The sequence below is a fragment of the Halolamina salifodinae genome (assembly GCF_017874235.1).
Lineage (GTDB): Archaea > Halobacteriota > Halobacteria > Halobacteriales > Haloferacaceae > Halolamina > Halolamina salifodinae.
In genome coordinates this window covers 170057-226737 of sequence record NZ_JAGGLC010000002.1, presented here as the reverse complement: position 1 = coordinate 226737, position 56681 = coordinate 170057, and the positions used below count along the sequence as shown (strand labels likewise).

51 protein-coding genes, 3 pseudogenes and 2 CRISPR repeat arrays (1 of these 56 cut by a window edge) are annotated in these 56681 nt (G+C 63.5%); of the genes and pseudogenes, 23 read left to right on the top strand and 31 right to left on the bottom strand.

Annotation, left to right across the window (positions count from 1 at the left end; all coding sequences use genetic code 11):
* Positions 1-85: 85 nt before the first annotated feature.
* Both J2753_RS05630 and J2753_RS05625 read left to right on the top strand, forming a co-directional pair.
* Positions 86-682 (top strand): TetR/AcrR family transcriptional regulator, encoded by a 597-nt coding sequence (locus tag J2753_RS05630; protein ID WP_209490949.1) that lies wholly within the window; start codon positions 86-88, stop codon positions 680-682.
* The gene (locus J2753_RS05625) at positions 679-2193 is read left to right on the top strand and encodes an MATE family efflux transporter (protein ID WP_209490948.1); all 1515 of its coding nucleotides are present in this window, start codon (positions 679-681) and stop codon (positions 2191-2193) included. The genes J2753_RS05630 and J2753_RS05625 overlap by 4 nt, the downstream gene beginning before the upstream one ends.
* A 51-nt stretch (positions 2194-2244) precedes the next feature.
* Here the strand turns inward: J2753_RS05625 and J2753_RS05620 are convergent, their stop codons facing one another.
* On the bottom strand, positions 2245-2490 hold the full coding sequence (locus J2753_RS05620) for a hypothetical protein (RefSeq protein WP_209490947.1): 246 nt from the start codon (positions 2488-2490) through the stop codon (positions 2245-2247).
* Positions 2491-2654: 164 nt separating this feature from the next.
* On the opposite strand from J2753_RS05620, the gene J2753_RS05615 reads away from it, so the two are divergent.
* The gene (locus J2753_RS05615; RefSeq protein WP_209490946.1) at positions 2655-3230 is read left to right on the top strand and encodes a hypothetical protein; all 576 of its coding nucleotides are present in this window, start codon (positions 2655-2657) and stop codon (positions 3228-3230) included.
* Positions 3231-3265: 35 nt separating this feature from the next.
* Here J2753_RS05615 and J2753_RS05610 read toward each other — a convergent pair whose 3' ends face one another.
* From J2753_RS05610 to J2753_RS05600, 3 genes are all read right to left on the bottom strand, one after another.
* A complete protein-coding gene (locus J2753_RS05610; protein ID WP_209490945.1) occupies positions 3266-3568 on the bottom strand; it encodes a cupin domain-containing protein in 303 nt (100 codons plus the stop codon).
* Between the two features lie 66 nt (positions 3569-3634).
* A complete protein-coding gene (locus J2753_RS05605; RefSeq protein ID WP_209490944.1) occupies positions 3635-4969 on the bottom strand; it encodes a hypothetical protein in 1335 nt (444 codons plus the stop codon).
* 88 nt (positions 4970-5057) lie between these two features.
* Entirely contained in the window at positions 5058-5291 is a 234-nt protein-coding gene (locus tag J2753_RS05600; protein WP_209490943.1) for a DUF2249 domain-containing protein, read from the bottom strand.
* A 360-nt stretch (positions 5292-5651) separates the two neighbouring features.
* Here J2753_RS05600 and J2753_RS05595 point away from each other — a divergent pair, with 360 nt between their 5' ends.
* The 3 genes from J2753_RS05595 to J2753_RS05585 all read left to right on the top strand — a co-directional run bounded on the left by J2753_RS05595 (position 5652) and on the right by J2753_RS05585 (position 7361).
* On the top strand, positions 5652-6026 hold the full coding sequence (locus J2753_RS05595) for an ArsR/SmtB family transcription factor (protein WP_209491202.1): 375 nt from the start codon (positions 5652-5654) through the stop codon (positions 6024-6026).
* On the top strand, positions 6023-6301 hold the full coding sequence (locus tag J2753_RS05590) for a DUF7521 family protein (RefSeq protein ID WP_209490942.1): 279 nt from the start codon (positions 6023-6025) through the stop codon (positions 6299-6301). Before J2753_RS05595 ends, J2753_RS05590 begins: the two co-directional genes overlap by 4 nt.
* 271 nt (positions 6302-6572) lie before the next feature.
* Positions 6573-7361, top strand: coding sequence for an NAD+ synthase (locus J2753_RS05585; protein WP_209490941.1), 789 nt, complete (start codon positions 6573-6575; stop codon positions 7359-7361).
* Positions 7362-7393: 32 nt separating this feature from the next.
* On the opposite strand, the gene J2753_RS05580 is transcribed toward J2753_RS05585, so the two are convergent.
* The 7 genes from J2753_RS05580 to J2753_RS05550 form a co-directional block, all read right to left on the bottom strand.
* Complete coding sequence (locus J2753_RS05580) at positions 7394-8272, bottom strand: ABC transporter permease (protein WP_209490940.1); 879 nt, start codon at positions 8270-8272, stop codon at positions 7394-7396.
* On the bottom strand, positions 8269-9036 hold the full coding sequence (locus J2753_RS05575; protein WP_209490939.1) for an ABC transporter ATP-binding protein: 768 nt from the start codon (positions 9034-9036) through the stop codon (positions 8269-8271). The genes J2753_RS05580 and J2753_RS05575 overlap by 4 nt, the downstream gene beginning before the upstream one ends.
* A complete protein-coding gene (gene nosD / locus J2753_RS05570) occupies positions 9014-10399 on the bottom strand; it encodes a nitrous oxide reductase family maturation protein NosD (RefSeq protein WP_209490938.1) in 1386 nt (461 codons plus the stop codon). The genes J2753_RS05575 and nosD overlap by 23 nt, the downstream gene beginning before the upstream one ends.
* Positions 10399-11121, bottom strand: a complete 723-nt coding sequence (locus J2753_RS05565; RefSeq protein ID WP_209490937.1) for a hypothetical protein — start codon at positions 11119-11121, stop codon at positions 10399-10401. The genes nosD and J2753_RS05565 overlap by 1 nt, the downstream gene beginning before the upstream one ends.
* Positions 11122-11125: 4 nt before the next feature.
* Complete coding sequence (gene nosZ, locus J2753_RS05560; RefSeq protein ID WP_209490936.1) at positions 11126-13144, bottom strand: TAT-dependent nitrous-oxide reductase; 2019 nt, start codon at positions 13142-13144, stop codon at positions 11126-11128.
* 1 nt (position 13145) lies between these two features.
* The gene (locus J2753_RS05555) at positions 13146-13643 is read right to left on the bottom strand and encodes a plastocyanin/azurin family copper-binding protein (protein WP_209490935.1); all 498 of its coding nucleotides are present in this window, start codon (positions 13641-13643) and stop codon (positions 13146-13148) included.
* Between the two features lie 214 nt (positions 13644-13857).
* Positions 13858-14520, bottom strand: coding sequence for a helix-turn-helix domain-containing protein (locus J2753_RS05550; RefSeq protein WP_209490934.1), 663 nt, complete (start codon positions 14518-14520; stop codon positions 13858-13860).
* Positions 14521-14636: 116 nt separating this feature from the next.
* Here J2753_RS05550 and J2753_RS05545 point away from each other — a divergent pair, with 116 nt between their 5' ends.
* Positions 14637-14852: a DUF2249 domain-containing protein gene (locus J2753_RS05545; RefSeq protein ID WP_209490933.1), complete on the top strand. Its 216-nt coding sequence runs from the start codon at positions 14637-14639 to the stop codon at positions 14850-14852.
* Between the two features lie 11 nt (positions 14853-14863).
* Here J2753_RS05545 and J2753_RS05540 read toward each other — a convergent pair whose 3' ends face one another.
* The gene (locus J2753_RS05540) at positions 14864-15136 is read right to left on the bottom strand and encodes a DUF2249 domain-containing protein (RefSeq protein WP_209490932.1); all 273 of its coding nucleotides are present in this window, start codon (positions 15134-15136) and stop codon (positions 14864-14866) included.
* A gap of 223 nt (positions 15137-15359) precedes the next feature.
* Here J2753_RS05540 and J2753_RS05535 point away from each other — a divergent pair, with 223 nt between their 5' ends.
* Both J2753_RS05535 and J2753_RS05530 read left to right on the top strand, forming a co-directional pair.
* A complete protein-coding gene (locus J2753_RS05535) occupies positions 15360-15554 on the top strand; it encodes a hypothetical protein (RefSeq protein ID WP_209490931.1) in 195 nt (64 codons plus the stop codon).
* 56 nt (positions 15555-15610) lie between these two features.
* Positions 15611-15961 (top strand): hypothetical protein, encoded by a 351-nt coding sequence (locus J2753_RS05530; protein WP_209490930.1) that lies wholly within the window; start codon positions 15611-15613, stop codon positions 15959-15961.
* On the opposite strand, the gene J2753_RS05525 is transcribed toward J2753_RS05530, so the two are convergent.
* Positions 15934-16944 (bottom strand): Cdc6/Cdc18 family protein, encoded by a 1011-nt coding sequence (locus tag J2753_RS05525; RefSeq protein WP_209490929.1) that lies wholly within the window; start codon positions 16942-16944, stop codon positions 15934-15936. The two genes, J2753_RS05530 and J2753_RS05525, sit on opposite strands and share 28 nt — an antisense overlap.
* Here J2753_RS05525 and J2753_RS05520 point away from each other — a divergent pair.
* Complete coding sequence (locus J2753_RS05520; RefSeq protein ID WP_209490928.1) at positions 16909-17499, top strand: hypothetical protein; 591 nt, start codon at positions 16909-16911, stop codon at positions 17497-17499. The genes J2753_RS05525 and J2753_RS05520 overlap by 36 nt on opposite strands.
* Before the next feature lie 44 nt (positions 17500-17543).
* On the opposite strand, the gene J2753_RS05515 is transcribed toward J2753_RS05520, so the two are convergent.
* The 5 genes from J2753_RS05515 to J2753_RS05495 all read right to left on the bottom strand — a co-directional run bounded on the left by J2753_RS05515 (position 17544) and on the right by J2753_RS05495 (position 20738).
* A complete protein-coding gene (locus J2753_RS05515) occupies positions 17544-18032 on the bottom strand; it encodes a PIN domain-containing protein (protein ID WP_209490927.1) in 489 nt (162 codons plus the stop codon).
* Complete coding sequence (locus tag J2753_RS05510; protein WP_245334488.1) at positions 18033-18335, bottom strand: ribbon-helix-helix domain-containing protein; 303 nt, start codon at positions 18333-18335, stop codon at positions 18033-18035.
* 290 nt (positions 18336-18625) lie between these two features.
* On the bottom strand, positions 18626-18853 hold the full coding sequence (locus tag J2753_RS05505) for a hypothetical protein (RefSeq protein ID WP_209490926.1): 228 nt from the start codon (positions 18851-18853) through the stop codon (positions 18626-18628).
* On the bottom strand, positions 18850-19284 hold the full coding sequence (locus tag J2753_RS05500) for a hypothetical protein (protein ID WP_209490925.1): 435 nt from the start codon (positions 19282-19284) through the stop codon (positions 18850-18852). Before J2753_RS05500 ends, J2753_RS05505 begins: the two co-directional genes overlap by 4 nt.
* A gap of 92 nt (positions 19285-19376) precedes the next feature.
* Positions 19377-20738: an NAD-dependent succinate-semialdehyde dehydrogenase gene (locus J2753_RS05495; protein WP_209490924.1), complete on the bottom strand. Its 1362-nt coding sequence runs from the start codon at positions 20736-20738 to the stop codon at positions 19377-19379.
* Between the two features lie 203 nt (positions 20739-20941).
* Here J2753_RS05495 and J2753_RS05490 point away from each other — a divergent pair, with 203 nt between their 5' ends.
* Genes J2753_RS05490 through J2753_RS05460 form a run of 7 tightly spaced genes read left to right on the top strand, consistent with a single transcriptional unit; the run spans position 20942 to position 28281 of the window.
* Entirely contained in the window at positions 20942-22267 is a 1326-nt protein-coding gene (locus J2753_RS05490) for an ABC transporter substrate-binding protein (RefSeq protein WP_209490923.1), read from the top strand.
* Between the two features lie 14 nt (positions 22268-22281).
* Complete coding sequence (locus J2753_RS05485; protein ID WP_209490922.1) at positions 22282-23175, top strand: branched-chain amino acid ABC transporter permease; 894 nt, start codon at positions 22282-22284, stop codon at positions 23173-23175.
* On the top strand, positions 23172-24353 hold the full coding sequence (locus J2753_RS05480; RefSeq protein ID WP_209490921.1) for a branched-chain amino acid ABC transporter permease: 1182 nt from the start codon (positions 23172-23174) through the stop codon (positions 24351-24353). The genes J2753_RS05485 and J2753_RS05480 overlap by 4 nt, the downstream gene beginning before the upstream one ends.
* A complete protein-coding gene (locus J2753_RS05475) occupies positions 24350-25123 on the top strand; it encodes an ABC transporter ATP-binding protein (RefSeq protein ID WP_209490920.1) in 774 nt (257 codons plus the stop codon). Before J2753_RS05480 ends, J2753_RS05475 begins: the two co-directional genes overlap by 4 nt.
* Complete coding sequence (locus J2753_RS05470) at positions 25120-25833, top strand: ABC transporter ATP-binding protein (protein WP_209490919.1); 714 nt, start codon at positions 25120-25122, stop codon at positions 25831-25833. The genes J2753_RS05475 and J2753_RS05470 overlap by 4 nt, the downstream gene beginning before the upstream one ends.
* Positions 25826-27475 (top strand): long-chain fatty acid--CoA ligase, encoded by a 1650-nt coding sequence (locus J2753_RS05465; RefSeq protein WP_209490918.1) that lies wholly within the window; start codon positions 25826-25828, stop codon positions 27473-27475. Before J2753_RS05470 ends, J2753_RS05465 begins: the two co-directional genes overlap by 8 nt.
* A complete protein-coding gene (locus J2753_RS05460) occupies positions 27472-28281 on the top strand; it encodes an SDR family NAD(P)-dependent oxidoreductase (protein ID WP_209490917.1) in 810 nt (269 codons plus the stop codon). Before J2753_RS05465 ends, J2753_RS05460 begins: the two co-directional genes overlap by 4 nt.
* Before the next feature lie 29 nt (positions 28282-28310).
* On the opposite strand, the gene J2753_RS05455 is transcribed toward J2753_RS05460, so the two are convergent.
* Entirely contained in the window at positions 28311-29378 is a 1068-nt protein-coding gene (locus tag J2753_RS05455; protein ID WP_209491200.1) for a phosphotransferase family protein, read from the bottom strand.
* Positions 29379-29570: 192 nt separating this feature from the next.
* Here J2753_RS05455 and J2753_RS05450 point away from each other — a divergent pair, with 192 nt between their 5' ends.
* Positions 29571-30791 (top strand): acyl-CoA dehydrogenase family protein, encoded by a 1221-nt coding sequence (locus J2753_RS05450; RefSeq protein WP_209490916.1) that lies wholly within the window; start codon positions 29571-29573, stop codon positions 30789-30791.
* A 21-nt stretch (positions 30792-30812) separates the two neighbouring features.
* Here J2753_RS05450 and J2753_RS05445 read toward each other — a convergent pair whose 3' ends face one another.
* A complete protein-coding gene (locus tag J2753_RS05445) occupies positions 30813-31340 on the bottom strand; it encodes a winged helix-turn-helix domain-containing protein (protein WP_209490915.1) in 528 nt (175 codons plus the stop codon).
* Between the two features lie 964 nt (positions 31341-32304).
* Positions 32305-32511: pseudogene (locus J2753_RS05440) on the bottom strand (DUF955 domain-containing protein); the annotation flags it as partial.
* Between J2753_RS05440 and J2753_RS14620 the strand changes: the two are divergent.
* A pseudogene (locus J2753_RS14620) lies at positions 32506-32670 on the top strand (transcriptional regulator TrmB); the annotation flags it as partial. The pseudogenes J2753_RS05440 and J2753_RS14620 overlap by 6 nt on opposite strands.
* 32 nt (positions 32671-32702) lie before the next feature.
* On the opposite strand, the gene J2753_RS05435 reads toward J2753_RS14620, so the two are convergent.
* Complete coding sequence (locus tag J2753_RS05435) at positions 32703-33116, bottom strand: MarR family transcriptional regulator (RefSeq protein ID WP_209490914.1); 414 nt, start codon at positions 33114-33116, stop codon at positions 32703-32705.
* A gap of 128 nt (positions 33117-33244) precedes the next feature.
* Between J2753_RS05435 and J2753_RS05430 the strand changes: the two genes are divergently transcribed.
* Positions 33245-33793 carry a hypothetical protein gene (locus J2753_RS05430; protein ID WP_209490913.1) on the top strand — a complete coding sequence of 183 codons (549 nt, stop codon included), beginning with the start codon at positions 33245-33247 and terminating at the stop codon, positions 33791-33793.
* 36 nt (positions 33794-33829) lie between these two features.
* Here J2753_RS05430 and J2753_RS05425 read toward each other — a convergent pair.
* Positions 33830-34772: pseudogene (locus J2753_RS05425) on the bottom strand (DUF955 domain-containing protein).
* 280 nt (positions 34773-35052) lie between these two features.
* Between J2753_RS05425 and J2753_RS05420 the strand changes: the two are divergent.
* From J2753_RS05420 to J2753_RS05410, 3 genes are all read left to right on the top strand, one after another.
* The gene (locus J2753_RS05420; RefSeq protein WP_209490912.1) at positions 35053-36177 is read left to right on the top strand and encodes an ABC transporter ATP-binding protein; all 1125 of its coding nucleotides are present in this window, start codon (positions 35053-35055) and stop codon (positions 36175-36177) included.
* Positions 36174-37034 carry an ABC transporter permease gene (locus tag J2753_RS05415; RefSeq protein ID WP_209490911.1) on the top strand — a complete coding sequence of 287 codons (861 nt, stop codon included), beginning with the start codon at positions 36174-36176 and terminating at the stop codon, positions 37032-37034. Before J2753_RS05420 ends, J2753_RS05415 begins: the two co-directional genes overlap by 4 nt.
* A 233-nt stretch (positions 37035-37267) precedes the next feature.
* Positions 37268-38002: an MBL fold metallo-hydrolase gene (locus J2753_RS05410; protein WP_209490910.1), complete on the top strand. Its 735-nt coding sequence runs from the start codon at positions 37268-37270 to the stop codon at positions 38000-38002.
* Positions 38003-38034: 32 nt separating this feature from the next.
* Positions 38035-45720: a CRISPR direct-repeat array (repeat unit 30 nt; unit sequence GCTTCAACCCCACAAGGGTACGTCTGAATC).
* A 101-nt stretch (positions 45721-45821) separates the two neighbouring features.
* On the opposite strand, the gene cas2 is transcribed toward J2753_RS05410, so the two are convergent.
* Genes cas2 through cas6 form a run of 8 tightly spaced genes read right to left on the bottom strand, consistent with a single transcriptional unit; the run spans position 45822 to position 55228 of the window.
* Positions 45822-46082: a CRISPR-associated endonuclease Cas2 gene (gene cas2, locus J2753_RS05405; RefSeq protein ID WP_209490909.1), complete on the bottom strand. Its 261-nt coding sequence runs from the start codon at positions 46080-46082 to the stop codon at positions 45822-45824.
* Entirely contained in the window at positions 46083-47075 is a 993-nt protein-coding gene (gene cas1b / locus J2753_RS05400) for a type I-B CRISPR-associated endonuclease Cas1b (RefSeq protein ID WP_209490908.1), read from the bottom strand.
* A gap of 2 nt (positions 47076-47077) precedes the next feature.
* On the bottom strand, positions 47078-47626 hold the full coding sequence (gene cas4, locus J2753_RS05395; protein ID WP_209490907.1) for a CRISPR-associated protein Cas4: 549 nt from the start codon (positions 47624-47626) through the stop codon (positions 47078-47080).
* Positions 47623-50346 (bottom strand): CRISPR-associated endonuclease Cas3'', encoded by a 2724-nt coding sequence (locus J2753_RS05390; protein ID WP_209490906.1) that lies wholly within the window; start codon positions 50344-50346, stop codon positions 47623-47625. Before J2753_RS05390 ends, cas4 begins: the two co-directional genes overlap by 4 nt.
* 19 nt (positions 50347-50365) lie before the next feature.
* Positions 50366-51157 (bottom strand): type I-B CRISPR-associated protein Cas5b, encoded by a 792-nt coding sequence (gene cas5b / locus J2753_RS05385; RefSeq protein ID WP_209490905.1) that lies wholly within the window; start codon positions 51155-51157, stop codon positions 50366-50368.
* The gene (gene cas7b, locus J2753_RS05380; RefSeq protein ID WP_209490904.1) at positions 51157-52278 is read right to left on the bottom strand and encodes a type I-B CRISPR-associated protein Cas7/Csh2; all 1122 of its coding nucleotides are present in this window, start codon (positions 52276-52278) and stop codon (positions 51157-51159) included. Before cas7b ends, cas5b begins: the two co-directional genes overlap by 1 nt.
* Positions 52275-54425, bottom strand: a complete 2151-nt coding sequence (gene cas8b, locus J2753_RS05375; protein ID WP_209490903.1) for a type I-B CRISPR-associated protein Cas8b/Csh1 — start codon at positions 54423-54425, stop codon at positions 52275-52277. The genes cas7b and cas8b overlap by 4 nt, the downstream gene beginning before the upstream one ends.
* Entirely contained in the window at positions 54422-55228 is an 807-nt protein-coding gene (cas6, locus tag J2753_RS05370; protein ID WP_209490902.1) for a CRISPR-associated endoribonuclease Cas6, read from the bottom strand. The genes cas8b and cas6 overlap by 4 nt, the downstream gene beginning before the upstream one ends.
* A gap of 487 nt (positions 55229-55715) precedes the next feature.
* A CRISPR array of direct repeats spans positions 55716-56681; the repeat unit is 30 nt; unit sequence GCTTCAAACCCACAAGGGTGCGTCTGAATC (it continues 2608 nt past the right edge of the window).

Genomic DNA, 56681 nt, shown 5'->3' with positions numbered 1-56681 from the left:
ATTCGGCGGATCTTTTCACGCGGCGAATGGCCGGAACCGTAGCCCTTTTAGCTGACGCTATGATCTGACTAAACAGTCAGTCAGAATGAGTACGGACGATCCTGTGAGCGACATCACGGCCGGCACCTATCGTGCGCTCTGCAAGCACGGCTACGCCGACGTGACGATGGAGGATATCGCCGCGGAGACGGACAAGAGCAAGTCCGCGCTCCACTATCACTACGACAGCAAACACGATCTGCTGGTCTCGTTTTTCGACGGTCTGCTGGAGAGTTTCACCGACCGCCTCGACGCCGTGGAGGGGGAGACGGCTCACGACCGCCTGCTCGACCTCATCGACACGGTGCTGATGCCGCCGGACGACGATACGCCTGATAAGGGGTTCCAGACGGCCGTGTTGGAGATCAAAGCCCAGGGCCCCTACGACGACGCGTTCCGCCGGCACCTACAGGAACACGACCGCACGCTGCGTGAATACGTCGAGACCCATCTTGCCGACGGCGTCGACTCCGGGGAGTTCCGGTCCGACCTCGACGTCGAGGCGTCCGCGGACTTTCTGGTGACCGTGTTCAACGGCGCCCAAACCCGTAGCGTGGCGGTTGGTCGGCCAGTCGAGGAGACCCGCGAGACGCTCGCGGCACACATCGACTCGATGATCGTCGCCGACGGGGGTGCGGAGTGAGCCTCCGCGACCGACTCGCCGGCCTCCGCCGCCTGTTCGCACGGGCGTTCAACCAGGAGGAACTCGACCTGACCGAGGGCGGGATCGGGAAGCCGCTGTTCGTCCTCGCGATCCCCATCGTCATCACGAACCTGTTCCAGACCGCCTACAACCTCGCGGACACGTTCTGGGTCGGGCGCTACAGCACCGACGCGCTGGCGGCGATCAGTTTCGCGTTCCCGATGGTGTTCCTGCTCATCTCCATCGGTCTGGGGCTCTCGGTGGCGGGCAGCGTGATGGTCGCCCAGAACATCGGCGCCGGCGACGAGCGCGAGGCCGAGTACGCCGCCTCCCAGACCATCTCGTTTGCGGTCGTGAGTTCGCTGATCCTCGGCGGCGTGGGCTATCTGGTCGTGGACTGGCTGATGGCCATCTACGGCGCCTCGCCCAGCGTGAAGCCGCTGGCCGTCAACTACATGGAGGTCATCTCGCTGGGGCTGGTGTTCATGTTCGGCTTCATCATGTTCATCTCGCTGATGCGGGGCGCGGGCGACACGGTGACGCCGATGGTCGTGATGTTCGTCTCGGTGGTCATCAACATCCTGCTGGACCCGTTCCTCATCTTCGGGTTCGTCGACAACCCCCTGTTCAGTATCGTCGGGATGAGCGGGCTCGAACAGCAGTTGTTCCAGCTCACGGGTTACACCGGTGACGGCCTGCGGGGTGCCGCCATCGCGACCATCTTCGCGCGAGCGCTCGCGTTCTTCATCGGCATCGGGATCATGCTCCGCGGGAATCAGGGCGTCAAGATCCGCGTTGCCGACATGGCGCCGGACCTCGATTTCGCCCGGCGCATCCTCAAAATCGGCGTCCCGGCCTCCGTCGAGGGCGTCGGCCGCGCGCTCTCGGTGAACCTCCTGTTGATCGTCGTCGGCCTGTTCGCGACGCCCGTCGTGTCGGCGTACGGTATCGGGACCCGCGTACTCTCGGTGGTGTTCATGCCCGCCATCGCGATGGCCCGCAGCGTCGAGACGATGAGCGGCCAGAACATCGGCGCCGACAAGCCCGACCGCGCGGCCGCGACCACGGCGTTCGCCGGCAAGGCGTCGTTGCTGATCCTCTCGGCAGTCGGCGTCATCGCGTTCGTGTTCGCCGAACCCATCGTCTCCGTCTTCGTCGGCGCCGATCAGGAGAACGCCGCTCGGGTGGTCGAAGTCGGCGCGCAGTTCATGCGGTTCGTGGCGCCGACGTTCGGCTTCATGGGGATCATGCGCGCCTACAACGGGAGCTTCCGCGGTGCGGGGAAGACTGCCACCGCCGCGGTCATCTCGGTGGGCACGCTGATGGTGTTCCGCCTGCCCATTGCGTGGCTCGGCTCCCAGACGTTCTCGCTGGGGCCGAACGGCCTCTGGCTCTCCTTCGCCGCCTCGAACGTGTTCGGCGCCGCGCTCGCGTACGCGTGGTACCAACGCGGGACGTGGCGCGAGGTCGACCTCGACCGAACGCCGGGGCCCGCGCCGGGTGACGATTGACTACCCGTCGTCGCCACTCGCCGTTTTCGCGAACCGTGAGAGAGAGGACCGTTACCGGACGATGCGACAGCTGTCGCCGCTGCGGTCCACGTAGTCGGCCTCCTGCAGCGAGCGCAGCGTCGGGAGCAGTTCGATCAGCTTCAGGTCCAGCGCGTCGGCGATCCCGTCGACGGTCGCCTCGACGACCGACGAGAGGTAGACGTACACGAGTTTCCCGGCCGTCGAGTCGACGTCTTCCGGGGGTTCGGTGCTGAGACTGGCTGCCGAGTCCGCCTGGGTCGGCTGCGTCTGCGTCATTGAGTACGACCATGAGTTCGACGGTCGTAAATGTTCCCTACAACAATCGTCGAAACCTCGCCGGGGGCGAACGCCGCAACGGCCAGTTCTGCGGGACGCCGGTTTCCCGCCCTCCGCAGATGTTCGGGGGTATGCGTAGGGTGACGGCTGTTCTACCACCGTGTATGCCCGGCATCCCCTCACCCTTCGGCGGCGGCGACGGCCCGGAGACGTTCGACGAGGACGACGCGTTCGTCCCCGACCATCTCCCGGTCCCGGGGAAGTTCCTCGATGGGCACGAGGTGCTCGCCGGCGACGACCACGTGGCGGTCCACCAGACGGCCCGTGATCTGTTCGAGGAGCGTGGGGTGTACGACATGACGTTCGACTACAACCTCGCGCGGCTGAACCTCGATACGCGCCATACCGGTGCCGGGTTCCGGTACGCAGAGGAGGTCGGCGACGACGCCGTACTGCGCGCGGAGTTCTCCCCGACGACGGCGTTCTGCCCACAGACCCATACCCTCACCATCGGCGCGTTCCGGGCGTGGAACGGGCTCTCGGAGTGCCACGACTACGATCTCGTGCGCATCCGCACGGTCGAGAGCCACCACCAGAGCGACTCGGTCAACGAGGAGCTCCAGTCGCTGGAAGCGGAGTACCAGGAGACAGGGACAGTCCCCGGCCAGCCCGACGATGCCCCCGGGGAGGCAGTGACCGACGCCATCGACTCGCCGGCTGGGCCGGACGCGCCGTTCTGACCGCCGGTCCACGGAGAACCCGGACCGGCACGACGCTACTCCGTCGCCGGCGCGAAGACGAGCAGTGCCGTACTGTGCTCGACTGCCTGCGGCGAGATCTCTCGCTCGCCGCTGAACCGGGCGACCTCCCCGGGTGTGAGTTCGTACGCCTCGTCGTCGAGAGCGAGTTCGAGATGGCCGCTGAGGAGATGCAGGACGATGTTCGTTCCGGGGTGGGTATGTGCCGGGACGCCGTCGCCGGCGTCGAGTTCGAGCCGAACGGTTCGAGGTTGGCGCTCCGCGAACACCTCGGCGTGAGGGCTGTCAGTCAGGTCGTCGATGGCGGTGATTTCTGGCATCGCGTCCGACTCCGTCCGGTTCGTCCCCGAGGGTTCGGCCGAAGACGTTCGCCCACCGGCAGGCGGCTAGTCGGTCTGGGTCTCGGTTCGACCGCCGACGAGCACCGCCGTCAGCGACTGGGGACTGTGCTCGCGGACGACGCCCGCGATGTTCAGGATGAACAGCGCCGTCCCGAGGAGCGTGAGGCCGCCCCCCGACGCTGAAACGACCGACGGGAGCCCGAACAGATCGGCGGCGACGAGGAGCGCCGATCCGCCGAGGAAGCACGCGAAATCCGCGGCGGCGATCCGGTCGTCGTACAGGTCGTCGACCATCGGCACCGGCTCGTAGCCCAGCAGGTCGCTGTAGCGGTGGACCCAGACGATGAACGGGACGACGTGATACAGCGTGCCGAGGACGACGAAGCCCACGACACCCAGCAGTAGCAGGTGGCTCGTTCCCGGCGCGCCGAACAGCGCTGCGGAAGCGAGTGGATCCGTGAGCCACGCCGGGACGGCGAGCACGGCCCAGAGCGCCAGCGCCGCCGTCACGACGACGTACCGGGAGAGCATCGGCGTCCAGTCGACCTGTGTCTCCCGGAGGCGGCGACCGAGGACGACGGCGAACGCGAGGAGGGCGGCGAGAACCAGCACCGCGCCGACACGGGCAAGCAGCGCCGCGTCGAGCAGCCGACCAGTCGCGAGCAGCAGGACCCCGACGGGGTAGCCGAGCTCCTCAACGCGGCGGAGCGGCACGTCGACGCCGTGGAGGTCGGTCTGGGTGAACATCGTCGCCAACTGGTAGAGTGCGCCCAGAACGGTCGTGAGCACGGCGCCGAACACCGCGACGGTCGCGTGCGCCTGCACGACCCCCGGGCGCGTGACCGGAAGCGACGCGAGTATTGGGCGGGAGAAGTCGACGGCAAGCAAGATCCCCAACAGCGTCGTGAAAACGAAAAAGCCCAGCGCGAGCGCGAAGTGGCGCTCGGTCACGTCGAGGGCAGCCTTGGCAGCCAGCGTCCGGCCGATGTTGTAGACGAACAGCCAGAAGCCCAGCAGCATCAGCGCGCCGAAGCCGGGCAGTAGCGCCAGTTCGGCCGCGAGCAGGCTCCCAGCGAAGCCGAGCAGGCCGGCGGCGACGAGCCACAGTTGCGCGGCCGCGAGGCGGGTCGAGTGGAGTTCGACGCCCGACCAGACAGGGACGAACTGGGTCATCGCGCCCATGATGGTGACACAGACCCAGCCAACGAGCAGGAGGTGGACGTGTGCGAGCGAGAGGAAGCCGAACGTGGAGTCGAGGGCGACGCCAACGCCCGCCAGCACGCCGAACAGCAAGAAGAGATTCGCCACGAGGAAATGCCGGAGCGGCACCGTCATCGGCGGCTGCTGGCCGGCGTCGACGTCTGCCGGGATGGCGCTCATAGGCGAAGAACGGGGTTCCAACGGCCTGCCAGTACCTCCGAACACGTTCGGTGGGTGGCTTCGCCGACCCCAACGGCGACCCGGCGGGCTACTGCTTGGGGAACCGCGCCCGGTACTCGTTCGGGCCGCGCTGTTCGACCTCGTAGCCGTCGGCGTCGAACGCGTCGACTTCGGCCTGCATCTCGTAGAACAGGGGTTTGGGCTCGTGATCGTTGACCAGCACCAGCGCGTCGCCGCTGTCGAGCGCTTCGAACTCCGCGTGGATCTTCGGGTGGCGGTCCGACGGCGGCACGTCCCGAACGTCGATTGTCGTTTCGGACATCACTCTTCCTCCGTTCTCCCGCCACCAGAGGGTTGGTCCGAACACGTTCGCCCGGGTCGGCTGTGGCTCCGTTCGAAGGTATGCCGAACGTGTTCGGCAATACCGATTGGTTGGTCAGCCCAGTAGGAACAGCCATCGATCCATGCTACGGACCATACTCCCCCATCTCACCCGCGGTTCGGCGGAACCGAACGGGGCGCGCGGGCGACCACTCCCAGCGAGTGATCGGAGCGCGAACCGTGCCGCCGGCGTCGAGGAAGCCGTCGATGGAGACAGTGTCGCTTGACCGACCCGCCGACAGATCCCCGTCAGATGACTGGCCACCTACCTCACACCGCGAACCGTGCCGAGACAGCGACGATGGAGCGTGACCCGATCACGTCCGAGGCGCCGACGCTGCAGGACGTCCTCGACGCGCTGGACGACCCGGACTGTCGGTCGATGCTCAAACGCCTCGACACGCCGATGGCGGCCAAAGAGCTGTCGGAGGCGTGTGAGATCCCGCAGTCGACGACGTACCGAAAGCTGGACCTGCTCAGCGAGGCCGCGCTGGTCGAAGAGCGCACCGAGATCCGGAGGGATGGCCGGCACACGACCCGGTACGTCGCCAACTTCGACGAGATCAGGCTCTCGCTGACCGACGAGCAGTCCCTCGACATCTCGATCAGCCGCGAGCAGTCCGCGCCCGAACAGCGCCTCTCGGAGCTCTGGTCGGAGGTGCGAAGCGAAACATGAACGCGACCATCGCGACGGCCGTGATGGCCCTGAAGAGCCTCACCCTCGTGCTCGGGGGGTCGATCACGTTCTACGCCTACAAAGCGTACCGCTCCAACGGGTCGCCCGCGCTGCGGGCGCTCGCGCTGGGGTTCGGCGCCGTCACGCTGGGTGCGCTGGTGGCGGGCATCGTCGACCAGCTCCTGCCGCTCAACCCGGACCTCGCGTTCATCGTCGAGAGCGCGTTCACCACGATAGGTTTCGGCGTGATCCTCTACTCGCTACACGTGGAGTGAGCGCTCGGATCCGCCGACAGGAGCGTTCGGGCGCCGTCGACGTTCACGATTCGTCGTGAAGCGCCGTCCGAGGGGTGGGTACGCAGCACGGCACTCCCCCCGACTCTCTTGAGGGAAGCCGCCGAACGGCGGGACGTGAGCCGTGGCGGGAGCTCGTCCCCCGACTGCTGTACCGAAGCGTTCGCCGAGATGACCGAGGTGTCCGGGAGGCGGGAGAATCGGGGGGACGTAGGCCCACACCCTTTTCGCGCCGGAGGTTACATTCTCACTCATGAGCGGGACGCCGACGCACGTTGACCCGACGGCGGCCGTCGAAGCGGCGGGGTCGTGGCTCGACGACTACCTCACGGACGCCGGCGCCGACGGCTACGTGCTGGGCATCTCGGGCGGACTCGACTCGACAGTCGCCGCTCACCTCGCCGTCGAGTACGTCGGGGCGGACCAACTCACCGGCATCGTGATGCCGGGGGAGCCGAGCGACCCGGAGCACATGGACGACGCCCGACAGCTCTGTTCGGACCTCGGTATCGACTGGTACGAGGTCGACATCTCGCCGTTCGTCTCGTGGGTCGACGACGCGCTGCCGCCCGACCTCGGGAAGAAAGATCTCGGAAACGTGCGCGCCCGGGCCCGGATGGTGCTGTGGTACGCGGAGGCCAACGCCAACGACGAACTGGTCATCGGCGCCGACAACCGCTCTGAGTTTCTGCTCGGCTACTTCACCAAGTACGGCGACGCCGCCACCGACGTGGCGCCGCTGGGCGACCTCTACAAGACCGAAGTCGTCGAGATCGCTCGGGAACTCGGCGTCGGCGAGAAGTTCATCGAGAAGACCCCGACTGCGGGGCTCTGGGAGGGACAGACGGACGTAGCGGAGATCGGCACCACTTACGACATCGTCGACGCCGCCCTCAATCACCTCGTCGACCGTGACCACAGCGTCGGCGAGACGGTCGCTGCGACCGGCATCGACGAGGCGACCGTCGAGCGACTCGCCGACCTCCACCGCACCAGCGAGCACAAACGCGAACGGCCGCCGACGCCGGGCATTCGGTTCTGATCGCTCACAGCCCGTCTTCGCGGGCTCGACCGTCAGACGCTCCGCCGCGCCACGAGCCGACTCGAGAGCCACACCGGGCTGACGATCCAGACCACCAGCGCGCCGACGAGCACCGGCGTCGTCAGCCCGGAGCCGACCAGCACGTCGGCCATCCCACCGGTCACAGTCGGCACGGCTTGGAGCGCCAGCACCCGGAACACGGTAACGGGGTTGGCGAGCACGAACACGGGCAGCCAGTCCGGGCCCACGACATCGGCGGCGATGAGGCCGACCGAGACGAGGTCGTGGACCAGCGCGAGCCAGACCCACAGCAGCAGCGTCCCGCCGAGGGCGTGGGTCTTCTCTGCCGCCAACGTCGAGACGAGCAGCGACAGCGCGAGGAACGCCCCGCCGCCGAGGACGGCGGCACCGACGAGACCGAGATAGGCGGCCGTGAGCCGACCCGTGCTCGCCAGCCAGAGTCCGCCGATGCCGAACCCGGCGACGACGGCGCCGGCGAACACTGCCAGCCGGCCGACGTAGGTGCCGACGACGACCCGACTCCGCGGGACCGGGAGCGCGAACAGCACGCCCAGCCAGCCGGCCTCGTCGTTGCCGACGATGGCGTCGTAGCCGTACACCAGCGCCACCAGCGGCAACAGCAGCGCCGAGAGTTCGACGAGACTCACGACGACGGCGTCGCTGCGGACGACGCCACCCTGGCCGCCGAGTGCGACCACGAGCACCGCGAGCGACGCGAACAGCCCCGTCAGCGCGAACGCCCAGCGGTTCCGGATCGAGAGCGCGTACTCCAGTCTGGTGACGGTGCCCACCTGCTGTAGCGCGGAGCCGTCGCGGCCTCGGGTCGGCAGGCGAACCGCCGTCTCGTCGGCGACGCCGCCGTCCGTTTCCGGGGATTCTGAATCGGTCATCGTTGCACCTCCGGGGTCGCTCGTGGCTCACGACCCTCTGCATCGGCGATTAGCGACCTGAACGCGGGCTCCAGATCACCGCTTTCGCCCATCTCGCGGAGGTCGTCGACGGCGCCGCTGAACCGGAGATTTCCTTGGTGAAGCACCGCCACGTCGTCACAGAGCGCTTCGACCTCCGCGAGCACGTGGGTCGTGATGACGACCGTGAGGTCCGCCTCCTCGCGCAGGCGCTCGAGGATGCGGTGGAACTCCGCGACGCCCAGCGGGTCGAGGCCCGCTGTGGGTTCGTCCAGCAGCAGGAGCGTGGGTCGCGCGAGCAGTGCCGACGCGAGCGCGAGCCGTCGGTTCATCCCGTTGGAGTAGCCGCCGACCCGGCGGTCCGCTGCGTCATCGAGGCCGACGGTCCCGAGCGCGGCGGCGACTCTGTCGGCGCGCTCTGCCCTTGGAACCCCACGGATGCGGGCCTGATAGTCGAGCACCTCTCGCCCTGTGAGCGCCGGCGGGAAGCCGGCGTCCTCGGGGACGTAGCCGACAGCCTCGCGGAGTTCGTGGCCGGCGTCGGTCACGTCCCGGCCGCCGACGGTCACGTTGCCGGAGTCGGGGGTGAGGTGGCCCACGAGCATTCTGAACAGTGTGGACTTTCCGGCGCCGTTGGTGCCGAGGAGGCCGAACGTCGTCCCCGCCTCGACCGACAGGCTCACGCCGTCGAGCGCGACCACGTCGCCGTAGCGTTTCGTCAGATCAGTCGTCTGTATCGCGTTCATAGTGGTGCCTCCAGTCGTGTGGGGAGCGTTCGAGCGGGTGGTAGTCGACGATGCCCGGCGCGTCGACGACGGGGAGGGTCTGTTCGGCCTTCCCCAGCGCGCGGAACGCGGGGCTGTTCGTGAACACCGCCGCAGCAGGGTTCTCCCGGACGAGCTTTTCGACCAGTCCGGACGGTCGGTGGCGGAGTTCGCTCACGCCGTCGTCGTCCAGATCGGCGGTGTTGGCGTCGCTCCAGTAGTTCCCGCCGTCGCTGTCGTTCCAGACGTGGAGGTCGCTCGTGACGGCCTGTACGTGTCTGGCGTTGCCGACGAAGCTGTTGCCGACGACGCGTTCCTCCCGGGTACCGGCGGTGAGGTGGAAGCCGATCCGGTTGCCGAGCAGGAGGTTGTCCGTGATCTCGTTACCCACCGAGTTCAGCGAGTAGATGCCCCGCTGATTGCCGGCGATGGTGTTCCCGCGCACCGTCGAGTAGTCGATGCGCTTGAGCAGGATCCCGTGGCCGCTGGTGCCGGTGTTGTTCGCGGCGGTGTTGTTCACCACCGCGATCTCCTCCGAGAGCATCAGCGCGTAGCCGACGTCGTTGTCGACGGCGGTGTTGTTCACGAGCCGCGAGCTATCGGAGTACATGTAGTGGACGCCGTAGCGCAGGTCCCAGAGGGCGTTCCCACGCGCGGTCACCTCGGATGCCCAGGAGTAGTAGATGCCGTCCCTGGCGTCGGTGATACGGTTCTTCTCGACCAGCGTTCCCTCCGTCTTCCAGAGTTGGATCCCGTTGCCGCGGTAAGACCGCGGGATCACCTTCTCCCGGCCGACGATGGTGTTGTTCCGCAGGTGGGCGTCGTCGACGCCGTCGACCCAGATGCCGAACGTGATCTGGGTCACCCGGCTGTCTGTGACGGTGACGTTGGGCGCGTCGACCCAGATGCCGGCGTCGTTTGTCGAGGTGTCCAGCCCGGAGTTCCGGATCCAGAGGTCCCGGACCGTGACGTTCGAGCCGTTGATCGTGAGGACGTCGCCTTCGCCGCCGCCGTCGATCACGGCTTGGGCGTCGGGCGCGCTGGTGATGGTTACCCCGGAGGTGTTCACCGTCACGCGCTCCTCGAACCGCCCGCGGAGGACGACTGTCTCGTCTGGATCGGCGGCGTCGACGGCACGCTGGACGGAGTCGAACGACTGGTCGCCGACGGTCGCGACGCCGGACTCGGTCACGGGGTCGAACGCGTAGTCGTCGGGCAGATCAGCGCCCGCGTCGGGCGTCGGCGCCGCTTCTGCCGACGTGGGTGCGACCGTTACTCCCGCAAGTGCGGCCGCCAGCACCACCACGAGCACGACGAACCCGCGTTCGAGTCCGGCGGCGTCCATCAGCGAGTCACCCCATCACCGGAACTGAACCGGTCGCTGAGGCGGGCCGGGAGGCCCAGCATGATCCCGGGGAGGTCGCCGACCGTCGCCTGGGTGTCCCGAGCGAGCCACGCGACTACCAGCAGGCCGATGGCCACCGTCGTCAGGTACGCGCCGACGCCGAACCGGGAGTAGCTGGTGATGTTGGCCACGGCGTACTTCCCCCAGAGCGGCGGCGTGAACGGGTCGACACCCATCACCGGCGCGTCCGGGTCGAGCGTGTGGCCCGCCTGATACAGCCGGTACTGGATGTCCGCGAGCAGGACGCCGAACACGACTATCGAGCCGATCAGTTGGGCCGTGAGCCCGCGACGGAGCTTTCGCGCTGTGGGCGCGAGCGCGACGAACACGCCCGCGGCCGCGACGCCGACAAAGGCCAGCGGCCCGAGCGACCACTCGGGCACGTCGATGGCCTTCGGGTTGGGCTCGTAGTTCGGCGGCCAGAACACCGGGTCCGGGTAGTAGAACCCGATGTAGTGGTTCAGGCGGGCGATCTCGACGTAGTCGCCGCTGATGCGCGGATACGCGTACAGCCCCAGCGTCAGCGTCTCGCTGGGGTATTGGATCGCGTCCATCCGGATGTGCCACATCGGAAACAGCAGCGCCGCGACGAGCAGCGCGGCCGCTACCAGCGGCAGCAGCCGCCTGAGCTCGCCGAACTCGCTCCATCTCGGGCGTTGCATGGTCCTAGTCGGCCGGTTCGACGATCATTCGCGAGCGCATCTCCAGGTGGAGTGCGCTACAGAAGAACGTACAGTACGCCCAGTACACCCCGGGCTCGTCGGCGGTGAACGTGAACTGGCGCGTGTCCTGTGGCGCCAGCGCGAGGTTCACGTCGTACTCGGGGATGGCGAGGCCGTGGACGATGTCCTGTGACCCCTCGATGTTGGTGATGGTGAGCGTCACCTCGTCGCCCTCCTGGACGGTGAAGTCACGCAGGCCGTACTCGCTGCGCTTGACCGAGGCGTACACCTCGACGGTGGAGTCGTCGACGCGCTCGACGCGGGAGTTCTCCTCGGTGACGAACTCCTTTTCGCCCTCGTAGTCCGCGGGGTCCCACGTCCGCGCTGGCTCGATCTTGTCCTTGTGCGCGAAGATGGCGTCGTGGGGCTCCGGGTAGACGGGGTGGTCCGCGACCAGCTCCATCCCGCCGGTCTCGTCGTCTTTGTCGTTCCCGATGTAGATCAGCTGGTCGTTGTCCGGGAAAACCGGGCCGACCGGGAGGAAGCGGTCCTTTGAGAGCTTGTTGAGCGCGACCAGCCAGTCCCCCTGTGGCTCGGTCGACATCGCCTGCACCGCCTGAATGTGACCGGGGTTGTAGTGGACGTCGATCTTGCCGAGAATCGGCTCCTCGGAGCCCTTGTCGGCGGTGACGGCCTCCTCGATGTCCCACTTCACGACCTGCGAGTCGATGAACAGCGAGGTGTAGGCGTGCCCGCGGTCGTCGTAGGTGGTGTGCAGCGGGCCGAGACCGACTTTCGGCTGGCCGACGATGGTGTCGGCCGGGTCGTCGGCGGTCGCCAGCTTCTCGATGTCGATGATCGATACGGTCGGCGAGAGCTTCCCGGCGACCATCCCGTAGTTGCCGTCCGGCGTCACCTCGACGCAGTGGGGTGACTTCGGCGTCGGGATGTAGCGCACGATGGGGTTGTCGCCCTGATTGTTCGGGCTCGATTTCGTCCCGTCGATGACGGGGACGCCGTTGACCTCCTCGTACTCGCCGGCGTCGACGAGTTCCTGGATCGCGGGCACGTCGAACGCCTTCACGTCGTCCCGGTCGTCCCGGGTCATCTCCTCGACTTCGACGCCCTCCTCGTCGTTGTAGGACGAGGAGAGCACCCAGCGGCCGTCCTTGTCGGAGTCGACGATGTCGAGTTGGCCGTCGACCTCGACCTGCCAGAGCACGTCCATGCTGTCGGGATCGATGGCGGTGAACAGCGAGGCGTACTCGTCCGGGCTGTTCACGTCCCGGCCGTCGTTGGGGACCGGCGTCCGGAACTCGCTGTTGGCGAACACGTACTCCGTGTTCGGGCTCTGGATACAACAGCCGTGGACCGACTGGACGTTCGGGATGTCGACGATGGCGTCGGTCTCGAAGTAGGTGAGATTCACCCGCGCGACCCGGCCGTTGGCCTTGTCGTTGACGAAGATGTACTCCCCGTCGTACTTCCCGTCGGTCTCCGAGAGGCTCGGGTGGTGGGAGTCACCCCACGTGTAGCCGCCGGCCTCCTCGAGCATTTCGTCGGTCTCGTCGTCGTAGCCGTACCCCTTCGCGCCCTCGCGGTTGAACACGGGGATCCGGGTGAGTTGGCGCATCGACGGGATACCGTACACCCGGATGTCGCCGCCGTGGCCGCCCGACCAGAAGCCGTAGTACTCGTCGTGCTCCCCCGGCGGGACCTTGTGGTCGGGCACGTCGCCGCTGCTGCTCTCGGTGTCCGTGGTGGCGTTGCCGAACGCCCCGGTGCCCGCACAGCCAGCGAGGCCGCCGGCGACGCCGACGGCGGCGCCCGCCTTCATCACGTCGCGCCGCGTCACGCCGGAGCCGAGTCCGGGGAGATGTGACTCGGCCTCGGGGGCGTCTGCCCCCTCGACGTCGGCGAGCAGTTCGTTTAGCTGTGCCTCGTGCTCCTCGATCAGCGTCTCCGCGTCTTTCGGCTCGGTACGCCCCTCCTCGTCGGGGTTCTCGGGGTCAGTGGAGTTCATCTTAGATCACCCGCACGGTGCCGACCATCCCGTTCATCTCGTGGGGGATGCAGTAGTACTCGTACTCGCCGGTCGTCTCGAACGTGTGTTCGTACGTTTCGCCCTCGGTGATGTTCCCCTCGTCGGGGTAGGCGTCGACCGCAGCGTCCTCGCTGTCGAACCCGCCGGAGGCGAAGTACGTCGCGTCTTCTGGGATGTTGTCCTCGTAGGCGGTCACCGAGTGGCCGATGGTCCCGACGTTCTCCCAGGTGACCGTCGTCCCGGCCTCGACCTCGATCTGTTTGGGCGCGAACGCGAGTTCGTCGTTCATCTCGACGGTGTCGGTCTGCACCCAGTCGCCGTCGCCGCCACCGCCGGAGCTACTCGTCTCGGTCGGCGAATCCGTCGCGGGATCCGTCGACTCGCCGCCGCCACCGGAACTGCAGCCAGCGAGTCCGAGTCCGGTCCCCGTCGCCGCGATGCCGACCAGATACCGTCGGCGCGTTAGGTCGTCAGTCATTCTCCTACAGGTGCGCCTTGGGGGTGCCACCACTAGTACCGTCACGCGGTTTCCCACGGGGTCGGAACTGTCGAACACGTTCGGTCGGATCTTTATCCCCGTCCCCGGTGGGAACGGGACGGGCGTCCAGAGATAGTCGAAACTGGAGAGAAAACGGCCAGAACCCGGACGAACACTCGCCCCGAGCAGAACCGGCGGCGGCGCGCGCGGCCGACTACCCCTCGACGGCGGCCCGTGGCGCTTCCTCCAGCGCAGTGGCGGCGAACTCCTTCATCACGCGCTCCTCGGCCCGGTGGAGCGTCTCGCTCACCGTCGACTTTGCCAGTCCGACCGTGTCGGCCAGTTCGGTGAGCGAGCACCCGCGCGGCGTGTCGTAGTAGCCACACTCGATAGCCTCGCGGACGATGGACTGCTGGCGGTCGGTCAGCAGGTCGTCGGGGGTGGCGACGTCCTGCTGGAGGTAGTCGACGGTGTAGGTGACTCCCATCGCGGAGAGTTGATCGCCCAGTTCGGAGATGGTCTCCTGTGCGGCAGTGAGCGTCCACTCCGCCTGTCCCTCCCGGATCTCGAAGGGCATCTCCAGCGGGAGGCCCGACCCCTGTGCCGCGAAAAGGAGCAACGGGAGGTGGGTCCGGAACTGGACCAGACACTGGCCGTCGCCGCGCTGGAGCACCTCGACGGACTCGACCGACTCGTGGGCCCGGATGTCGGCGAGGACCGCCGCCGGGTCCGCGCAGGTGATTTCGGCGAGGCCGTCCCCGCTGTCGGCCCCAGCCATCGCCGCGAGGATCCGGATCTCGGCGTCGGGGTAGCGCCGGGTGATCTCTCCCGGCCACGTGCGCTCGGGAATCGTGAGCGTGAGTTTGGCTTCGGGCATGTCGCTACCTCATCGTTGCAGAGCCATAACCCAGACGGTGATCCCGAACATGTTCGTCATTTCGCCCCGAGCATGTTCGGCACAACTGCCACACCCGCGGCGGTGGACCCAGAAATATGGCCGAGAGAACTCTCGACGCCCGTGAGGTCGACGGCGAACCGTTCAGCCACATCGTGGGCGCACTGGAGGAGTTAGGGGAGTCCGAGACGCTGGTGTTGCTCAATAACTTCGAACCGGAACCACTCTACAACGTCCTCGACCGCCGCGGCTTCGACTACGAGACCGAACAGGTCGCCGCCGACGAGTGGCGCGTCGAAATCGAGCACGCCTGACCCCGGGAGCGCTACGGCTCCGGCACCCAGATCGCGGTGAGAACTGCGTCGTCGTCGACGCTCTCGTAGGCGTAGCCCCGGTCCTCGAGTTTGGGGTAGAGGTGTTGGGGCCGCCGGTCGTTCAACTGGACGAGAACGGTCTCCTCGTCCAGATCGGCGAGTCGTTCGAGCGTGTTCTGCAGGGGTTGGGGCGGCGGCAGGTCTCGCGCGTCGACCGTCGACTGTGGCCGACCGGTTGGGGCGTTCTGGAACTGGTCGTGGAGTTCGTAGTCGTCGCTGGGCATGCCTGAACGCAGGCCCTCTACCGGCGGGAGCGTTGTGCCGAACGAGTTCGGGAGGCTGGCTGTGACGGCGCCGCGACTGATCGGCGACGGCCGGAGACAGCGACGATGCCGACTCTCGCCGGAAGCCGACCGGAACACCACGACCGTCCACCCGTCCCGCGGTTCGCCTGCGCCAGAACCGAACGGAACCCTCCGGCGAGCCCTAATTGTGGCGGGGAGGCGAGTGGAAGTATGGCTCGCACGCCATCCACAGCGACGCGGAACCGACGAGGCACTGCGCGACGAACCAGCCGCCACTCACGAAGCCGCCACCCACGAACTAGCCGCCACCCACGCCGGCACGTCCGACGCGGCGCGCCCCCGGCGCGGCGTCGACGACGCTTACGGCCGGTCTCCCGCCGACCCCAGCGAGCAGTAGGGCGCGGGGGGACTCCCGAACGCGGGCCGCCAGCGACCGCCTCGGCGATCAACGACTTGCTCGGCCCGCTCGCGCGGTTGCTCGGGGTCGCGCCGCCGCGCGGGCTGGCGGGCCTGCTCGGTACGCTCCCGCGCGCGACCGGCCGCATACGGGCGCTCGCGGCGAGCAGCCTGCTCTGGATGCTGCTCTACGCCGGCCGCCAGTCGGGCGTCCTGGACGCCGAGGCGAGCGTCTGGCTCTCCCTCGGCGTCGTCGTCGCCGCGCTCTACGCCGTCGGCTCAGGGGGGCACGCGGCATCGTCTCCCCGATATCGGCGCCCGCCGTCGGCGCCACCGCGAGACCGGCGGGCTTCGGCGCCTGCGCGGGCCGTCGGTCGGCGCTACCGGGCCGACGACGCCAGCCGATAGCGCTTCCCGTCGCCGCCGCGCTCGGTCTCGATCAGGTTGTAGTGTTCCAGTTTCGGGAGGTGGCTCTCCCGCAGCGCCCGCAGGGTGATTGGGTCCGGGTGCGTCTCCTCGTACTCGGCGTATAGTTCCTTCTGGATCAGCGGGCCGGCAGCCTCGATACGCTCGTAGAGCACGCGCTGGTGGTCGTTGAGCTTCGAGATGGTTTTCCGGCGGACCGCCGCCTCGGCGTCGTGGACCGCGTCGTCGACGAGGCGCCGCGGGATCGTCGACAGCCCCTCGCGCTCGCTCTTGCGGGCGGCAACACGGAGCGCAGTAATCGCCTGCCTGGCGTCGCCGTCGACGAGTTCGGCGATGCGTTCGAGCGTCCCGGATTCGACGGCGCCCGGTTCGAGCCCCTGTGTGGTTCGGCGCTCGAGGATCTCCGTGACGGTATCGACGGTGTAGCGGTCGAACTGAACGCGATACCCGACCGAGACCCGCGAGTGGACGCGCTCGTCCAGACGGGCCAGCAGGTCGACCTCACGGTTGGCGATACAGATCCACGCCAGCCCCGGGACTGAGTGGAGGTCGTACAGCGTGTCGGGGTCCTGGAGTTGGTCGACTTCGTCGAGGATGATCACGCTCGGCGAGTCGAGGCCGTTCTGGAGCGTGTCGATCAGGTCCCGGGCCGGCGCGTTCTTCGGGACGGCGGCGTTGGCGAGGTCGTTCGCGGCGCGCTCGAGCACGCTGCGCCGGGTGTAGTCCTTCCAGCAGTTGACGTAGGCGGTCGGCACGTCGAGCACCTCGCGGCGGAGTTCCCGGACGGCGGCGCGGGCGACAGTAGTCTTGCCGGCGCCGCTGGGGCCAAAGAGAAAGCAGTTCTCCGCGCGAGCGCCGTCCTCGACGGGCGTGAGCGCGTCGGTCACCTCGTTCATCTGGCTGTTGCGGCCGACGATCTCCCGGGGCAGGTGTTCGTCCTCGAAGACCGTCGCGTCTCGCAGCATCTACTCGACTTCTGTGCCGACGAGTGCATAAGTGGAACCCCTAAGCTTCCGTTCGGTTCCGGTCCCCCGGAAGGGATTTGTTGCTGGCGTGAAACGCCCGAGGACTGGCCGGTGTTCACAACCCTCCACCGGCCGACGCTCGCTCGATACGTAACTTCAGGGCTCGAAGATCGAGGGGTTTCAAAGGAGGAGATCGCCAGGCAGCGTGACGCCAAGCCCGATCTACTGGTCGCTGCCGAGTTCGACCTCGACGCGCCGCCGGCGCTGAAGCCCAACGGGGCACGCCGCGTGATGCAGCGACTCGGTTCAGACGCCGAAATCGCCGTTGACGACGACCGGCATAACTACCTCGCGCCTCACGGCGGACGCCGTGGGATGGTCGAGGTGATGGTCCGGGAGTTCGGCTATGCCGCCGCTGCCCGGTATCTAGATGACTCGGAGGAACAGGTCAGGCAGCCGTACCAGCATATCGAGGCCGCCGAACGGGCAGATATGGCGACAGAGGCGCTCTCGAAGTCGGATAATCGGGTTCGGGAGTCGTCACCGGACCGGTAGTACGAAATAAACCTCATTTCGGGATATCGTCTCGGCAGGAAAGCTTAGTCGAACAACCGACGCGCATAGCGATATATCGGAGCCCCAAGCCAGCCGCGGCCTTCAGCGATTTTCTCGAATCGGGTCTGTGCTTCAGCTTCGGTGAGCACCCCACGCTTGACCAGCGAACGCAGCACAATCGGTGAGAGCGCAACCTCCGCGTCGACGATTTCTTGCAGTTCCGGCAGAGCCCGGTAGTCATCTGTGACGAAAAACGCCGCGTCAAGTTCGCGTGCTGCGGCTACGCAGCTTGCTTCGCCGACGTCGATGCGGCTCGTTTCGAACTGATTACCCTCAATGTCGACAACGGTGAATGCATCTTCGACATCGAGAACGGCTGCTGCTCCTGCACCATGCAGGTCATCGGATTCTGCGGTTTCCTCTAGCTCTTCCACAACGGTTGCCGTCGTGACAACGTCGAACTCCTCGAGGACGTGATCGAGAACCTCGCCGACAGCAAGAGAGACGAACGCGCTCGTGTCAACAACGAGCATTCAGAGGTCAGCCAGTTCGTCGGCGATTTCCTCGCCACGGTCGAGAACGTTCTTCGACGCCCGAACTGCCTCGGCGTCTTGGCGACCGATGACCTCTGCCAGTTTTTCGAACTCAATCTCCCCGTCGAGGTAGAGTTCGACGACTGCTTCCCGGAAGCTTTCTTCCGATTCAATCTCCTCAAGGTACTGCCTCAACGCCTCAACTAGCACCTCAGTCCGGTTCTTGTGGGTTACCTCCGCAGCGATGTCCGCCTGCGTGATTAGTTCTTCCGGGAGCCGGAAGTTTACTCGCTTCGTGGTCATGTTGTACAGACGTTGTATGTACAGTACTAAAGGAGTGTCGCCGATACAGTAGAGCGATCAAGACATCCGCCGTTCTGGACTGTGATGAACCCAGTAGTAGCTCTCGCTAATGGTTAGAGGCCCAACCCGGAGTATCGAACCATAGAGCCGTTGTCGCAGGCCCTACTCCGTTCGATCGGCTTCGAGTTGCTCCGCAACTTCCTCGGGATGTTGCATCGCGACCTGCAATACGGCCTCATGCAGCTCACGACCGGTCTCGTTGCGGATGTCTCTGTCGCGAAGGTGCCGCTTCACGTCGATATCGAGGAAGTCCTCGAACGCCTCGTGGTGGATCGACGCGGATAGATCTGGGCCTGCACCGACTCGTCGAACGGGAACGATGGCTCATTGGGTCCCCCAGCGTCCGTTGACGTCGAAGCGTCTTCCTCGAGCGTCTCGTCAGCCTCGACGTCCGCTGGCTCCTCTTCGTCGGCCGCCTGGTCTTTACCCGCCTCGTTGAGATCGTCGAACCCCGTCATCGGTCGATCCCGCCGTGCTCGACGATGCGAGCCAACTCGGCGTAGTTCTCGAGTTGGTCACAGCTGCCGTCGAAGTCCCGGACCGGCAGCCCGGCGTCGTGGGCGGCATCGATCGATCCACGGAACCGGATTTCCGGGAGCCCGCCGTCGTACTCGCCGGCGTCGATAGCGTCCCACTCTTCCTCAGTGATCCGGGCGTAGGACGGGACGATGTCGTCGGCGATCTCGAGGGAGTTGAGCTGTTCGAGCAGCCCGCGATCGCGCGTGTCCTGGTCGATGCGGCCGTTCAACGCCGTCGGCGTCACCGCGAGGATGTTCAGTTCGAAGTACTCCCGTGCGTCCTCGACGAGGCGCTGGATCGTGTTCGAGAGGCCGGAGTCATAGCCGCTCTCGGGCTTGAGCGGGATGATGATGTTCTGAGTGGCGTACATCGAGTTGTCGTTCAGCTTCCCGCGGTTTGCCGGACAGTCGACGACTCAACAAGCGTGAACATTCCAGAGTCGGCGACATCGCTGTACCGGTTTCACTCAACCCAGACGGTCTTGCGGTTGACGAACTCTTTGATTCCTGCCTCGGAGAGTTCCCGACCGTATCCCGAGTCCTTGACGCCACCAAATGGGACCCGCGGGTCGGATTTTACCAGCTGGTTCACGTAAACACAGCCCGCGTCGATCTGGCTCGCCAGGCGTTCGCCGCGGTCACGGTCCTGAGTCCAGATGCTCGCACCGAGCCCAAACTGCGTGTCGTTGGCCTTCGCGATCGCCGCCTCCTCGTCGGCGACCTCATACACTGTAGCCACCGGCCCGAACGTTTCTTCGGTGTCGACGGGGCACCCTTCGGTGACATCGGTCAAGATGGTCGGCGGGTAAAACGCCCCCTCCCGGTCGAGAGGCTCGCCGCCAGACACGAGCGTCGCGCCCGCGTCGACGCTTGTGGAAACCTGTTCGTGAAGCGTCTCCATGAGATCTTCTCTTGCTTGCGGCCCAACATCGGTTGCCTCATCGATCGGGTCACCGACGATGAGTGCGTCGATTTCGTCGGTCAGGGAGTTGAGGAACTCATCGTACACGTCCGTGTGAACGATGAAGCGCTTCGCGGCGATACACGACTGACCGCCATTCAGGTTCCGTGCCCAAGCGCCCGTCTCAGCCGCAGCCGAGATGTCTGCATCGTCAAGGACGACGAACGGGTCACTCCCGCCGAGTTCGAGGACGGTCTTTTTCACCTGATCGCCGGCGTTCGCGGCCACCGCGCGTCCAGCCGGGCCGCTGCCCGTGAGCGTCGCAGCCCGAACCCGGCTGTCTGTCAGGAGATCGTCGACGAGATCCGACGGGATCAGCAACGACTGGAAGACATTGTCGGGGTACCCGGCCTCTTCGAACACCTCTTCGATCGCAAGAGCGCAGCCGGGCACGTTCGACGCATGCTTGAGAATTCCCACATTCCCAGCCGTGAGGTATGGCGCGGCGAAGCGGAACACCTGCAAGAACGGGAAATTCCATGGCATGACCGCCAGGACCGGCCCAAGCGGCTCGTGTTCAGTCTTGACCGCGGAGCCTGGAGGACTCGGGTGATGGTCCGCCTCGAGGTACGCGCTTGCATGTTCCGCGTAGTGATCACAGACCCATGCGCATTTTTCGATCTCGCCAATCGCCTGCGAGATCGGTTTTCCCATCTCCCGTGTCATCGTTTCCGCATACTCCTGCTTGTTCTCTCTGAGCACGTCGGCAGCGTTTGCGAGGAGTTGCTCGCGGTCTCGAACCGGGCGAGTCCGCCAGTCCTCGAATGCCTGCACTGATCGCCCCAACGCCTTCTCAACGTCGTCCTCGTCGTGTTCATCGTACGTCTCGACATGCGCCCCAGTCGCAGGATTCACGACATCCATATGAGAGGAGTCAACGTTACACAGTCATATTAACATTGGTCACGGAAGGAAGCCTCCTCTGGCACTGTTTTTATGTTCGACCTGAGACATTCAGCTCCGGCTCGGCATGTCTCGCAGGAGCGCGTCATGGGAACTAGAGGATGTGGTATGTTATGGACCTACATATTTATGTAGTGGGAGATAATAATTGACGATTGTTAACAATGGAAACCGGAGATGGAGATACCGGAAACAAGCATAACCGGAACGGCGATATAGAGAGGAGTTCGGTAATCCAATCGTCGGTTGGCCGACGACGGTTTCTACAGGCCGTTGGCGCGTCCACGGCGGTTGGGGTCGCCGGCTGTTCGGGCGGGGGCGGCGATAGTGGGCCTATAACGCTCGGCGCCGCGTATATCCTCTCCGGGTTCGCGTCACTGTACGGTGAGGAGGCCGAGCGCGGGATCGAGTTCGCAAAGTCGCGGATCAACGAAAACGGCGGCATCGACGGGCGGGACGTGGAGGTGCTCGTCCGCGACACCGAGGCGAGCGGCGATACGGCGATCCAGCAGATCCGCAGCCTCGTTCAAGAGGACAACGTCGACGGATTGTTCGGACTCGACTCCAGCGGCGTCGCACAGGCAGTTGCGCCGCAGATTTCGCAACTCCAGATGCCGTTCATGATCACGCACGCGGCAACGCCGTTCGTCACCTCGCCACAGGGAGAACACGAAGACTCGGTCGGAAACGAGTACGTGTTCCGCGATTCCAATAGCCTCGCACAGGACATTTATGGGGCCGCGCGCGTTGCCGAAGAGCTCGACGCTACCGAGTGGGCTACCATCGGCCCCGACTACGCGTTCGGGTACGAGACGTGGGACTACTTCCAGGCGTACTGCGACGGGCTCGGCGTCGAGGCCGAGTTCACAGCCGAGCAGTTCCCGGCGCTGGCGACGGGCGACTACACGCCCTACATCAGCTCCATCCTTGACGCCGACCCTGACGCAGTGCTCACCCCGCTGTGGGGTGCCGACCTCACAACGTTCATTGGGCAGGCCGAGTCCGCGGGCTGGTTCGACCAAATCGACCACACACTGTTTAGCGTCGGGATGGGGACAGACCTCCCGAGTGACGGAAGTCCGATCCCGGAGGGGGAGTACGCCTCCACCCGGTACGACCCCTTCGTGCCGGACACCGAGACGAACAATTCGTTCCGCGAGGCGTACTACGAAGAGTACGGGACGCTCCCGACATACAACGCTGAGGGGGCCTACCGCGCTCTCTACCTGTACAAGGAGGCGATTGAGTCGGCCGGTGGTACAGACCCCAGCGCGCTTGTCGACGAGTTCACCGGCATGGAGCACTCGGGTCCTGTCGGCGACTATCAGTTCAGCGAGACCAACCAGGCGACGGTCGCGTCCATCTGGGGCACCGTCACGTACGACGACGAGTGGGAAAGCAACGTGCTCGACCCCGTGAACCGTTACGAGGCGGGTCCCGACGTGCTGTCGGAGGCGCTCGGTGACTCTGACCTCCCGGCGGGTATCTAACCTGCCGGCCCTTCATGAGTCTCACATCCCTCATACCAATGATCGGTATCGCCGATGTTGTCATCGGGCTGAGCCTCGGCAGTCGACTGTTCCTGATCGCCGTCGGTCTGAGTCTCATCTTCGGCGTGCTCGGCGTTCTCAACTTCGCGCACGGTGGGTTCTACATGCTCGGCGCGTACGTCACGCTTGCCGTCATCTCGAACGTGATCGACAACTTCTGGATCGCCGCTGTGGTGGGCGCCCTCGCGGTGGGCGTAGTCGGCGCCGCAATTGAGTTTTCGGCGATCCGGCGACTGTACGACCGAGTCGACTCGGATCTCGACCAGCTCATCGTCACGTTTGGGTTCGTGCTCGTGATCCACGAGACGGTTCGGTTCATCTGGGGGTCAGGGTCGTACTCGATCGACCCGCCGGATGTGTTCAACTTCTCCGTGTCGCTCGGCGGGAGTACTTTCAACGCCTACCGGCTGGTCGCTATCGGCTTGGCCGTCGCCGTGCTAGTTGGCCTCTGGCTGTTCATCACCCGGACGTACTTCGGCTCGTTAGTCAGGGGGACTTCCTCGGACCGCGAGATGGCGGCAATGCTCGGCGTCGACGTGCCGCGACTCTACACCGGGGTCTTCTTCCTCGGCAGTGTGTTAGCCGGGCTCGGCGGCGCGCTCTCGGCGCCGCTGCAAGCGACCAGCCCGGCGCTCGGCGACCAGGTGATCATTACCGCGTTTATCGTCGTGGTCATCGGTGGATTCGGCTCTATAAGCGGTGCCTTCGTCGGCGCAATGCTCATCGGAATGATGCAGAGCCTCGGCCCGCAGTTCATCAGTTCGGGGAGCATCGCAATCCCCTTCCTTGCGATGGTGATCGTGCTGTTGCTCCGTCCCGAGGGGCTATTTGGGGGGATCGGCGAATGAGCGCGACCGGCATCGGCGGCCGGGTCAGCCAGTTCGGCTCAGCCGTCGCAGAGGGCTGGACGCGGGAACGGTTCGGCCTCATCGGCGCCGTCGCGCTGGTTCTGATCACCTTCGGACCGCCGTTCCAGGTCTATCTGTTCACTGACTTCCTTGTCGTCGCGCTATTTGCACTCGGGTTCAACCTGCTGTACGGCTACACAGGACTGCTGTCGTTTGGTCACGGCCTGTTCTACGCAGGAGGTGCGTACGGGATCGCGATCGTGTTGCGGGATCTCGGTCCGATAATCGCCGATATCGTTGGTGCTGGCATTTCGCCGCTCGTCACGTTCGTCGTTGGCGGCGTCGTCGGCCTCGTGCTCGTCGTCGTCGTCGCCGTGCCTGTCGGGTGGCTCAGCGTCCGGTTGGAAGAGATATACTTTGCGCTGATTACGCTCGCGTTTGGGATGTTGGGCTACTCGCTTATCATCCAAGACCCGGCCGGGCTGACGAACGGAACTGACGGGGTCATTGTCCTGCTCGGGACTGTCGACCTCGGCGGCACGAGTATCCGGATCGGTGGCCGACGGCTCTACTATGTGATCTCAGCTGTCACCGTCGTTGCGGCGACGTACGGGGTTTGGCGCGTCGTCAACTCCCCGTTCGGGACGGTGTGTAAAGCGATCCGCGAGAGCCCTGACCGCGCGGGCGCGCTTGGGATAAACGTCAGACATCACCGCTGGATGACGTTCATCATCTCGGCGGCGATCGTCGGGATCGCCGGTGTGTTACGTGCGGGACTCGCGAGCGTCGCGTCCCCCGGGCTCACACACTGGTCGACGAGCGCGATCGCCGTCATCGCCACCGTGATCGGCGGCGCGACCTACTTCTACGGCCCGATCGTGGGCGCGTTCATATTCTTGTATATTCGATGGGCGATCAGCCGGTTCCCGACACTCGAGGCGTACTGGGAGCTGTTTTTTGGCGTGCTGCTCATCGCCGTCGTATTGTTCTTCAAGCAGGGCGCAGTTGGCGGTCTCTACCTGCTCCGCGACCGGCTGTTCGGGGAAGGAGACATCGGTGGCGCGAACGGAGGGGGTGGCGGCGCCTTCGATGCCGGCTCTCAGGTGACGACTCCGCCGGACGAAGAGGCCAAATCGAGCAACGGCGACGTGCGGACCGACAGAGGTGACAACTCGTGACAACCGTCCTCAAGGCTGAAGACCTCCGCAAACAGTTCGGGGAATTGACCGCCGTTGACAACGTCTCCATCGAGATCGACGACGGCAATATCACCAGCATCATCGGTCCCAACGGGGCTGGGAAAACCACATTCTACAATCTATTAACGGGGGTGCTCCAGCCGACGACGGGGTCGATCTGGCTCCGAAGCGGGGTCGAAGATGATCTTGCCGATGTCACCGACGCGGAGCCACACCAGGTGGCGCAGGCGGGACTCTCGCGATCGTACCAGATCACGAATATTTTCGAGGGCCTCACCGTCCGCGAGAATGTGCGGGTCGCCCGGATTAGCCACGAAGGGACCCGGCTCGACTTCCGCTCGCGCGCGACCGGCGATGAGTCGGTTGAGGCCGACGTCGAGGAGTTGCTGGATCTCACTGGACTCACTCACATCGCGGACACACCCTGCGACACGCTGAGCCACGGCGAAAAACGGACCGTTGAGATCGCCTTAGCGCTCGCCATCGAGCCGAACGTGTTCCTGATGGACGAGCCCACCGCAGGGATGAATCCGACAGAGGTAGCGGAGATCGTCTCGCTAATTCGAGAACTCGACGCAGACCTCGACACCACGTTCGTGGTGACCGAACACAATATGGACGTCGTCACTGACATCTCCGATCGGATCGTCGTGCTCGCCGAAGGGGCGATCCTCGCGGACGGGACGCCGGAGGATGTGCTGACGGACGAACGGGTAACCGAAGCGTACCTAGGGAGTGATAGCGCATGACAATACTCACGGTCGACGATATCAACACGTACTACGGAAACAGCCACGTGCTCCACGGCGTCTCTCTTGAGATCGACGAAGGCGAGGTGGTGACGCTACTCGGGCGCAACGGCGCGGGGAAAACGACGACGATGCGTTCGATCATCGGCGCGTCACCCCCACGAACCGGATCGATCACGTACCGCGGCGAAGAGATCACGGGGCTATCGCCCGATGAGATCAACGGGCTCGGAATCTCGCTCGTGCCGGAAGATCGCCGGGTGTTCCCCACGTTGACCGTTCAAGAGAACCTTCGGTTGGCGCACAACTTGGCGAGCGACCCCCGGCCAGTCGAGGAGATGTACGAACTATTCCCGGCACTTGACGACCTCCGAGGCAGCAATGGACGGAACCTCAGCGGTGGCGAACAACAGATGGTGTCGGTCGCCCGCGCGCTAGTACAGGCACCTGACGTGCTGCTATTAGACGAGCCGACCGAAGGGCTCGCGCCGGTGATCGTCGACGACCTCAAGGAGATCGTTCAGACAGTTGTCGCCCAGAACGTCACCGTTCTGTTGACCGAACAGAACGTCGATTTCGCCTTCGACCTCGCCGAAAGAGGGTACATCATGGACACGGGAGAGATAGTTTTCGACGGCACTGTCGAGGAGATCCGGGACCGCGAGGATCTCCTTGAGACGTACCTCTCCGTGGGAACTGCCGATGTCTGAGGAGCTCACGCTCCGCCCGTTCTTCTGGCGGGCGACCCGGCTCTTCCCGGAGACGGAGGTTGTCTCCCGCACCCATGACGGGATCGACCGCTACACCTATACCGACTTTGGCGACCGTGTCCAGCGGCTCGCGGCCGCGCTTGCCGATCTGGGCGTCGAGCCTGGCGACCGCGTCGGAACGCTCGGGTGGAACACTCACCGACACCTAGAGGCGTACTACGCGGTCCCCCTCTCTGGCGCACAGCTACATACGGTAAATCTCCTGCTACAGGACGACAACGTCGAATACATCATCAACGACGCCGCAGACGACGTGCTGATCGTCGACCGCGACGCCGTGGCGATCCTCGATCGTCTATGGGACCGGATCGAAGGCGTCCGCGAAATCGTCGTCATGGACGACGCGGTGCCGGAAACCGAGGCGGACCTGCCGCTGTCAGCGTTTGAGGAACTGATCGCGGATGCAGACCCGATGGCATCGTGGCCACCACTCTCCGAAGACGACCTGGCCGGGATGTGTTACACTTCTGGGACGACGGGCAAGCCGAAGGGTGTCGAGTACACCCACAAGATGCTATATGCCCACGCGATGATGGTGATGACCCCCGCCGCGCTCAACATCGCCGAAGACGACGTGGTGATGCCGGTTGTCCCGATGTTCCACGTGAATTCTTGGGAGTTCCCATACGCTGTGACGATGGCAGGCGCCAAGCAGGTCTACCCCGGACCGTCTCCGGATCCTGCGGACCTCGTCGATCTGATCGAGTCTGAGGACGTGACGCTCACCGCGGGCGTCCCGACAGTTTGGATCGACGTGCTTGATTACCTCGACGAACACGGCGGCGACCTCTCCTCGCTTGAGCGCATCGTCGTCGGTGGTAGCGCCGCTCCGCGGGAAGTGATGCGCCGGTACGAGGACGAACATGATGTGGCGATCGAACACGCATGGGGGATGACGGAGACGATGAGCATCGGCTCGGTCTCACGTCCGACCTCTGGGACCGCCGACGGCGACCGCGAGGCGGACCTCGACAAGCGGGCAAAACAAGGGGTGCTCTCACCAGGTCTGGAGATGCGGGTTGTCGGGGATGACGGCGAGTCAATCGCCTGGGACGGCGAGGCGTTCGGTGAGCTGCTCGTCCGGGGTCCCTCAGTCGTTGGGGAGTACTACAATCGCCCAGAGGCCAACGAGACGGACTTCGTCGCGGCGGACGATGGAGGCGCCCGGTGGCTCCGCACTGGCGACATCGTCACCGTCGATGAGGACGGCTATATCGAGGTCGTCGACCGCGCCAAAGACGTAATCAAGTCGGGCGGCGAATGGATTTCCAGCATCGAGCTGGAGAACGCCCTGATGGCGCACGACGACATTGCTGAGGCGGTCGTGATCGCGGCCCCACACGAGCGCTGGCAGGAGCGTCCGCTGGCGTTCGTTGTGCCAAAGGCGGGCCGCGAGATCGACGTGGAGACTGTCCGGACGTTCCTCGAAGCGGAGTTCCCGCGCTGGTGGCTTCCGGACGATATTCGGTTCCGTGAAGAGATTCCGAAGACTGCAACCGGGAAGTTCGATAAGAAGACGCTCCGAGAGAGCATCGAGGAACCGGATCTCCCGTATGCGCCGGGCGAGGGAGGTGACGAATGACCGACGACGACGCGACATCACCCGGTGCCGTCCCGACGCCGGACGTCGCCCTCCCGGACCTTTCAGGGAAGGTTGCTGTCGTCACCGGCGGCGGGCGCGGGATCGGCCGCGCCATAACCCTGGGGATGGCCGCGGCGGGAGCGACGGTCGTTCCTTCAGCGCGGACAGCCTCGGAGGTTGAGGCTGTCGCCGACGAAGCCCGCGATCTTGGTGTCGAAGCGTATGGGATCACCGCCGACGTGACCGACGATGCTGACGTGGAGACGCTGGTTGAGGAGACGATAGAGACGTTCGGTTCGCTCGATATCCTCGTCAATAACGCCGGATTCAACCCTGGGGACGCGCTCGGCGACCCGACCGAAATCGAGTCGGACGCCGTCGACGGCGTGCTTGACGTGAACCTGCGGGGCTCGTTTCGGACGCTCCGGGCTGCCGGCCCACACCTGCGGGAGGCGGAGGGGAGCGTCGTCAACGTCGCCAGCGTGGCGGGAGAGGTCGGCCTGCCGAAACAACACCCGTACGTCGCGTCGAAGCACGGACTTGTCGGGCTGACAAAAAGTGCGGCGATGGACTGGGCGCCGGACGTACGGGTCAACGCGGTTGCTCCAGGGTACGTCGCGACCGACCTCACGGAGACGCTCCAAGAGAACGAGCGGCTTCGGAAGTCGATCCGCGACCGGACGCCGCTTGACCGGTTTGCCGAGCCGATGGAAATAGCCGGGCCGGTTGTATTCCTCGCGAGCGACGCGGCGAGCTTCATCACCGGCGAAACGCTCGCCGCGGACGGCGGCTGGACGGCACGGTGAGCCGTCCCTGCCAGCGCTATTGGGAGGGATTATAGGCGCTCGGTCTCGCCCTCGACGTACGCGAGAGTTCGCGCTGCGAGCTCGGGGACCTGCGTCTCCATTTTCGGATACAGTGGGTCGTCGCTGTCATCGTTCAGGTGCCGTGCAAGGAACATTTCGCCAAGCCCCGCCATCTTGAATGCCGCGAGCGCGCGGTAAAACCGCTCGTGGGCGAACTCGCGTCCTGTCGCCGCCTCGTAGCGGTCGATCAGCTCTTCGCGGGTTGGATACCCCTCGTTGGCAGTGAAAGTCGACATCAGGTCGGGCATCGGCGGGTCCGGGTCGCCCTCGTCGTACCAGAACAGCAGCAGCCAGCCGAGGTCGGCGAGGGGATCCCCGAGTGTCGACAGCTCCCAGTCGAAGACAGCGACAACTTCCGGCGGCGTCCCGGGACCATACATCACGTTATCGAGCTTAAAGTCGCCGTGGACGAGCGTCTCCGGGTGGTCATCAGGGACGTTATCGGCGAGCCACTCGCCGACGGCGACCAGGTCGGGCACTTCCCTTACTGATTCCGTTGTCCCGAAGGCCCACTCAAGCTGTTCCGTCCAGCGTTTGACCTGACGGGCTGTGTACCCCTCTGGCCGGCCGAACTCGCCGAGCCCGACTGCCTCGTAGTCGACCGCGTGGATTGCCGCCAGCGTGTCGACGAGTTGGGCCCCGACCTGTTCACGCGCGGCCGGGTCGGCGAATCGCTTCGGCTCGGCGTCACGCAGCACGTCGCCATCTGCCCGCTCCATGACGTAGAAGTCGCTCCCGAGCACTGTTGAGTCGTCACAGGCCCGTAGCGTCAGGGGAACCGGAACCCCGGTATCGCCAAGCGCATCGACGACGCGGTGCTCGCGGAGCACGTCGTGGGCTGTGTCGGCCGTCTCACCGGGTGGCGGCCGCCGGATTACCAACTCGCGGTCGCCCCACGTGACGAACAGTGTCTCATTCGAGTGGCCCTCCGCATGTCGCTCGACGGTGAAGGAATCCGCCGGCCCGAACTCTTCCGTGAGGAACGCACTGAGTGCGTCGTCGTCGACCAGCCTGTCAAGGTAGTCGGTCACAGCCAGTCGGCCCCCATTCGATCCGTGCCGGAGGCGATAGAACCCGACTGACCTCTGCCCGAACGTCTTTTATTGATTGTAGAGTATTTGGCTAACATTGTAAATCAATTTCTGGGCGCTTGAGGAAACAGTTTCGGGTATTATAGATTTTGCGGGAATAGCCGGAACCACTATTTACACTGGTAAATAAGATCCGGCATGGAGTACGACGACATTGGACGCGGACCGGAGGTTGCCGAAGCAGTCAGAGAGTTCATCAAAGAGACGGTGCTTCCGGTTGAGCGTGAGTGGCTTGGACGGGGGCCAGTCCCGCCGGCGGAGATCGAGGCACTGCGTGACGCCGCGCGCGACAGAGGGATCTACGCCCCGCAGGTCGACGAGGCGTACGGTGGACTGGGGCTCGGATTCCGTGAGATGCTGCCCGTGTTCGAGGAGACGGGACGGAGCCTGCTTGGCCCGACCGCCCTCCGGTGTGCGGCGCCGGACGAGGGGAACATGCACACCCTCGAGATTGCAGCCACGGACGACCAGAAGGAGCGCTGGCTCCGCCCGCTTGCGGCCGGCGAGATTGACTCCGGGTTCGCGATGACCGAACCGATGCAGGGCGGGGGGTCAGACCCGAAGATGCTGCGGACAACCGCCGAGAAGGACGGCGATGAGTGGGTTATCGACGGGCACAAGTGGTGGACGACCGGCGGACTTGACGCCGATGTACTGTTGACGTTCGCTCGAACTGACCAAGAGGCGCACCCGTACGCTGGCTGTTCAGTCATCCTTGTGCCCGCCGATACGGACGGTGTCGAGATCGTCCGGGAAATCCCACACCTCGGCGAAGGGCTGGTGGGGACAAGCCACGCCGAAATCCGGTTCGATGAGGTCCGGGTCCCGGTCGAGAACACGCTCGGGGAGGTAAACGAGGGATTCTCGCTGGTCCAACAGCGGCTCGGTCCAGCACGGCTTACCCACTGTATGCGGTACGCCGGGATGGCTGATCGTGCACTCGACATCGCAACCGCCTATCTCTCTGAGCGGAAGGGGTTCGGTGAGCCGCTCTCAGAGAAGCAGGGGCCACGGTTCCGGATCGCCGACCGTCGGACCGAGCTTCATGCCGCCCGAACAATGGTGCGACATGCTGCCGGCCGGATAGCTGACGGCCACGAAGCGCGCATCGAGGTGGCGATGGCGAAGACGTTCGCGGCGAACGTGGTTCAGGAGGCGATTGATGACGCGCTCCAGTTCTGTGGCGGGAACGGTATCGCCTACGACCTGCCGATTGCGCGCTTCCATGAGAACGTCCGGCAGTTCCGGATCATAGACGGTGCCGACGAAGTCCACCGGCGTTCGATCGCGCGCCACGCTTTCGAGGACCCACCGATGGAGGAGTTAGAGGCTGTCACTCGGTTCGGCGAGTTCGACTGATTCGGCGGTCGACGTCGACGGTCACTCCTCGTCGTCTTCCTGGAACACCTCGAACAATCCTGGGTCGGTCCCGAACTTGAGCACGTTCGTCACGACTGAGTTGCGGAGGTTGGTAATGAGTTCACCGTACTCTTTGTAGAACTCGTGGATCCATTTTGACTCCTGTTCGCGGTCTTTAAACATCATGATGGTTTTCCACTGGTACTCGCCGTCTGAGAGGAAGTACATGAACGTGTGGCGGCTCGACCGGATGTGTTCGAGTGCGTCTTTCCAGTTGTCTTCGAACCCCTGGGGGTTGAACTGAAACTCGAACAGCGAAAAGAAGAGATTCTCTTCGTTGGGGACGAGCGCCTCACGGAACACACCGTCCTCGCGCATCCGGCGGATCGACTCACTAACGGTCACGTGAGAGACGTCGATATCGTACTCCTCCTCGAGGAGGTCCCGGAGCTTACGGGAGGTGAGTTGCGGGTCGCGAGCGAGTTCCTCTAGGATAATCGTGTCCCGCTCGGAAAGATTCCAGTCGGGAGACTGCTGTTTCTCGGGCATTCCCTCCGTAAGCGTGGAGTCGTCACGGTAATCAGTATTTGGGCTATGATCGCCAGTGCTTCAGAGTGGCGAGATGTCGTCAGGGTCGTCGAGGGAAGCCATCGGCGCTATCGAATGACTCGAACGCCTCCAGTCCGTGCTCAACGATCTCTTCCTGGGCGGCATATGCCGATTCGATAGACAATGGGGGAGAACGAACTACCGGCTGACGATACAGGCACCAATTTTCTCCGTATGAGTGTTTCAAAGGTAGTTTCGAAACCACTCTCTCGCCTAACCCAGACCAGTAAACTCTCGGATCGTGTATGGCCTCGGAGTCCGTCCAACATTGCAATGCCGTCGGCGAGTTCGCTATCGATACGCAGGAATACGGCTATCTAGACGATACAGATCATGTCCTCGCGGAAATGAACCCAGGCCGGGCGGGACACGGATGGCTATACTGGCGGCTGGCGTCAATGGTCGATACTGCTTCGATTTTTACCTCAATGCCGAGGGCATTAATTTCGAGCGTGCATTTTTGCAGAGTATGCGCGAGCCGGTTGAGGAGTTACTCGACTAGATCACCGCGGTCCGCTGCGCATCGAATCCGAAAAGCGGTGTGGATAGATTTCGGGATTTTACTACTTTTGTCACGTCTGCCGCTCGCGTTGTCGCGGGTGTTTAACCAACAGTCAGGAGGCTATCATCGGGTTGTTGGTTAACTACACATACAACAGATGCTGGCAAACACCATGAGTTAAATCTGTGTCAGTAGTGAGAAGAGCATGACTGTTCGTCTCCGAGCCAGGGCTATCAGCTGCAGGTTTCGGAGGGAATCATCGACAAATCGGTCTCGGACGTCGCTGCTATACGCCTGCCAACGTCGAACCCTGAAGGCGAACAGCACCTTCGGGCGCACTGGAGAGCTTAACCAACAAGTGGACGAGAACCCACCAGATGGTGGTTAACTCTTTCAGGGCGGTTATCCGTCTTCGAGCGCGTCGATGATCTTCTCCGCCGTCCGGCTGATTCGGTCCAGGCGATCGCGGACGACCTCCGGACCGTCCGACTCCCACGCAGCGAGGTAGAACGCTGACCCACTGGTGTCGAGCCCACAGTAGCGCCCGACGACGTAGGCAACCGCCTCGGCCTCGACTTCCCGCTTGGATCGCTCGGTATCGTCATCGACGAAGAGGACCTCCGAGAGCAGGCGGTGAAGTATGACCTCGAAGACGAAATCGACGCTCTGTTCCGCTACCTCGAGACCCACGTCGAGGTCGACGATGACCGGCTCCCGGAGTGGGACGAGTTCCAGGAGCTGGCGACAGACTACAAAACCGAATCCTGATCGAGTGCTAATTTAGGCCGAATGTTCGGGAGTTACGCTTCTTCCGGACGGGGGGCGTTCTCGTACTTGACCATTTTCTCGGGCTTGTCTGAGATGGTGTCGTAGATCTGCTGGAGCGTCGCCTCTGCTGCGAGCAGGTTGTGGTCGTCGAGGAACTCCCGGCCCGTTTCGGTGAGCCCGTAGAACTTCCAAGGGTAGCCCTGTCGGCGCTGGTCATCATCCAAGGGGACTTCCTTGACGATGCCGACATCGATGAGCTTCTGGATGTGCTTGTAGACGGTCGCGTCGCTCACGCTGGGGTTGAGCTCCTCGAATTCGTACATCGAGGGGAGCTGTTCGGGGTGCTGGAGAATGTTGTTGATCAGTGCGAACCGCGTCTGTTGGGTGACGAAGTGGACGAGTTCGCGGGATTCCATCCCCTCAGCAGTCCCCGGGTCGATGCTCATACGACACGATACACGTCCTGGCGACAAGTAGTTTACTCTTGGGTAAACCACTCTGAGGTAAAACGCATCTGATTAAGTTGGTAATTTACTTCATAAATCATATCGTACGGCGGTGAGAGGGTTTGCATATGCCCGACGAGGAGCCGCCCGTCCCTGAGGAGGTCCTCACCAGTGCGAAGGACCAACTCGACGACGAAGAGATCTCGCTGGCGGACAACGAGGAGATCCTCCAGGCCCTGAGCGAACTGACCCCCGTGTACGAAAACGAGCGCTCGTACTTCGTGCTCGGGAACTACGACCGGGAACCGATTCGCCGGCTGAACCTCGTGATCGACCGGGTCAACCGCCGGCACAACGCCTACGCCTTCCGGATGGTCGATATCCGCGGGGAGTGGGACAACAGCATCCAGAAGTTCTGCCTGATCGCCGACATCGTGACCTACCTCGTCGGCGTCGCCGAAAAAGAGCCGAGTGACTTCCTCGTCGAGCAGGGGCTGCTCGTCGGCACAACGGAGTTCTTCGCGAAGAGCCACGTCCTCAAGCGGGTGTACGAGGACGAGGAGCACCCCTTCGGCTGGATGCAGGACAGCGCCTTCGAGCTGTTCGACCGGGAGGGGCGTCTGTATCGCTGGCAAACTGAGGAGGAACTCGTCGACGTGACAGAAGACCTCCCGTGACGGCCACAGAGCGGATGATCCTTCACCCCCTGTTGGTTAACTGAGTGAGAACGAGGATTCCTTTTCGAGAATGTCGATGATCTTCTCCGCCGTCCGGCTGATTCGGTCCAGGCGATCGCGAATGACCTCCGGATCGTCCGACTCCCACGCAGCGAGGTAGAACGCTGACCCACTGGTGTCGAGCCCGCAGTAGCGCCCAACGACGTAGGCAACTGCCTCGGCCTCGACTTCCCGCTTGGATCGCCCGGTATCGTCGTCGACGTCGAAATGGAGCAGCGCGTGCGCGTACTCGTGAATGTATGCGCGGGGTCGGCGTCGTTCGCCCGATCACGCACTTCGACGAGCGGCTGCATATCGATGAGACTCAACTGCTCGCAGATTCCCTTCGCCTCACCATGGGTCCAATCCGCCTCGGAGACGATTCGGACTGTCACGCCGAGTTCATCGGCGATCTCTGTCAGCCGGGGGAGGAGGTCATCGACGTCACCGGCCGCTTCGGTTTCGAGCTCCGGGAGTGGTTCGCCCTCGGTCTGGGAGATGTCGAACACCGGCGCCGGCTTGAACCCGACAAGTCCCTCGGACCACTCCTCGGGCGGCGTCTCGTCGTACTCACAGTCGCTGTCCTCGTGGTAGCTCGGCGAGTTCTCACACTCGGGGCAACGCTTCGTGATGATCGGCGCCCAGATCCAGATGGCCGATTCACCTTCCTCGACGTGGCGGTCGAACTCTTCGTGCCACGTCCGGTAGCCGGCGATCTTCGTGGCCTCGGGGCACTGGCGCTTGATCAAGAGTGTGTCCGAGACGAGTAGTCGTGGAAGCGGCTCTGCACGTCGAGCCATTCCTGGAACTCCGCACTGGTCTGTGCGTCGTCGACGCCGTCGACGAGGTTGTCGATCCACTCTTCGATCGTCCTGTACATCTCGTCCGATCGTGTGTCGGTCTCGTCGAAAGAGACCGACGACTCACTGGTCGTAGCCATCGAAAATCACCGAATCAGTTCACGGCAGCTCCGGCAGTTCAGAGCGCGCCGCACCCTTCAGGGCGCAAAAAACACCTTTTCAGTATCCACTAACTAGCTGTCGGGCACGTGCGTGCTCGGGAGAGATACGGCTCCGTGTCGGGTCGACCTACATTCCGTCCTTCGCAGGGTTCGGCCTCATGAGCAGCGGCAGTGACGGATCACCGTCGGACTGATGTACCACGACGTATCAGTCGGACAATAGGCTTATCAGGCGAAGCGCCGAACCCACTGACATTCAATGGCGAAGGGGCCCTCCAACAGCGGTGAGACGCCCGACGACGGGTCGGCTCTGGGTGCGAGCGATCGATCCCCCTCGCTCGACCCCAACGAGGCCGCCATATACGTCGACGGACTGGCGAAAACGTTTGGAAGCGGCGAGAGCGCCGTAACCGCAGTAAAGGACGTCTCCCTCACGGTCGCACCTGGCGAGGTAGTAGGGCTACTCGGGCCGAACGGCGCGGGTAAGACAACCACGATCAAGTCGATTCTCGGCCTCATCCTCCCCGACGCCGGTACGGTACGCGTCCACGGCATCGACGTTCACGCTAACCCGCGAGCGGCCTACGAGTACGTCGACGCCATGTTGGAGGGCGCGCGCAACGATTACTGGCGGCTCACTGTCCGGGAGAACCTCCGATACTTCGCGGCGATCAGAGGGCAGGATCCGGATGCCGTCTCTGAACGGCACGACGAGCTGCTTGAACACCTGGATCTTGCGGAGAAAGCCGATACAGCAGTCCGCGACCTTTCACGCGGGATGAAACAGAAGGTCTCACTCGCGAGCGTCCTCGCCGGCGACATCTCCGTCGCCTTCCTCGACGAACCCACGCTCGGGCTCGATATCGAGAGTTCGCTGAAGCTTCGAACCGAACTCCGGAGACTCGCCGAGGAGCGCGGCCTGACGCTGGTCATCTCGAGTCACGATATGGACGTCATCGAAGACGTCTGTGACCGTGTCGTCATCATGAACGATGGACGGGTAGTCGTCGACGACACTGTCGAGGACCTACTCGCCGGATTTGAGACCAAAGGCTACCGGATCAGCGTCCGTGGCGTGACCGACGAGGTCCTTGCAGATCTGCAGGAGCGCTTTGATCTGACGGATGTCCAACGAACTGACGACCGGCTTCGGTTTGAGGTGGCTGCCGACACGGAGACGTTCTACCGGTTGACCGACACCATGGAGGCCAACAATCTCGACGTAGCGAGCGTCGAGACGGTGCAACCGGATTTGGCGGAGGCGTTCGTCGAGATGACGAATGGCACCCGCGAAACCAGTCGCGTGAATGAGGACGGGGCGTCGACAGCCCAAAAGGCGCCGACGGGTCTCTCACCCGCCGGTGATGGAGGGGACCAACGATGACGACCGCTCCGGGAGGAGATCGCAGTGGGAGAGATGATCGAAGCGGCACGGAAGGCCCACCGCGATTTAGAGAGCCCGAGCGGACCGGTGGCTACTACCACCTCCTGAAGGCGGTCGTCTACCGCGACCTTCTGATCTGGATACGATACCCGCTGAACGCGGCGCTCGGGATCTTTATGGGCGTGTTCTTCTTCGCGCTCATGTTCTACGGCGGGACATTAGTCGCGGGACAGGCGTTTTCGGACTCCATCGAGGGACTGATCGTCGGATACTTCCTGTGGACGCTCTCGATAGGAGCCTATTCAGGGATCATGAACGACATCCAGTCCGAAGCGAGCTGGGGGACGCTGGAACGGCACTTCATGACCCCGTTCGGCTTCGGTCCGGTCGTCTTTGCGAAATCTATCGCCATCGTCTTCCGGACGTTCATGACCTCCAGTGTAGTCCTTATGGTGATGTTGCTCATCACGGGAACGACCCTCGACCTCAACCTCGTGACGGTGCTCCCGGTGGCCACGCTGACCATCGCTGGCGCACTCGGGCTAGGACTCGTGATGGGGGGCCTGAGCGTGCTCTACAAGCGCATCTCGAACGTTGCCAACCTCCTCCAGTTCGCGTTCATCGGCCTCATCTCCGCGCCCGTGTTCGACATCCCCTGGGCGCGGTTCCTGCCGCTAGCACAGGGCAGCGCAATGCTCCAGCGAGCGATGCGCGACGGGGTCCACCTTTGGGAGTTTGAACCACTGACGATCGCCGTCCTTGTCGGCACGTCTGTAGGGTACCTGGGGCTGGGGTACGCAATCTTCGGCCTTACGACACGGCGTGCTCGGCGACTGGGTGTGCTCGGCGATTACTGACCTGCAGAGGGCGTCGAAGTCGGTCTCAGTCTGGGGGACAAAAGCCTAGAGAATGAGCCCGGACTACCGGATCAGTCGCGGGGCACGGTAGATTAGTCGACCGTAACAGATCACAGAATCGTACAGGAGATGTACTCACCGGCCACTCGGTCCAAATTCGTGTGTAGTCAACAGACTTTGACCAGGGCCGGCGAAGCAAAACACACCGCGTTGGGCTACGTAGCTGTTCTCATATGTCTACGACGACAGAAACCAGCGTTCAGTTGATTCGCCATGCCACCCTCCGCCTAGACATGGGTGACACAACGTTTCTCGTCGATCCAATGTTCGCGTCTCCGGGTGAGAACCCGCCCGTGCCGAATTCGCCAAACAACAGACGGAACCCACTCGTCCCAATGCCTGCCGTAGACTTGTCCTACGATGCTGTGGTAGTCACTCACCGCCATTCCGATCACTTCGACGAAGCAGCCACGGAGGAACTCAATGGCGACGTGGCGCTGTTCTGTCAGCCCGAGGAGTCGGAGGCCTTCACCGAGGAGGGCTTCACTGATGTGCGGCCAGTCAATGACGAGATTACCTTCGAGGGCGTCACCATTCACCGGACACCCGCCCGTCACGGGCATGGGGAGTTAGCCGAGGATATGGGACCAGTTTCAGGGTTCGTGTTCGAGAGCGAAAAGACAGTGTACGCTGCGGGCGACACGGTCTGGTACGAGCCGGTGAAAGAGACATTGGGACAGTTCGATCCGGAGATGGTCATTCTCAATGGTGGGGAGGCACGTTTCGAGCAGGGCGACCCCATCACGATGGGCATCCAGGATATTGCTGCGGTTCGTGACGCTACCGACGCCACGGTTGCGGTCGTCCATATGGAGGCGATCAACCATTGCTTGCTCGGCCGTGATGAACTACAATCGGCAATAGAGAATGTTCTCGTTCCCGAAGACGGTATGCAGATCACCGTGTGAAGTCGAAGGTTCGGCCGACAAGGAGTGGGAAACCCTGGTCCCCACAAGGGTACGTCTGAATCGACGAGCGCGTCGACGCCCTCGAGGAGCAGGTCGAGGCTTCAACCCCACAAGGGTACGTCTGAATCCGCTCCCGATAGTCGTCGGTGTCGGCGTGCAGTTCGCTTCAACCCCACAAGGGTACGTCTGAATCCATGACCTCAATTTCGGGCGACCGCGACGACCACCCGCTTCAACCCCACAAGGGTACGTCTGAATCGCGGAGAACGACCGCATCCCCCACGAGTTCCAGCCGCTTCAACCCCACAAGGGTACGTCTGAATCCGAGGAGATGTGTCGGCGAGAGCGGTATCGTCTGTGCTTCAACCCCACAAGGGTACGTCTGAATCGACCCCAATCAGCCACGGCAGCGACGAAGATTTCGGCTTCAACCCCACAAGGGTACGTCTGAATCCTCACAGTGCTGCTGCCCGTTTCGTCCGCATTGATGGCTTCAACCCCACAAGGGTACGTCTGAATCGTTGTAAGTTCGCGGCCGTGGGAAGGGCAACGGCCGCTTCAACCCCACAAGGGTACGTCTGAATCTCGGGCCAGGCTGCGAAGCCGTAGACGTCGTAGTTGCTTCAACCCCACAAGGGTACGTCTGAATCTCGGCGTCGGCGTGGCTGGCCTGAACTGGCTTGGACGCTTCAACCCCACAAGGGTACGTCTGAATCCAGAAGCGTCCCTGATTCCACGGATTCCAGTTCCGTGCTTCAACCCCACAAGGGTACGTCTGAATCGGGGCTGACGGCGACGAGACCGACGATGGTTTCCTGGCTTCAACCCCACAAGGGTACGTCTGAATCGCTCCGTCGCCGTACACGCGCTCGTAGCCCTCGCGGCTTCAACCCCACAAGGGTACGTCTGAATCACCCTCTGTTTCTGTCTTGAATCAAGACCTGAATGCTTCAACCCCACAAGGGTACGTCTGAATCACCGGTGCCCAGGACCGGCTCTACATGGACAAGCAGCTTCAACCCCACAAGGGTACGTCTGAATCCACGTCCGGTGGTGACAGCCAGGCGTTCCTGACCCAGCTTCAACCCCACAAGGGTACGTCTGAATCCTGGTCGACGGCGTCGCGCTCGATCCCGACGGTCTGTCGGGTGCTTCAACCCCACAAGGGTACGTCTGAATCTCGACGACGTCCTCCCGAGGCACCTCCTCGTAGGCGCTTCAACCCCACAAGGGTACGTCTGAATCTACCGGGCGACCCGGCGTTCGGCGTCAGCGAGCACGCTTCAACCCCACAAGGGTACGTCTGAATCCGGCGGTCGATTCCGCGACCCTCAACGTGCAGTCGCTTCAACCCCACAAGGGTACGTCTGAATCGAGCAACACCCTCGTAGACGGGGTTCGCGTCGAGGCTTCAACCCCACAAGGGTACGTCTGAATCGAGCAACACCCTCGTAGACGGGGTTCGCGTCGAGGCTTCAACCCCACAAGGGTACGTCTGAATCGAGCAACACCCTCGTAGACGGGGTTCGCGTCGAGGCTTCAACCCCACAAGGGTACGTCTGAATCGCTCGTCCTGGAGCTGATCAGCTCTAGATCCTCGACGCTTCAACCCCACAAGGGTACGTCTGAATCGTCGAGGAGGCCCTGTACCCCGACAACCCGGAGGAGCTTCAACCCCACAAGGGTACGTCTGAATCCACCGCCACGGTCCTGGCGAACGGGAGGAGGAGCAGGCCCAGGCTTCAACCCCACAAGGGTACGTCTGAATCGCCGCCGTAGATGCCCTCCTCCAGCGAGGAGTCGCTTCAACCCCACAAGGGTACGTCTGAATCGTGGCGACCCCGACGACGGTTCCCAAATCCACCCGGCTTCAACCCCACAAGGGTACGTCTGAATCCAGCAGGGCGTGGAGGAGTCGCACCCGCTGTCCGCTTCAACCCCACAAGGGTACGTCTGAATCGTCGTCGAGCTCGTACTCGCAGAGCCATAGCGCGTCGCTTCAACCCCACAAGGGTACGTCTGAATCGCCGGCGCCGCGCAGACCGACACCGGGGCCGAGACGCTTCAACCCCACAAGGGTACGTCTGAATCTCTCGGACCTCGACTCGGCCTCGAACGTCAGTGTGCTTCAACCCCACAAGGGTACGTCTGAATCTCTCGGACCTCGACTCGGCCTCGAACGTCAGTGTGCTTCAACCCCACAAGGGTACGTCTGAATCCAAGCTGGCCGGCCTCTCCGGCGGCGGCACCGTCGAGCTTCAACCCCACAAGGGTACGTCTGAATCTCGCGGGAGCACGCTTTGCAGTCCTCGCCCTCGTGGCTTCAACCCCACAAGGGTACGTCTGAATCGGTGGTCCCCGTGATCGTCTGGAGGGTGCGCGGGATGCTTCAACCCCACAAGGGTACGTCTGAATCGGCGAAGTGGGCTGTTCCGATGACGGCCTAACGGAGGCTTCAACCCCACAAGGGTACGTCTGAATCCGTTCTGCTCCCGGAGCCTGTCACAACGGCTACGGGCTTCAACCCCACAAGGGTACGTCTGAATCCGCCTCGACCTCGCCGGAGCCGAGGGTTCGCAGGACGCTTCAACCCCACAAGGGTACGTCTGAATCCTCCACGAGTGGCGCAACGAGCACGACCAGTTCTCGGCTTCAACCCCACAAGGGTACGTCTGAATCTGGGAGACTGAGCACCAGCTGAGCGAGACCCGGAACGCTTCAACCCCACAAGGGTACGTCTGAATCGCGACGCACCTGCAGGCGGTCGAGGCGTCGACGTCGAAGCTTCAACCCCACAAGGGTACGTCTGAATCTCGCAGAACGCTCCAGACGGTGGTTGGGTAGCAAATGCTTCAACCCCACAAGGGTACGTCTGAATCCTCCAAGAGGACCGGAGACGGGCGGAGAAGGAGAAGCTTCAACCCCACAAGGGTACGTCTGAATCGCCCCACGAGAGATCGAGCGTCAGATCGCTCGTCTCGCTTCAACCCCACAAGGGTACGTCTGAATCCCGGCCCGGAGGGAGCGATACGAACGACGGCCTCAGTGCTTCAACCCCACAAGGGTACGTCTGAATCCGTGTGGCGGCTGAAGGACGTGAAGGAGGAGACGGCTTCAACCCCACAAGGGTACGTCTGAATCGAGGGCCGCCCTCTCGGTGTCCTACTTCCTTGCCTGCTTCAACCCCACAAGGGTACGTCTGAATCGATAGTGTTCTGTGCCATGCGGAGTCACCCCATGCTTCAACCCCACAAGGGTACGTCTGAATCTGGTCGAAGCAGGACAACTCCAGTGACGGCGAGTGGGCTTCAACCCCACAAGGGTACGTCTGAATCGGCCTCACTCATCTCCGACCACCTCGTACGTCTCGGCGCTTCAACCCCACAAGGGTACGTCTGAATCAGGTCCCATTACCATTAGCGTTCGGTCTGGAAATTGCTTCAACCCCACAAGGGTACGTCTGAATCGCCGTAGATCGGCTCCTCCAGGCTGGTGTCGAACAGGCTTCAACCCCACAAGGGTACGTCTGAATCGTCGTCGGTGTCGCCACCGACACCGTAGTCGAGCTTGCTTCAACCCCACAAGGGTACGTCTGAATCTCTTACACCGGCGTCCGACGTGTGCCGCTGTGTAAGGCTTCAACCCCACAAGGGTACGTCTGAATCAGGGTTCGGTGGTGACTGACGATCAAGGCACGGTGGGCTTCAACCCCACAAGGGTACGTCTGAATCGCAGTCCGGTGAGTCGCCGGATCCAGATGCTTGAGCGCTTCAACCCCACAAGGGTACGTCTGAATCGATGTCGGGCAGACCGGCGACGATGACGCTGCCCGCGCTTCAACCCCACAAGGGTACGTCTGAATCTCAGTTGGCGACCCCCTTCTCGGCAGCCCCGCTGATGCTTCAACCCCACAAGGGTACGTCTGAATCCGCCTCCGTTGAGGACGAGATAACGGTCTCGTGGTCGCTTCAACCCCACAAGGGTACGTCTGAATCAGCCGGCGGAGTTCGTCGGTGACGTCTCCCCCGTGGGCTTCAACCCCACAAGGGTACGTCTGAATCCCGGCCCGTTCGGACTGAGTACGAGCATCCGACGCAGGCTTCAACCCCACAAGGGTACGTCTGAATCCGCCTGGGATACGATCTGCGACAACTTCACCCGGGCGCTTCAACCCCACAAGGGTACGTCTGAATCGGCCGGCCCACGGCGACCTCATCTTCGAGACGGGGGCTTCAACCCCACAAGGGTACGTCTGAATCGGCGCGCGGTCGGGCGGCTACCAGCACGGGGAGTCGCTTCAACCCCACAAGGGTACGTCTGAATCCATCGCCGTCGAGGACGTGCTCACCGCGTCCATCACGCTTCAACCCCACAAGGGTACGTCTGAATCCGACCAGGACGCCGAGTCCGGAGGACCCGAGTCGTGCTTCAACCCCACAAGGGTACGTCTGAATCGCTAACCCGTCGCCGCGACCGTCGCGACGGCGGGGTCGCTTCAACCCCACAAGGGTACGTCTGAATCGAGCTCAACGAGACCCACCAGGCGTGCTTGCGTATGCTTCAACCCCACAAGGGTACGTCTGAATCCCAGCGTGGACCCGTCGCTGGTGGACTACTCCGTCGCTTCAACCCCACAAGGGTACGTCTGAATCAGGACGTCCTCGACGCAGTCGACCAGGAGCTCGAGGCTTCAACCCCACAAGGGTACGTCTGAATCCGATGATCTGGCGTGTCATCGTCGATCACCCGAGCCGGCTTCAACCCCACAAGGGTACGTCTGAATCGATCATGTCCAGCGGGTAGCGCGAGCTCCCGTCGGAGCTTCAACCCCACAAGGGTACGTCTGAATCACCGGCGTGGGGAATCAGGCGGATCTCCCGTTCTGGCTTCAACCCCACAAGGGTACGTCTGAATCACAGCCGCGAGGATGGTGATGGCGATGACTGACCCCGAGCTTCAACCCCACAAGGGTACGTCTGAATCCCGCCCGGAGGTTGCGGAAATCTTCCATCGCTTCGCGCTTCAACCCCACAAGGGTACGTCTGAATCTATCGCTATCGTTCGCTGTTCTACCGGCTCGCGGACGCTTCAACCCCACAAGGGTACGTCTGAATCGTGGCGTATAGGCCCCGAGTGAGCCCGTACACCAACAGCTTCAACCCCACAAGGGTACGTCTGAATCTGCCGGTCCATCGCCCGAACCACGCGGTCAGATTTCTGCTTCAACCCCACAAGGGTACGTCTGAATCCACTACTCTGAAATAAGGCTTGAATATCCGTACTTAGCTTCAACCCCACAAGGGTACGTCTGAATCCGTGCTCTCCGCCGACGACGCCCGGATCGAACTGGAGCTTCAACCCCACAAGGGTACGTCTGAATCGACTGCGCTTACCTCGGTCCAGCGCGCGGAGGGGGCTTCAACCCCACAAGGGTACGTCTGAATCATGATCCAGGATCAGAACAGCAGGGCAGAACAGCGTGCTTCAACCCCACAAGGGTACGTCTGAATCGGGTGGCGTGGTTCACTCTTTCGATGGGGATGATGGGCTTCAACCCCACAAGGGTACGTCTGAATCCGATGCTGTTCACGCTCTGGAAGACGCACTCGGGGCTTCAACCCCACAAGGGTACGTCTGAATCGACGTCGTCGGATAAAGGCCTCCACTCCGTCGAGGAGCTTCAACCCCACAAGGGTACGTCTGAATCGCCGGCCACCTCACGGTACGCACCCCACAGTCCGGCTTCAACCCCACAAGGGTACGTCTGAATCTGCTCGGTCGTCTCGGGGGCCGAATCCTCGGGAGTAGCTTCAACCCCACAAGGGTACGTCTGAATCCGCCGCACGTCGTCGATCCGGGCAACAAGCCGCTGCTTCAACCCCACAAGGGTACGTCTGAATCTGTTCATGCTCAGAGCTTAACAGGGTTAACTGACAGCTTCAACCCCACAAGGGTACGTCTGAATCACCACGACTCAGGCGGCTGATACCGCCACGGAGGGCTTCAACCCCACAAGGGTACGTCTGAATCAGCCAAGCTCGGCCACCTCCACGATCGAGTCGACGCTTCAACCCCACAAGGGTACGTCTGAATCCACGCCTCGATCGGCGTCGACGACACCCGAACGGGAGGCTTCAACCCCACAAGGGTACGTCTGAATCGCCTGTGTAGCGTCGCATGCTGACAGCGTTACGGGGGCTTCAACCCCACAAGGGTACGTCTGAATCCGTTCACAGACACACCTGCACTGCTGGATGGGGGCTTCAACCCCACAAGGGTACGTCTGAATCGATGCGGACCTCCGACAAGATGATCCTCTCCTCGGCGCTTCAACCCCACAAGGGTACGTCTGAATCTTCGGACGGCGCTGCTGGATGAGGCGACCGACTCGCGGCTTCAACCCCACAAGGGTACGTCTGAATCCGCGCCACACCGACCGCGACCTGTTCCAGCGCGTGGTCGCTTCAACCCCACAAGGGTACGTCTGAATCCATGACGGTGTACGCCGACGTGCACGGCCACGAACTGCTTCAACCCCACAAGGGTACGTCTGAATCCCGGGATCCGGCCATAATCGGTTCCCCTGCATGCTTCAACCCCACAAGGGTACGTCTGAATCTGGGACCGCCTCGTCGGGTGGGACGAAGCGGCGGCGGCTTCAACCCCACAAGGGTACGTCTGAATCCAGTCGTACTCCTCCCGAACCGTCTCCAGTTTCGGGCTTCAACCCCACAAGGGTACGTCTGAATCGTATGCCCCACCTTAGTGAAGATCAGTTCCGGGATGCTTCAACCCCACAAGGGTACGTCTGAATCAAGTTATAGATTCCTATCAGACACCGTCTGTCCGCTTCAACCCCACAAGGGTACGTCTGAATCTACACCTGCCCGGACTGCTCGACGGTCACCTTCGGGCTTCAACCCCACAAGGGTACGTCTGAATCTCCACCTGAGGGCCACGTTTCGGATCACCCTGCGGCTTCAACCCCACAAGGGTACGTCTGAATCTCGGCTATCCCCCTCTGTCGGGTTCCCCTCGTGCCCGCTTCAACCCCACAAGGGTACGTCTGAATCTGGTGTAGCGTGTGTGGTGCGGTGTGGTGCGGGGAGCTTCAACCCCACAAGGGTACGTCTGAATCACACCTGGCCCCTTCGATCAGGCCGAAGCGATACGGGCTTCAACCCCACAAGGGTACGTCTGAATCCCATCGAGGCATACCGGGAACTTCAGCGTGCAGGGCTTCAACCCCACAAGGGTACGTCTGAATCTCCCTTCAGTTTCCCACTGATCGATCAGGTGGTGCTTCAACCCCACAAGGGTACGTCTGAATCCACCGGGAATACCACTGCCTGGATGATCTGATCGAGGCTTCAACCCCACAAGGGTACGTCTGAATCTTCGAGCCTCTTGACGGGATGGAAGTTCACCACAAGCTTCAACCCCACAAGGGTACGTCTGAATCCATTATGGCGCAGTCCCTGCGCTACCCAGCGCACGCTTCAACCCCACAAGGGTACGTCTGAATCGCGTCGGTCCACTCGCCGATCTTCCCGACGGCGGCTTCAACCCCACAAGGGTACGTCTGAATCCCGCCGTCGCCGACTCGGTGCCGTCCTGCACGCCGCTTCAACCCCACAAGGGTACGTCTGAATCACCACCATCGGCGTTCCCTCGAGCCCGTCACCGGCGCTTCAACCCCACAAGGGTACGTCTGAATCCATGGTGAATTTGGCCACCATACCCGCTCTTCCAGGGGTATTCACTTCACTATTTCCGTCGACCCCGAATCCCTCGTGGGCCCCCGGGGGGTCGACATCGACTAGAGGAATCGACTGTCCTCTGCCGGGTCGTCACCGTACACTGCGCGGTTCAGTAGGGAGTCCGAGGAGAGTTCATAGACCACGACAGACTCCCCCGCCTGTAGCAGGTCCTCGATCTCGCCTTTGAGCGTCGTGAGATCGCCCTCGGTGATCTCACCCTCGAGCACCGAGTTCTGCACGTGGATGAGGTATCGGCGACAGAGTTTGAGCATCAACTGGGTCCGGTCGGCCTCCATATCGTAGACGACGATCACGTACATCTACCACCACCGCCGGAACGGTTCGTACGGCTCCCCGGCCAACAGGTGCTTCTTGAGTTTGTACACCTCCAGTCGGAGCAGATACTGGTAGCTCACCTTCCGGTTCAGGTCGGGATGCTCCACCGTCCGTTCGAGGGTCTTCTCGAACTCTCTGAGAAACGTCGTTCGTCCGGACTCGTCGAGAAGACAGGAGCCGACTTCGTCCCGGAAATCGTCGCGGCCGATCTGTTTCCGGTTCACGAGACGGAACAGGAGCCGGTCGGTCAGCACCGGTTTGAACAGGTCGGCGATATCGAGAGACAGTGAGTACCGTCGTTCCCCCGGCTCGTGGAGGTAGCTCACTGCCGGGTCGAGTGCGGTGGCGCGGATAGCCGAGACGCAGTTGGCGTACACGAGGCTGTTCCCGAACGAGATCAGGGCGTTTACCGGGTTCGGCGGGGGGTTGTACTGCCGGCTATCGAACGTGAACGAATCAGGGAGCACGGCGTCGAACGTCCGGTAGTACGCCCGCCGGGCGGTCGCTTCGACGCCCATCAGTTCGGAGATATCGCCCGCGGCGTCGACGCGGGCCGCCGCGTCGTCCAGATCGTCGATCACACCCCCGAGTTCGTAGTCTCGACTGTCGTAGTAGGTAACGTTCGTCCGCATGTTGTGGATGCTCCCACGCACGAACGACGCCGCGATCGACTGACGCCGCTCGGGATCATCGTACGCCCGAACCTGCTCGACGACGGTCCGTCCGCTCGTCTGCCCGCGTTCCGGCATCAGTGACCCCGCGTAGCGGTCGTTCCAGCCGAATACGTGGACCGCGACGCCGTGGTCGTTCAGGAACGACATCAGCCGCGTGTTGTAGTCGACCTGCCCGTGGAGGAACACCGCCTCGGCGTGCTCGACGGGGATATGCTTCTTCTCACCGTCCTCGGTCTCGAGCCGAACCGTGTCCTCGCTCCGTTCGATACGTCCGTCAGAGAAGATGTGGTAGTTCTTGTCCATGATCACACCCAACAGAAGTCGTGGTACGCACACGACTCGCAGTACGACTTCTCAACGGCCTCGGGCGGTGAGTCGCCGGTAACGACGCCGTGAATCCCGCGGATCGCCGACTTCACTTTCTCGCGCCGCTCCTCGTTCAACTGTACGTCCTCGCGTCGACGCTCGGTCGGGTGAGCCAACACGCCGTCGCGCTGCACCCCCATGACCCGATCGAGGTACCAGAGGTAGTACGATAGCTGCATCCGGGCCGGCTCCGTGAGCGCCGACGAGGGTTTCACTTCGACGACGCGACCGTCGTCCAACAGGTCGAGTGAGATCATCCCGACCCGGAGGTTCTCCTGTGAGCGTTCCCCGTAGGACGACTCGTCGACGCGAGTCCCACGGGCGACGCTCGCGTTCTCCCGGTCGATCTCGACGTTTCGGCTCTCGAACCAGAGCTCCCGTTCACAGACGTAGTAGTACTGCATCATCACGCCAGTGACGCGAAACGGCTCCTCGACGGCGTCGCCCCGGGCTGTCGCGAGCAGCCGAGAAACGGGATCGCCGCTCACAGTAACCGTGCCTCCACGCTCGTGTCGGGGATGACGACACCATCTGTCGCGTCGAAGTAGCCGTCGTCCCGTCCCGGTCGGCCGTCCAGGACGAGCCGGTCCGCGTCCGGGAAGAGCCGTTCACACGCCTGAAGCTTCTCCAGCGTGTCGTCGTCGCCGGGGTAGACCGGGACCGAGACCTGCCAGTCGGCGGTCGATTCGACAAGGTCGTCGAGGTCCTCCCAGCGATGCTCCCTGTGTGCCTCTCGGAGCGCCTCAATCGTCTCCCGTTCCTCGGCCGTTCTCGTGACGACCACGTCGGCCGCCGGTCGTTCGTCGATCAGCGAGAGGCGTCCGAGCTGTTCGGCCTGTGCGTGTTCGAGGTAGTCGACGTACTCATCGGCACCGACATCGCGGCGATCCAGGAGCTCGAAGTACGTCTCGACAGCGTCCCGCGTCACGGCCGGCTCGGGCATCGGCTCACCGTCGTAGACGGTCGCCAGCGCCTGGGCGGTCAGTTTCGTGAGGCTCTCCCCACGGCCGTAGACCGCGCTGGACGGTGGGGTCTCTCGACCGGCCGGCGGTTCGAGGCGCCAGACGGTCACTCGGCCACGGCTGCGGTCGTAGGACCTGTTGCACCGACCTGCAGCCTGCACCAGACTGTCCATTGGGGCGAAATCCCGGATGACCTCGTCGAAGCTCACGTCGACGCCGGCCTCGACGAGCTGTGTGGAGAGGAACAACACGGGCTCACCCGCCTCGGCGAGGTCGGTCGCCACCCGGATGAGGTGCCGACGATCACACGGCCGGTGGCGTGTCGTGAGATGGATCAACAGCGGCTCGTCGTCCCGCCGTCGACGAACAACGTCACGGTACGTTCGCTCGGGTCGGACCGATGCCGTCGGCCGGTCTGCAGAATCGAGCAGATCGGCGTACGCCTCGTTGACGTTCAACGGCGCCGTTCGATCGGTAACAGCGGTTGCGAGCTCCCTCGCGCTATCGATCGTGTTACAGATCGTCAACACCGAGTTGCCGTCGTCGACCCGATCGGCGACGAGTTCGCTTGCACGGTCGTACGAGAGACCCGGCGATTCGGAGTCTGCGTCCGCGTTACGGGCGCCGCCCTCTGCGGGAAGCATCGCAGTTGCGGACGGGTGGAGCACGAAGTCGAGCCGGTCCAGTTCCGCGTAGTACGGGTCCGGATCGGCAACGAGCGAGAACGGCTCGCGGTCGCCCGCCGTGAGGAGTTTCGGCTGGGTGGCCGTCATCGCGATCACCGACGCGCCGTACTCCTCGGTCAACAGATCGACCAATCGGTCCACGAGTGGCCACCACTCGAGCGGGAGCGCCTGTGGTTCGTCGAGGACGACGACGCTTCCGTACAGCGCCGGGAGCTTCATCGAGCGACTGTTCGTCGGCCCCGCGAGACTCTCGAACAGCTGGACGAACGTCGTGACGACCAACCCCGACCGCCAGCTCTCGCCGAGGAGGGAAGCGACGTTCTCGACGGCGTCGTCGGGGACTTCCTCGGGATCGACGGCGTCGTCGGGGACTTCCTCGGGATCGTCGGCGTCGTCGGGTGGTGAGACGAGCGTGTCCGCGAGGTGGTGGTCGACGGTGACCCGTTCGTTCCGCTCGCCCGTCTCGAACAGCTCTCGGCTCTCGGCGGCGACTTGGTCGATGATAGAGGTGTACGGCAGCGCGTAGACGAGGCGTCCCTCGTCGCTCGGCTCGTCACGCCCCCGGTTCTCCAGTACGGTGAGTGCGGCATCCAGTCCAGTAAGCGTCTTCCCCATCCCGGTCGGGAGCGTGAGAGTCGCCACTCGACGTTCGTCGTCGACGAACTCGGCCGCCCGGGCACCCACCTCTCGACGGGCGTCCTCGCGCCGTTCGTTCATCTGCTCCGTCCGTGGGTCGAGATCCGATTCGGCGTTCTCAGCCTGAAGCGTCGTGACGCGCTCGTCGATGGCCTGCCGTCGGGGCGGCGTCGACCGATAGGCATCCCGACCGATGGCCATGCGCGTCGTCAGGCTCGCTGCGCTCGCCTTGTCGGCGAACACGAGCGCGCTCCAGACCTGAAGTACCGACTCGTAGAACCCCTCTGGGAGCTTCTCCGGCGCCGGCCGAAGTCGCCGCCCGCTGCAGGCGGCTTCCGCGACCCAGGGTAGCTCGATGCTGGCTTCCTCACGTGAGAGACGTTCGTGGAACGTCTCCCAGTCGCCGGCGCTGTCCGTGGCCCGTTCGACGAGTACGCGCGCGAGTTCCGGGACGGTTTCGTCGACGTGTGTCGCCTGCTCAAGCGCCTCCGTCCGATAGAGCGTCCGGATCCGCCCCGACTGCTCGATGGCCGCTCGCTGAACGTAGTCCGCGCTGTCGGGGAGGCGCCCGTGGTGTCTCGCTACCGCGAGGAACCCGACGAGCGGGTCGGCACCGTCGAACCCCCGTGCTTCGAGCGCGTAGTGGGCGAGCAGCGCCGATATCGGGGCGTGGTGTTTCGGCCCGTCCGGGTCAGCATTGCCATCAGAGAGGAGATGCTCTTGGAACCACGCCGTCAGCTTACCGAAATCATGAGCCTGTGCCACCGTCTCGGCCAACTCCGGAAGCGAGTTGCCTTCGGGGGTTTCGGCGTCGTCGGAGACGAGCCAGTCCACCCGCTCGCGAACGTCGTCCAGATGCTCCTCGAGCGGGATCGGCTCGCCGTCCGGGCCGAGATGCGACGGTCGCTCAGTGAACTCGACCACGATTACTCCCTCCGCGGACTCACGAGAACATCACCCGCCGGCCGTCGACCTCGTGGGTCTCGATGTCCTGTACCCGGAGTGGCTCCGCTCCAGTTGCATACGCTATCGACTGGAACGCTGTCGTCGTCCGGCCACCCTCGTCGGCCGTCATGAACGCCGGCGAGCGTTCGACTTTGACCTCCGTCTCCGGAGTTAGCTCGACGCTATCGACCGCCTCGAGCACCGCCGAATCGACCTCGGTGGTTTCGCGCTCGCGCGGTGTTACCTCGAACTCGCCGAGATAGGTGACCTCCGCGAGATGCTCCGAGAGGCCCAGACTCGGCGGGTAGTACGCTGTGCCGTCACGGAGTCGGTCGCGCAGTCGATCCCGGAGTTCGTCGTTCGCGAGCCGGAGGTCGACGCGGTAGGCCGGTTCGACGAGCACCTCGTAGTTGTGTTGCTGGCGGAGCTCCGACGGGTCCGGCATCGAGATCCGGGCGTGCCCACGGCTCGGCATCGTGTTCATGTGCTCTTTGGCGGTCGAGAGCGTGTTCTGGGGCATGTTGATCGCCCGGAGTTCGTCGATCGGTTCGACCGCGACCGCCGAAACGTCCGGCCCGAACGCGTCGTAGTAGCTGTCCCGCTCCAGCCCGAGCATCGCGGCGACGAGTCCGGCGACCGTCGTCCGGGGGATGATGCGGTAGGTCTGTTTGACGATGTTCCCCTCGACACGTCGGAAATGCCCCCACTCCCCGCGTAGTTCGAAGGAGAGACACGTCTCCGGGAGGCCGTCAGCGTCGTCGGTCCGGCCCTCGAGTGACTCTTGGGTCATCACTCGGGCATCGTTTCGGCGGCCTCGTCGTAGACATCGACGACCTCGACGGTGTCCTCACCGACTTTCTCCCGGAGCGCGTCGTAGAAGCCGTGCTCGCCGGGCTCGTCGCCTGCCGTGTGGGTCTCTCCGTCGACGGTCACGTCGAGCACGTCGCTCGCGACGACACGGATCTTGGCGATGCGGTCGCTGTGGCGACCGAGCCTCGAGACCAGATCGCTCGCGTCGAGCGTGAAATCCCGGACGTTCCGGAGCTGGTCGACGGGAACAGATCGATCCTCGTCGATGTCGAGATCGCGAGTGAGCCCACCGAGGTGGAAGCTCTCGTCCTCGTACTCCACGCGGAGGTAGAGCCGTGGCTCCTGCCCGACCTTGCTCCGGCTGATGGTCTGGTTCTTGATCGACCGCCAGGTGAGCGTGTCGAGACGCTCGATATCGGCTATCGAGAGCTTCGTGTCGGCGGCACCATGTTCGTCGACCAAGCCATGGAACGTGATGAAGCCGTACTGGATGCGGTGGTCGTCGAGGTCGAACCCGCCCTGCTCTTTGCCCTCGCCGGTCGCGATCACGCTGGTGAGGCTGTTGTACTCCTCGTTTTCGGTGACCGGGTGGAGGGTTTTCCCCGGCGAGAACTGGACGGGGCCGGTGAAGTGATCCGGGAGGTAGTCCTCAAACCCTTCGTAACTCCCCTTCATGTCGACGCTCATCGTCGCCCCGAAGTAGCGCACGTCGGCGCTAGCGTCGAGGAACGCCCCGAACACGTCTTCACGGAGTTCGGCCTCCTCCTCGTCATCGAGGTCGCCGAGATCCCAGTCGTCGGGGTCTAGATCACGCATCCGATCGGCCAGCAGATCCTCACGCGAAGACTGCTTCCCCGCCTCGTTTTTCACGTTCCGGACGTAGACACCGTGGCCGTCGTCGTCCAGCTGGTCGCGGAGATACCGCTTGAGCCGAACGTCGGTCACGATCGCCTGCTGTGTCTCGGGGTCGATCCGCGGCCGGTTCGCCCCGCTCAGTGGGTTGCCGTTCGGGTTGGCGTCGACGGCGTCGTAGCAGAAGACGATCTCGGATCGGTTCGTTACAGGGTCGTAGCTGTCGTCGGCGTATGTGTCGTCGGTCATGCTTCTTCCTCCCCGGCTGCGGGCTGATCGTCGGCTTGTTCGTCGTCGCTGCTCCCCCAGTTGTTCATCCCGTAGGCGACGCCCAGCGAGTAGTAGAACCGGAGGTCGGTCGTGTCGAGCTCCCAGTCGCCGTCGATATCGATCCGTGGCAGCGTCGTCACCAGCCGGTCGACGACCTCGCTGTACATCGTCCCGGCCATGTTGTTCTCTCGGGAGTAGACGACGTTCTTGTCGAGTACGTCGCTGGCAAGCCGCTTCAGCTTCGACTCCGTGACGGCCTTGATCGGATACTGGTCGATCAGTGTGGTCGAGCGCCCCTCACTCACCTGCTGGTAGCCGGTCACCTGGCCGACCAACACGCCGAGGAGGAAACTGCCACGCCGTTCGGGCTGGTCCTCCGCGAGCGCTGGCGTCTGGTCGAGGAACTGTTCGAGTTTCGTCTCCCGTGCCGCGGCGACGTTCCCGCCGTCGGCCCGGGCTTGTGTATTCTGTTGCATGTCTTCGGTTGAATGGTCGTGCGTCAACTGTGGTGGTTCCGCGACGGACGCGTACTCGTCGCGGCCGGTAAGAAGCCCGGCGCCCGCGAGTGCACAGAGTTGGGCGTACTGTGCGGCCACACGGAAGCTCGGGAACTCTTCGCCGCCGTCCTCCAGGAGCCGGTCGACGTACTCCTCGAGCAGGGCTTCGACGTCGAGAGCGTCGCCGGTGAGCGCAGCGACGAGTGCCCTGATCCGGTAGTCGTCAGCGCTGGCGTCGTCGCCGTCCCCCGCAGCGAACGTCTGCTCGAAGTACCAGCCCGTGGCGAGGGTACTGAGCAGTGCCGACTCCTCCGGGACGAAGATGTCCCAGTTGTCCGGCGTCGGGAACGCAGCCCGTAGCCGGGGGTCGGGGTGGTCGGCGCCGTCCTCCGCGTCGTACAGCCACGATCGGAGCACGCGCTCGTGCTCACGCGTGAGTTCGACCGGCGAGAACAGCGTTCCGTCCATGCTGTCGCCGAAGACGTCGAAGCGCTTGGTCTGGTGCTCCATCACCGCGGCGACGTAGAACCGGAAGCGCTCGCCGACTTCCTGCAAGCTGGGCCGATCCTGATAGCTGCGGTAGGCGCTCTCGAGTGGGCTCAGCTCCCCTTTCTGAACGAGATCGTAGAGGAGCGCATAGAGATCTCGCGCGTCCTCTGGATCAAGTCGGCCGAAGAAGTACGGGAGGTAGTAGACGTTGGCCCCCATCGTGTAGTAGTCGCAGGCGTCGACGAACGTGCTCGCGTTCATCAGCGTCACGGCGATGTCCTCCGAAACCGGATGGGTTCGCCACGCCTCGTCGGGATCGAACCCCGGGAACTTCTCGAGTTGTTTGCCGAGGAAGTAGTTCAGCGGGTCCTCGGCCGTGCCGACAGTCGGCCCTCGACGACCGGTCACGAGGTCGGTCGCCTCACCGACGGAGTCGGTGGCCTCCCCTTTCGAGACGAGCTTCGACTGCTTGCGTGCCCGCATCGCCTCGTTGAACACCGGGCTCGCCTCGCCCGGGAGGCGGTACTCGCCGTCCGGATCGAGTTTGACTGCGACGGTCGTGAGCGCCGTCGTCTTGCCGTCGAGCTGTTCGTCGACGGCCGTTTCGATGCGTTCGCGGAGCCCCTCGGCCTCGCCGAGGTCGGCGAGGTCGTCGACGATCCAGCCGTCCTCGTGGTCGGCTGCAGCCTCCTGGATCACGTCGGCGGCGGCCCATGCTGTGAGGCGCTCGTGGAGGTACTCCGCGACTTTCTCGGGCTCCTTGTTCTTGCCCGTCCGGTGTGTGACGCTGTGGTCGAACCCCGCGGCCGCGTTGAACCACGAGTGGGCGACCGCTTCGACTTTCCCCTCGCCGTATCGCTCGACGCCGATGGGCCGGTCGGGGTCGAGGCGGGGTTCGTCGCCGCTCAGGTCGACCCGGAGGTAGAGGAGGCTCTCGGGTTCGTCGAACAGGTCGGTCGACTTCTCCGGCGTGAGATACGCCGCGTACTCGCCGCCGCCGGCGGTCGCGAGGGTGTACAGCCGGCCGTACACATACTGGAGATCACGAAGCGACGTGATCGGTCGGTCCGGTAGCTCGTTCGCCAGCTCCTCGTCGTCATAGTCCTCTTCGAACACAGACGGCTCCGGGAGCAGACTCATCCGTGCACCTCCGGCGCCGGTTCGCCGTACGGGTCACGCTTCTCGACGAGGTTGCAGAACCCGAGTCCCAGCGCGTTCCGTTCGCCCAATCCACAGTCCAGCGCGAGGTTGAGGTGGCGTCGATGGTGGTCGTCCGTGACCGTGTAGTCGAACTGCCACTTCGAGAGGACGTAGGTCAGCTTCTGGTCCGTCGTCACCTGTAGCGGGACGGCGAACGTCTTCAGGAGCTCGTACCCCTCGAAGAGGTCGCCATCGGTTTCGCTCGGTCCTGGGAGATACTCTGGGCCGAACAGGCCGTGTTTCTTGTCGAGGTTCGACTCGAGCTGTTCACGTAGTGGTTCGATCGTGTGCTCCGGGCGCCAGTACACCGCCTCTTCGCCCGGGTTCTCGATCCCGTAGTCGTCACAGCGCCACGGAGGGATGCGGACCAGTAGCCCCGTCCCGGTCTCGATCGTCCCGCTACTCCCCGGCTCCCCGACATCCGGCGTGATCGGCGTGAGATCCTCGACAGTGAACGGCATCTCACCCACGTTCAGCTCCGGGCTCTCCTGGAGATCAGTCGCGACCGCTGAGAGGAGCCCCTCTTGAGGAGCCGAGACGATGAGCGTTCGTTCGTCACCCTCGGCCATATCCCGAGGAGGGAACGGGTTACTGAAAGAGAACCCGGGCGGGTCGTTCGTGTCGTGTGCCGATTCGTACTCGGTGTCCTCGAGCGCGTCCCAGATCCGACCCCTGAGCTTGTGGTGATAGTCGTTCTGGTACGCTGTATCTGTCCGTGCACGGAGATGAGCAAGCACTCGCATCACGGACCCTCGTTATCTATTGCTGTCACAATTCGGCTCATTCATCACTCCATGGGCACATAAATATTTCTTACAGGTCGAACATCTAGGACGGAGACAGTGATCGTCAAAAATCAAGCCGATCGTGTATTAGGGTGGAATCACCCGCGACGCTCACACAGGAGTACGCCCAAGACTAGCTTCAACCCCATCAGGGAACATCTGGATTTCCGTTGTTGAGTCCCAGTCGGGTACCACACTCTGTTTCCACAAGGGAATATCTGAGGGGGCGGGACAGGCGGACCTGACCGACGCCGAAGTTTACCTCCACAAGGGTTCTGAAACGTCGTAAATCACGTCGTCTACGACCGCCGGGGTGGATCAACTCACGGAGGGATGTCTGAAGCCTTTTCGTCGACGGCGAGACCGTTCCTGTCCCCGATCTTTAACCCCACGAGAGTTCGTCTGAAACGATCAGCGAGGCCGATCACGTCCTCGCGTTCAAGCTGCTTCGACCCCACAAGGGTGCGTCTGAATCATCGCCACGCCTTCCAGCGGCGCGAACGACTCGGAGCTTCAAACCCACAAGGGTGCGTCTGAATCCCACAACATCACCGTGCTGGGGGCGACGCAGACCGGGCTTCAAACCCACAAGGGTGCGTCTGAATCAGTTGGCGACCCCCTTCTCGGCAGGCCCGTTGATGCTTCAAACCCACAAGGGTGCGTCTGAATCGGGGTGTAGCGTGTGTGGTGCGGTGTGGTGCGGGTCGCTTCAAACCCACAAGGGTGCGTCTGAATCCTTTTGATGTTCCGAACGGCCTGATCATCCACACCGGCTTCAAACCCACAAGGGTGCGTCTGAATCTCCACCGCCGCCGCCATGCCGTAATCGGCATACCGGCTTCAAACCCACAAGGGTGCGTCTGAATCACGACATCAATAACCAAGCGGCGCCAAGTGCGTAAGCTTCAAACCCACAAGGGTGCGTCTGAATCTCGCCAACGATACACTTAGCTGACTGCCAGCGAGCTTCAAACCCACAAGGGTGCGTCTGAATCAACGCATCAGCCAGACCGTCGAGACGGTCACGAAGCTTCAAACCCACAAGGGTGCGTCTGAATCCGGAGACGGTGTCGGCGCGGACCTACGCCTCGACGCTTCAAACCCACAAGGGTGCGTCTGAATCTGTGCACCGAGAAGGGCGTCCCCGAGTAGTAGTCGCTTCAAACCCACAAGGGTGCGTCTGAATCAGTCGAGAGTATGCGAGTGAGCGACTGATCCGGCTGCTTCAAACCCACAAGGGTGCGTCTGAATCTGGAACCCGTCCGGTTCTCGCCCCAGCGCAAGCGCGCTTCAAACCCACAAGGGTGCGTCTGAATCACCACCCCTCGGGGAGTCGCTTCGCCACTTTCACGCTTCAAACCCACAAGGGTGCGTCTGAATCCCGTTTGCGTAGTTGCCCAGCAGGTCGTAG

Excerpts from the sequence above, each read along its gene's own strand:
- J2753_RS05630 (WP_209490949.1), top strand. The coding sequence starts at position 86 with ATGAGTACGGACGATCCTGTGAGCGACATCACGGCCGGCACCTATCGT.
- J2753_RS05620 (WP_209490947.1), bottom strand. The coding sequence starts at position 2,490 with ATGACGCAGACGCAGCCGACCCAGGCGGACTCGGCAGCCAGTCTCAGC.
- J2753_RS05615 (WP_209490946.1), top strand. The coding sequence starts at position 2,655 with ATGCCCGGCATCCCCTCACCCTTCGGCGGCGGCGACGGCCCGGAGACG.
- J2753_RS05610 (WP_209490945.1), bottom strand. The coding sequence starts at position 3,568 with ATGCCAGAAATCACCGCCATCGACGACCTGACTGACAGCCCTCACGCC.
- J2753_RS05605 (WP_209490944.1), bottom strand. The coding sequence starts at position 4,969 with ATGAGCGCCATCCCGGCAGACGTCGACGCCGGCCAGCAGCCGCCGATG.
- J2753_RS05600 (WP_209490943.1), bottom strand. The coding sequence starts at position 5,291 with ATGTCCGAAACGACAATCGACGTTCGGGACGTGCCGCCGTCGGACCGC.
- J2753_RS05595 (WP_209491202.1), top strand. The coding sequence starts at position 5,652 with ATGGAGCGTGACCCGATCACGTCCGAGGCGCCGACGCTGCAGGACGTC.
- J2753_RS05590 (WP_209490942.1), top strand. The coding sequence starts at position 6,023 with ATGAACGCGACCATCGCGACGGCCGTGATGGCCCTGAAGAGCCTCACC.
- J2753_RS05585 (WP_209490941.1), top strand. The coding sequence starts at position 6,573 with ATGAGCGGGACGCCGACGCACGTTGACCCGACGGCGGCCGTCGAAGCG.
- J2753_RS05580 (WP_209490940.1), bottom strand. The coding sequence starts at position 8,272 with ATGACCGATTCAGAATCCCCGGAAACGGACGGCGGCGTCGCCGACGAG.
- J2753_RS05575 (WP_209490939.1), bottom strand. The coding sequence starts at position 9,036 with ATGAACGCGATACAGACGACTGATCTGACGAAACGCTACGGCGACGTG.
- nosD (WP_209490938.1), bottom strand. The coding sequence starts at position 10,399 with ATGGACGCCGCCGGACTCGAACGCGGGTTCGTCGTGCTCGTGGTGGTG.
- J2753_RS05565 (WP_209490937.1), bottom strand. The coding sequence starts at position 11,121 with ATGCAACGCCCGAGATGGAGCGAGTTCGGCGAGCTCAGGCGGCTGCTG.
- nosZ (WP_209490936.1), bottom strand. The coding sequence starts at position 13,144 with ATGAACTCCACTGACCCCGAGAACCCCGACGAGGAGGGGCGTACCGAG.
- J2753_RS05555 (WP_209490935.1), bottom strand. The coding sequence starts at position 13,643 with ATGACTGACGACCTAACGCGCCGACGGTATCTGGTCGGCATCGCGGCG.
- J2753_RS05550 (WP_209490934.1), bottom strand. The coding sequence starts at position 14,520 with ATGCCCGAAGCCAAACTCACGCTCACGATTCCCGAGCGCACGTGGCCG.
- J2753_RS05545 (WP_209490933.1), top strand. The coding sequence starts at position 14,637 with ATGGCCGAGAGAACTCTCGACGCCCGTGAGGTCGACGGCGAACCGTTC.
- J2753_RS05540 (WP_209490932.1), bottom strand. The coding sequence starts at position 15,136 with ATGCCCAGCGACGACTACGAACTCCACGACCAGTTCCAGAACGCCCCA.
- J2753_RS05525 (WP_209490929.1), bottom strand. The coding sequence starts at position 16,944 with ATGCTGCGAGACGCGACGGTCTTCGAGGACGAACACCTGCCCCGGGAG.
- J2753_RS05515 (WP_209490927.1), bottom strand. The coding sequence starts at position 18,032 with ATGCTCGTTGTTGACACGAGCGCGTTCGTCTCTCTTGCTGTCGGCGAG.
- J2753_RS05510 (WP_245334488.1), bottom strand. The coding sequence starts at position 18,335 with ATGACCACGAAGCGAGTAAACTTCCGGCTCCCGGAAGAACTAATCACG.
- J2753_RS05505 (WP_209490926.1), bottom strand. The coding sequence starts at position 18,853 with ATGACGGGGTTCGACGATCTCAACGAGGCGGGTAAAGACCAGGCGGCC.
- J2753_RS05500 (WP_209490925.1), bottom strand. The coding sequence starts at position 19,284 with ATGTACGCCACTCAGAACATCATCATCCCGCTCAAGCCCGAGAGCGGC.
- J2753_RS05495 (WP_209490924.1), bottom strand. The coding sequence starts at position 20,738 with ATGGATGTCGTGAATCCTGCGACTGGGGCGCATGTCGAGACGTACGAT.
- J2753_RS05490 (WP_209490923.1), top strand. The coding sequence starts at position 20,942 with ATGGAAACCGGAGATGGAGATACCGGAAACAAGCATAACCGGAACGGC.
- J2753_RS05485 (WP_209490922.1), top strand. The coding sequence starts at position 22,282 with ATGAGTCTCACATCCCTCATACCAATGATCGGTATCGCCGATGTTGTC.
- J2753_RS05480 (WP_209490921.1), top strand. The coding sequence starts at position 23,172 with ATGAGCGCGACCGGCATCGGCGGCCGGGTCAGCCAGTTCGGCTCAGCC.
- J2753_RS05470 (WP_209490919.1), top strand. The coding sequence starts at position 25,120 with ATGACAATACTCACGGTCGACGATATCAACACGTACTACGGAAACAGC.
- J2753_RS05465 (WP_209490918.1), top strand. The coding sequence starts at position 25,826 with ATGTCTGAGGAGCTCACGCTCCGCCCGTTCTTCTGGCGGGCGACCCGG.
- J2753_RS05460 (WP_209490917.1), top strand. The coding sequence starts at position 27,472 with ATGACCGACGACGACGCGACATCACCCGGTGCCGTCCCGACGCCGGAC.
- J2753_RS05450 (WP_209490916.1), top strand. The coding sequence starts at position 29,571 with ATGGAGTACGACGACATTGGACGCGGACCGGAGGTTGCCGAAGCAGTC.
- J2753_RS05445 (WP_209490915.1), bottom strand. The coding sequence starts at position 31,340 with ATGCCCGAGAAACAGCAGTCTCCCGACTGGAATCTTTCCGAGCGGGAC.
- J2753_RS05435 (WP_209490914.1), bottom strand. The coding sequence starts at position 33,116 with ATGAGCATCGACCCGGGGACTGCTGAGGGGATGGAATCCCGCGAACTC.
- J2753_RS05430 (WP_209490913.1), top strand. The coding sequence starts at position 33,245 with ATGCCCGACGAGGAGCCGCCCGTCCCTGAGGAGGTCCTCACCAGTGCG.
- J2753_RS05420 (WP_209490912.1), top strand. The coding sequence starts at position 35,053 with ATGGCGAAGGGGCCCTCCAACAGCGGTGAGACGCCCGACGACGGGTCG.
- J2753_RS05415 (WP_209490911.1), top strand. The coding sequence starts at position 36,174 with ATGACGACCGCTCCGGGAGGAGATCGCAGTGGGAGAGATGATCGAAGC.
- J2753_RS05410 (WP_209490910.1), top strand. The coding sequence starts at position 37,268 with ATGTCTACGACGACAGAAACCAGCGTTCAGTTGATTCGCCATGCCACC.
- cas2 (WP_209490909.1), bottom strand. The coding sequence starts at position 46,082 with ATGTACGTGATCGTCGTCTACGATATGGAGGCCGACCGGACCCAGTTG.
- cas1b (WP_209490908.1), bottom strand. The coding sequence starts at position 47,075 with ATGGACAAGAACTACCACATCTTCTCTGACGGACGTATCGAACGGAGC.
- cas5b (WP_209490905.1), bottom strand. The coding sequence starts at position 51,157 with ATGACCCAAGAGTCACTCGAGGGCCGGACCGACGACGCTGACGGCCTC.
- cas7b (WP_209490904.1), bottom strand. The coding sequence starts at position 52,278 with ATGACCGACGACACATACGCCGACGACAGCTACGACCCTGTAACGAAC.
- cas8b (WP_209490903.1), bottom strand. The coding sequence starts at position 54,425 with ATGAGTCTGCTCCCGGAGCCGTCTGTGTTCGAAGAGGACTATGACGAC.
- cas6 (WP_209490902.1), bottom strand. The coding sequence starts at position 55,228 with ATGCGAGTGCTTGCTCATCTCCGTGCACGGACAGATACAGCGTACCAG.